The organism is Streptomyces sp. NPDC017890 (genome assembly GCF_044328675.1).
Classification (GTDB): domain Bacteria; phylum Actinomycetota; class Actinomycetes; order Streptomycetales; family Streptomycetaceae; genus Streptomyces.
In genome coordinates, this window is the sequence record NZ_JBIRHU010000010.1 from 1 (window position 1) to 54,167 (window position 54,167).

The 54,167-nt window shown below is 71.9% G+C and carries 38 protein-coding genes and 1 pseudogene; 12 read left to right on the top strand and 27 right to left on the bottom strand.

Features of this window, described 5'->3' with window-relative positions:
- The 4 genes from ACH4F2_RS14800 to ACH4F2_RS14815 all read right to left on the bottom strand — a co-directional run.
- Window positions 1-299: flavodoxin-dependent (E)-4-hydroxy-3-methylbut-2-enyl-diphosphate synthase (locus ACH4F2_RS14800; protein ID WP_398133101.1), on the bottom strand; the 299-nt coding region annotated here is incomplete at its 3' end.
- A gap of 271 nt (window positions 300-570) precedes the next feature.
- Window positions 571-1,863, bottom strand: a complete 1,293-nt coding sequence (locus ACH4F2_RS14805) for a M50 family metallopeptidase (RefSeq protein ID WP_398133304.1) — start codon at window positions 1,861-1,863, stop codon at window positions 571-573.
- An 8-nt stretch (window positions 1,864-1,871) separates the two neighbouring features.
- Entirely contained in the window at window positions 1,872-3,128 is a 1,257-nt protein-coding gene (dxr, locus tag ACH4F2_RS14810; protein WP_398133102.1) for a 1-deoxy-D-xylulose-5-phosphate reductoisomerase, read from the bottom strand.
- A 148-nt stretch (window positions 3,129-3,276) separates the two neighbouring features.
- Entirely contained in the window at window positions 3,277-5,232 is a 1,956-nt protein-coding gene (locus tag ACH4F2_RS14815; RefSeq protein ID WP_398133103.1) for an acyl-CoA dehydrogenase family protein, read from the bottom strand.
- A gap of 342 nt (window positions 5,233-5,574) precedes the next feature.
- Between ACH4F2_RS14815 and ACH4F2_RS14820 the strand changes: the two genes are divergently transcribed.
- Window positions 5,575-6,588, top strand: a complete 1,014-nt coding sequence (locus ACH4F2_RS14820) for a LacI family DNA-binding transcriptional regulator (RefSeq protein ID WP_398133104.1) — start codon at window positions 5,575-5,577, stop codon at window positions 6,586-6,588.
- Window positions 6,589-6,777: 189 nt separating this feature from the next.
- Window positions 6,778-8,820, top strand: coding sequence for a TIM-barrel domain-containing protein (locus ACH4F2_RS14825; RefSeq protein ID WP_398133105.1), 2,043 nt, complete (start codon window positions 6,778-6,780; stop codon window positions 8,818-8,820).
- A gap of 208 nt (window positions 8,821-9,028) precedes the next feature.
- Here ACH4F2_RS14825 and ACH4F2_RS14830 read toward each other — a convergent pair whose 3' ends face one another.
- The 7 genes from ACH4F2_RS14830 to ACH4F2_RS14860 all read right to left on the bottom strand — a co-directional run bounded on the left by ACH4F2_RS14830 (window position 9,029) and on the right by ACH4F2_RS14860 (window position 20,080).
- On the bottom strand, window positions 9,029-9,736 hold the full coding sequence (locus ACH4F2_RS14830) for a hypothetical protein (RefSeq protein ID WP_398133106.1): 708 nt from the start codon (window positions 9,734-9,736) through the stop codon (window positions 9,029-9,031).
- 64 nt (window positions 9,737-9,800) lie between these two features.
- Window positions 9,801-12,032 carry a glycosyl hydrolase family 95 catalytic domain-containing protein gene (locus ACH4F2_RS14835; RefSeq protein ID WP_398133107.1) on the bottom strand — a complete coding sequence of 744 codons (2,232 nt, stop codon included), beginning with the start codon at window positions 12,030-12,032 and terminating at the stop codon, window positions 9,801-9,803.
- Complete coding sequence (locus ACH4F2_RS14840; RefSeq protein WP_398133108.1) at window positions 12,029-14,005, bottom strand: beta-galactosidase; 1,977 nt, start codon at window positions 14,003-14,005, stop codon at window positions 12,029-12,031. Before ACH4F2_RS14840 ends, ACH4F2_RS14835 begins: the two co-directional genes overlap by 4 nt.
- Complete coding sequence (locus ACH4F2_RS14845; RefSeq protein ID WP_398133109.1) at window positions 14,005-16,230, bottom strand: WD40/YVTN/BNR-like repeat-containing protein; 2,226 nt, start codon at window positions 16,228-16,230, stop codon at window positions 14,005-14,007. Before ACH4F2_RS14845 ends, ACH4F2_RS14840 begins: the two co-directional genes overlap by 1 nt.
- A gap of 148 nt (window positions 16,231-16,378) precedes the next feature.
- Window positions 16,379-17,314, bottom strand: coding sequence for a carbohydrate ABC transporter permease (locus ACH4F2_RS14850; protein WP_398133305.1), 936 nt, complete (start codon window positions 17,312-17,314; stop codon window positions 16,379-16,381).
- A 14-nt stretch (window positions 17,315-17,328) separates the two neighbouring features.
- Window positions 17,329-18,366 carry an ABC transporter permease gene (locus ACH4F2_RS14855; RefSeq protein WP_398133110.1) on the bottom strand — a complete coding sequence of 346 codons (1,038 nt, stop codon included), beginning with the start codon at window positions 18,364-18,366 and terminating at the stop codon, window positions 17,329-17,331.
- Between the two features lie 25 nt (window positions 18,367-18,391).
- Window positions 18,392-20,080: an extracellular solute-binding protein gene (locus ACH4F2_RS14860; RefSeq protein ID WP_398133111.1), complete on the bottom strand. Its 1,689-nt coding sequence runs from the start codon at window positions 20,078-20,080 to the stop codon at window positions 18,392-18,394.
- Window positions 20,081-20,471: 391 nt separating this feature from the next.
- On the opposite strand from ACH4F2_RS14860, the gene ACH4F2_RS14865 reads away from it, so the two are divergent.
- Complete coding sequence (locus ACH4F2_RS14865; RefSeq protein ID WP_398133112.1) at window positions 20,472-23,366, top strand: glycoside hydrolase family 3 C-terminal domain-containing protein; 2,895 nt, start codon at window positions 20,472-20,474, stop codon at window positions 23,364-23,366.
- A gap of 45 nt (window positions 23,367-23,411) precedes the next feature.
- Here the strand turns inward: ACH4F2_RS14865 and ACH4F2_RS14870 are convergent, their stop codons facing one another.
- Together ACH4F2_RS14870 and ACH4F2_RS14875 are read right to left on the bottom strand one after the other, a co-directional pair.
- The gene (locus ACH4F2_RS14870) at window positions 23,412-24,122 is read right to left on the bottom strand and encodes a response regulator (protein ID WP_398133113.1); all 711 of its coding nucleotides are present in this window, start codon (window positions 24,120-24,122) and stop codon (window positions 23,412-23,414) included.
- Window positions 24,119-25,357, bottom strand: coding sequence for a sensor histidine kinase (locus ACH4F2_RS14875; protein ID WP_398133114.1), 1,239 nt, complete (start codon window positions 25,355-25,357; stop codon window positions 24,119-24,121). The genes ACH4F2_RS14870 and ACH4F2_RS14875 overlap by 4 nt, the downstream gene beginning before the upstream one ends.
- A gap of 142 nt (window positions 25,358-25,499) precedes the next feature.
- Between ACH4F2_RS14875 and ACH4F2_RS14880 the strand changes: the two genes are divergently transcribed.
- A complete protein-coding gene (locus ACH4F2_RS14880) occupies window positions 25,500-26,657 on the top strand; it encodes a glycosyltransferase 87 family protein (protein ID WP_398133115.1) in 1,158 nt (385 codons plus the stop codon).
- Window positions 26,654-27,817 (top strand): glycosyltransferase family 4 protein, encoded by a 1,164-nt coding sequence (locus tag ACH4F2_RS14885; RefSeq protein ID WP_398133116.1) that lies wholly within the window; start codon window positions 26,654-26,656, stop codon window positions 27,815-27,817. The genes ACH4F2_RS14880 and ACH4F2_RS14885 overlap by 4 nt, the downstream gene beginning before the upstream one ends.
- Here the strand turns inward: ACH4F2_RS14885 and ACH4F2_RS14890 are convergent.
- The gene (locus ACH4F2_RS14890) at window positions 27,814-28,680 is read right to left on the bottom strand and encodes a class I SAM-dependent methyltransferase (protein ID WP_398133117.1); all 867 of its coding nucleotides are present in this window, start codon (window positions 28,678-28,680) and stop codon (window positions 27,814-27,816) included. The genes ACH4F2_RS14885 and ACH4F2_RS14890 overlap by 4 nt on opposite strands.
- Before the next feature lie 134 nt (window positions 28,681-28,814).
- On the opposite strand from ACH4F2_RS14890, the gene ACH4F2_RS14895 reads away from it, so the two are divergent.
- Window positions 28,815-29,399 (top strand): TetR family transcriptional regulator, encoded by a 585-nt coding sequence (locus tag ACH4F2_RS14895; protein WP_398133118.1) that lies wholly within the window; start codon window positions 28,815-28,817, stop codon window positions 29,397-29,399.
- Between the two features lie 296 nt (window positions 29,400-29,695).
- Here the strand turns inward: ACH4F2_RS14895 and ACH4F2_RS14900 are convergent, their stop codons facing one another.
- The 3 genes from ACH4F2_RS14900 to ACH4F2_RS14910 all read right to left on the bottom strand — a co-directional run bounded on the left by ACH4F2_RS14900 (window position 29,696) and on the right by ACH4F2_RS14910 (window position 35,395).
- Entirely contained in the window at window positions 29,696-31,141 is a 1,446-nt protein-coding gene (locus tag ACH4F2_RS14900; RefSeq protein WP_398133119.1) for an aldehyde dehydrogenase family protein, read from the bottom strand.
- A 221-nt stretch (window positions 31,142-31,362) separates the two neighbouring features.
- Window positions 31,363-33,042: a PucR family transcriptional regulator gene (locus ACH4F2_RS14905; protein WP_398133120.1), complete on the bottom strand. Its 1,680-nt coding sequence runs from the start codon at window positions 33,040-33,042 to the stop codon at window positions 31,363-31,365.
- 202 nt (window positions 33,043-33,244) lie between these two features.
- Window positions 33,245-35,395, bottom strand: a complete 2,151-nt coding sequence (locus ACH4F2_RS14910) for an ATP-binding protein (RefSeq protein ID WP_398133121.1) — start codon at window positions 35,393-35,395, stop codon at window positions 33,245-33,247.
- Between the two features lie 257 nt (window positions 35,396-35,652).
- On the opposite strand from ACH4F2_RS14910, the gene gabT reads away from it, so the two are divergent.
- Both gabT and ACH4F2_RS14920 read left to right on the top strand, forming a co-directional pair.
- Complete coding sequence (gene gabT, locus ACH4F2_RS14915; protein ID WP_398133122.1) at window positions 35,653-36,987, top strand: 4-aminobutyrate--2-oxoglutarate transaminase; 1,335 nt, start codon at window positions 35,653-35,655, stop codon at window positions 36,985-36,987.
- 490 nt (window positions 36,988-37,477) lie between these two features.
- A complete protein-coding gene (locus ACH4F2_RS14920) occupies window positions 37,478-38,167 on the top strand; it encodes a phosphatase PAP2 family protein (RefSeq protein WP_398133123.1) in 690 nt (229 codons plus the stop codon).
- On the opposite strand, the gene ACH4F2_RS14925 is transcribed toward ACH4F2_RS14920, so the two are convergent.
- The 7 genes from ACH4F2_RS14925 to ACH4F2_RS14955 form a co-directional block, all read right to left on the bottom strand.
- The gene (locus ACH4F2_RS14925; RefSeq protein ID WP_398133306.1) at window positions 38,106-39,842 is read right to left on the bottom strand and encodes a chitinase; all 1,737 of its coding nucleotides are present in this window, start codon (window positions 39,840-39,842) and stop codon (window positions 38,106-38,108) included. The two genes, ACH4F2_RS14920 and ACH4F2_RS14925, sit on opposite strands and share 62 nt — an antisense overlap.
- Before the next feature lie 162 nt (window positions 39,843-40,004).
- Window positions 40,005-41,432 carry an NAD(P)/FAD-dependent oxidoreductase gene (locus ACH4F2_RS14930; RefSeq protein WP_398133124.1) on the bottom strand — a complete coding sequence of 476 codons (1,428 nt, stop codon included), beginning with the start codon at window positions 41,430-41,432 and terminating at the stop codon, window positions 40,005-40,007.
- A gap of 45 nt (window positions 41,433-41,477) precedes the next feature.
- Window positions 41,478-42,305, bottom strand: coding sequence for an ABC transporter permease (locus ACH4F2_RS14935; RefSeq protein ID WP_398133125.1), 828 nt, complete (start codon window positions 42,303-42,305; stop codon window positions 41,478-41,480).
- Window positions 42,306-43,235, bottom strand: a complete 930-nt coding sequence (locus tag ACH4F2_RS14940; protein WP_398133126.1) for an ABC transporter permease — start codon at window positions 43,233-43,235, stop codon at window positions 42,306-42,308.
- A complete protein-coding gene (locus ACH4F2_RS14945) occupies window positions 43,235-44,422 on the bottom strand; it encodes an ABC transporter ATP-binding protein (protein WP_398133307.1) in 1,188 nt (395 codons plus the stop codon). The genes ACH4F2_RS14940 and ACH4F2_RS14945 overlap by 1 nt, the downstream gene beginning before the upstream one ends.
- Before the next feature lie 5 nt (window positions 44,423-44,427).
- Window positions 44,428-45,675 carry a spermidine/putrescine ABC transporter substrate-binding protein gene (locus tag ACH4F2_RS14950; RefSeq protein ID WP_398133127.1) on the bottom strand — a complete coding sequence of 416 codons (1,248 nt, stop codon included), beginning with the start codon at window positions 45,673-45,675 and terminating at the stop codon, window positions 44,428-44,430.
- Between the two features lie 56 nt (window positions 45,676-45,731).
- Entirely contained in the window at window positions 45,732-47,267 is a 1,536-nt protein-coding gene (locus ACH4F2_RS14955; RefSeq protein ID WP_398133128.1) for a gamma-aminobutyraldehyde dehydrogenase, read from the bottom strand.
- A gap of 202 nt (window positions 47,268-47,469) precedes the next feature.
- Between ACH4F2_RS14955 and ACH4F2_RS14960 the strand changes: the two genes are divergently transcribed.
- Window positions 47,470-48,093, top strand: coding sequence for an NADAR family protein (locus ACH4F2_RS14960; protein ID WP_398133129.1), 624 nt, complete (start codon window positions 47,470-47,472; stop codon window positions 48,091-48,093).
- Window positions 48,094-48,328: 235 nt separating this feature from the next.
- Here the strand turns inward: ACH4F2_RS14960 and ACH4F2_RS14965 are convergent, their stop codons facing one another.
- Entirely contained in the window at window positions 48,329-49,063 is a 735-nt protein-coding gene (locus tag ACH4F2_RS14965; protein ID WP_398133130.1) for a DUF4190 domain-containing protein, read from the bottom strand.
- Between the two features lie 56 nt (window positions 49,064-49,119).
- Between ACH4F2_RS14965 and ACH4F2_RS14970 the strand changes: the two genes are divergently transcribed.
- From ACH4F2_RS14970 to ACH4F2_RS14980, 3 genes are all read left to right on the top strand, one after another.
- Window positions 49,120-50,280 (top strand): adenosine deaminase, encoded by a 1,161-nt coding sequence (locus ACH4F2_RS14970; protein ID WP_398133131.1) that lies wholly within the window; start codon window positions 49,120-49,122, stop codon window positions 50,278-50,280.
- Window positions 50,281-50,294: 14 nt separating this feature from the next.
- Window positions 50,295-51,032 carry a glycerophosphodiester phosphodiesterase gene (locus ACH4F2_RS14975; protein WP_398133132.1) on the top strand — a complete coding sequence of 246 codons (738 nt, stop codon included), beginning with the start codon at window positions 50,295-50,297 and terminating at the stop codon, window positions 51,030-51,032.
- Window positions 51,033-51,181: 149 nt separating this feature from the next.
- Window positions 51,182-52,414: a serine hydrolase domain-containing protein gene (locus ACH4F2_RS14980; protein WP_398133133.1), complete on the top strand. Its 1,233-nt coding sequence runs from the start codon at window positions 51,182-51,184 to the stop codon at window positions 52,412-52,414.
- 2 nt (window positions 52,415-52,416) lie between these two features.
- On the opposite strand, the pseudogene ACH4F2_RS14985 reads toward ACH4F2_RS14980, so the two are convergent.
- Together ACH4F2_RS14985 and ACH4F2_RS14990 are read right to left on the bottom strand one after the other, a co-directional pair.
- A pseudogene (locus ACH4F2_RS14985) lies at window positions 52,417-52,653 on the bottom strand (HXXEE domain-containing protein); the annotation flags it as partial.
- A 74-nt stretch (window positions 52,654-52,727) separates the two neighbouring features.
- Window positions 52,728-53,918: a spermidine/putrescine ABC transporter substrate-binding protein gene (locus ACH4F2_RS14990; protein WP_398133134.1), complete on the bottom strand. Its 1,191-nt coding sequence runs from the start codon at window positions 53,916-53,918 to the stop codon at window positions 52,728-52,730.
- Between the last annotated feature and the right edge of the window lie 249 nt (window positions 53,919-54,167).

A 54,167-nucleotide genomic window follows, 5' to 3' on the forward strand; every position in this document is an offset into this window, starting at 1 on the left:
GGCTGGAAGTGGATGTCGGCGATCACCGGGATCTGCGACTTCTTCGCGATCACGGCCAGCGCGTCCGCGTCGTCCTGCGTGGGACAGGCCACCCGGACGATCTGGCAGCCCGAGGCCGTCAGCTCGGCGATCTGCTGGAGCGTCGCGCCGACGTCCGACGTACGGGTCGTGGTCATGGACTGCACCGACACGGGGGCGTCACCGCCCACCGCCACGGACCCGACCTGGATCTGCCGGCTCTTGCGGCGCTCGGCGAGCCTGGTCGGAACGGACGGCATGCCGAGAGAAATCGCAGTCATCTGCTGTGCAACCCCAAGTCGTGGATCAGAATCCGGCCCCGTTCAGCGGCGGGCTCCGGCCTTCGAGATTACGGTACGGACGTGAACGTCAGACACACGGTGTACGGGAGATCCATCCTTTGGCGCCCGTCTGCCGGGTGACCGGTGTGAAGCCCGGTCCGGAGGGACATGCTCTCCGGATCGGGCTTCTCATCCGATTGGTCAGATCGTACGAATCACATGGATCGTCCGGATCATCCGACTCGCGTGAACCATGCGGATCACCCGCACCTCAGCTGATCCGTACCGGATTGACGACGTCCGCCACCAGCACCAGCAGCGTGAAGCAGACGAAGATGCCCGCCACCACGTAGGCCACCGGCATCAGCTTCGCCACGTCGAACGGGCCCGGGTCCGGGCGCCGGAGCAGTCTGGCCGCGTTCCGGCGCAGCGACTCCCACAGCGCGCCCGCGATGTGGCCGCCGTCGAGCGGCAGCAGCGGGAGCATGTTGAAGAGGAACAGGGAGAGGTTGAAGCCGGCCACCAGCATCACGAACATGGCCAGCTGCTGGCTGGCCGGGATGTCCAGGGTGGCGATCTCGCCGCCGACGCGGGCGGCGCCGACGACACCCATCGGGGAGTCCGCCTCGCGGGGTCCGTCGCCGAAGGCCGCGTCCCACAGGGCCGGGATCTTGGCGGGCAGGGCGGCGAGGGAGTCGACGGCGTCGCCGATCCGGTCGCCCATCCAGGTCACGGACTGGCCGAAGTCCTGTTTCACCACGCCGGTGGCGGCGCTGAAGCCGAGGAAGCCCGCGGTGACGTACTCGCCCTCGACAATCTGTCCGTTCGCGTCCTTCTTCGCCACCTGGTTGGTGGCGATGGTCGCCTGGAGGGTGACCTCCTGGCCTCCGCGCTCGACGACGACCGGCACCTGCTCGCCGGGGTTGGCGCGGATCATGTCGGACAGCCGGTCCCAGTCGTCGGTCCGTACGCCGTCGAAGGAGACGATCTTGTCGCCCGCCTTGAGGCCGGCCGCCGCGGCCGGGGAGGCCGGGTCGGACTTTGTGCAGTCGTCGCGGTTCTCGGTCTGCGAGATGACGCACTGGGAGACGGAGCTGACGGTGGTGGTCTGCTGCGAGATGCCGAAGCCCATGAGGACGGTGAGGAACAGCACCACCGCGAGGATGAGGTTCATGAACGGGCCCGCGAACATCACGATGACCCGTTTCCAGGGCTTGCGCGTGTAGAACAGGCGCTTCTCGTCACCCGGCCGCAGTTCCTCGAAGGCGGCCGAGCGGGCGTCCTCGATCATGCCGCGCCAGGGCGAGGTGGAGCGGGCCTCCAGCCGGCCGTCGGCGCCGGGCGGGAACATGCCGATCATGCGGATGTAGCCGCCGAACGGGATGGCCTTGATGCCGTACTCCGTCTCGCCCCTCTTCCGTGAGAAGAGCGTCGGGCCGAAGCCGACCATGTACTGCGGGACGCGGATGCCGAAGAGCTTGGCCGTGGACAGGTGCCCCAGCTCGTGCCAGGCGATCGAGAACAGCAGGCCGACCGCGAAGACGACTATGCCGAGGATGAACATCAGGGTCGTCATGCACGGGCCTCCGCCGTCTGTGCCGCCAGTTGCCGGGCCCGGGTACGGGCCCAGGTCTCCGCTTCGAGGACGTCCGGGACGGTGAGCGAGGTTCCCGTACGGGGGGTGCCGTGTTCCTCGACCACCCGCGTGACGGTCTCCATGATCCCGAGATACGGCAGCGCACCGGAGCGGAACGCCTCCACGCACTCCTCGTTCGCGGCATTGAACACCGCCGGGGCCGTACCCGCGAGCTCCCCGACGTGCCGGGCCAGGTTCACCGAGGGGAAGGCCTCGTTGTCGAGCGGGAAGAACTCCCAGGTCGACGCCTTGCTCCAGTCGAAGGCGGGGGCGGCGTCGGGGACGCGTTCGGGCCAGCCGAGGCCGACGGCGATGGGCCCGCCCATGTCGGGGGGCGTGGCGTGGGCCAGTGTCGATCCGTCCGTGTACTCGACCATCGAGTGGACATACGACTGCGGGTGCACGACCACCTCGATGCGGTCGAAGGGAATGTCGTAGAGGAGGTGTGCCTCGATCACCTCCAGGCCCTTGTTGACGAGGGTGGCGGAGTTGATCGTGATCACCGGGCCCATGGCCCAGGTGGGGTGGGCGAGGGCGTCCTCGACGGTGACGGCCGCCAGCTGCTCCTTCGTACGGCCCCGGAAGGGGCCGCCGGACGCGGTGACGACCAGCTTGCGCACGTCGGCGCGGGTGCCGGCGGCCAGCGCCTGGAAGAGCGCGGCGTGCTCGGAGTCGACCGGGATGATCTGCCCCGGCTTGGCGAGGGCCTTGACCAGCGGGCCGCCGACGATGAGCGATTCCTTGTTGGCGAGCGCCAGGGTGCGGCCCGCCTCCAGGGCGGCCAGGGTCGGGGCGAGGCCGATGGAGCCGGTGATGCCGTTGAGGACGGTGTGGCAGTCGGAGGCGGCGAGCTGGGTGGCCGCCTCCGGTCCGGCGAGGATCTCGGGGAGCGGCTCCCCGGGGCCGTACTGGCCGCTCAGCGCTTCGCGCAGGGCGGGGACGACGTCCTCGCGGGCCACGGCGACGGTCCGTGCCTTCAGCCGGTACGCCTGCTCGGCGAGGAGGGCGACCCGGCCGCCGTTGGCGGACAGGCCGGTGACCCGGAAGCGGTCCGGGTTGCGCAGCACGAGGTCGATGGCCTGGGTCCCGATCGACCCGGTGGACCCGAGGACGACCACGTCCTTCGGGCCGTCGCCCGCCACCGGGTCGTAGACGAGGTGGGGGTCGGCGAGTGGGGCTGGACTGTCGCTCATCCCCCCATTGTGGCCGCAACGGCCCTCCGGGAGGACAGCGCGTCCCTCGCACGGGTGTCGCGATGCCCGCCCGGGGTGGGGGCGGGCCGCTGCGGCGGTCCCCGCCGGGGTGCGGGCGGCCCCGGCGGGGACCTGACGTGCGACCGTTCTACCTGATGGGGCGGTGGACGTTCTCCCGCTGTGCCGGGCCCGGTGTCGCGTCCGCGATCCACGGGCCGTCGCCCGACGGGTCGACGACGCCCTGCTCCAGCCACTGGTACGCGCCGCCCAGCACGCCCTTGACGACCTTGCGGTCGACGTCGTCGGTGTTGGTCCACAGGCGGCCGAAGAGTTCCTCGACGCGGATGCGGGCCTGGCGGCAGAAGGCGTCGGCGAGCTGGTAGGCCTCGCGGCCGTGGTCGCCCTCGGCGCGCAGGTGCTCGGCACGGACGCAGGCGGCGCTCATCGCGAACAGTTCCGCGCCGATGTCGACGATCCTGCCGAGGAAGCCCTGCTTGGTCTCCATCCGGCCCTGCCAGCGGGACATGGCGTAGAAGGTGGACCGGGCGAGCTTGCGGGCGGCGCGTTCGACGTAGCGCAGGTGTCCGGACAGGTCCTGGTGGCCGGACGGGTGGAAGTCGGCGTAGGAGCGAGGGAGCCGGCCCGGTCCGGCGACGAGCCTGGGCAGCCACTTGGCGTAGAAGACGCCCGCCTGCGCGCCCGCCCGCGCCTTGTCGGAGAGGGTCTTGTCGGGGTCGATCAGGTCGCCGGCCACCGAGAGGTGGGCGTCGACGGCCTCGCGCGCGATCAGCAGGTGCATGATCTCGGTGGAGCCCTCGAAGATGCGGTTGATCCTGAGGTCGCGCAGGAGCTGCTCGGCGGGGACCGCGCGCTCGCCGCGTGCTTCGAGGGAGGCCGCGGTCTCGAAGCCCCGGCCGCCGCGGATCTGGACCAGCTCGTCGGCCATCAGGCAGGCCATCTCGGAGCCGTAGAGCTTGGCGAGTGCGGCCTCGATCCGGATGTCGTTGCGGTCCTCGTCGGCCATCTGGGAGGAGAGGTCCAGGACGGCCTCCAGGGCGAACGTGGTCGCCGCGATGAAGGAGATCTTCGAACCGACCGCCTCGTGCAGCGCGACCGGCTTGCCCCACTGCTCGCGCACCGCCGACCACTCGCGGGCGATCTTCAGGCACCACTTGCCGGCGCCCACGCACATGGCGGGGAGCGAGAGGCGCCCGGTGTTGAGCGTGGTCAGGGCGATCTTCAGGCCGGCCCCCTCGGGGCCGATGCGGTGGGCGGCCGGGACGCGCACCCGGTGGAAGCGGGTGACGCCGTTCTCCAGGCCGCGCAGGCCCATGAAGGCGTTGCGGTTCTCCACCGTGATGCCCTCGGAGGCGGCCTCCACGACGAAGGCGGTGATGCCGCCCTTGCCGCCCTGGCCGTCCTCGGACTTCGGGACGCGGGCCATGACGACGAGCAGGTCGGCGACGACGCCGTTGGTCGTCCACAGCTTCACGCCGTCGAGGACGTAGTCGTCGCCGTCCCGGACGGCGGTGGTCGCCAGTCGCGCCGGGTCCGAGCCGACGTCCGGCTCGGTCAGCAGGAACGCCGAGATGTCGGTGCGGGCGCAGCGCGGCAGGAACGTGTCCTTCTGCTCCTCGGTGCCGAACATCTTCAGCGGCTGCGGCACACCGATCGACTGGTGGGCGGAGAGCAGCGCGCCGATCGCGGGATTCGCGGATCCGACCAGGGCGAGGGCCTTGTTGTAGTAGACCTGGGTGAGGCCGAGGCCGCCGTACTTGGTGTCGATCTTCATGCCGAAGGCGCCCAGCTCCTTCAGCCCGGTGATCACGTGGTCCGGGATCCGCGCGTCGCGCTCGATCACGGACCCGTCGATCTTCGTCTCGCAGAAGTCGCGGAGCTTGGCGAGGAACTCCTCTCCGCGCTGGACGTCCTCGTCGGCCGGGAGCGGGTGGGGGTGGATGAGGTCGAGGCGGAAGCGGCCAAGGAACAGCTCCTTGGCGAAGCTGGGCTTGCGCCAGTCCTGTTCCCGGGCCGCCTCCGCGACCTCGCGGGCCTCACGTTCGGTGACGGTGGATCGGGAGGAGGGGGTGGTTGGAGCGGACATGAGGCTCACCTCGCCGCGAATCGGCAATCGGGGGAGGTACGTCCACGAAGATCGCCTGGACTGTTCATACGCGAACTTGCGGACGTACGTGACTAGTCGGTGCTACCCGATCGTATGTACCCGATCCCGGGCGGCCCCACCACCCTTCGCACCGCCGTTCGGCCGATGGCCGCAGGGGAGACGGAGGGCGGACGGAAGGCAGACGGAGCCGGAAGAAAGGTGTCGAAGCGCTTCGACAAACTCTGGACACCCACCCTCCCTGAGGCTACTGTCGAACCACCCTCACTCGCTTTCGTCCACCCCGCGCGCTGTCGAAGCGCTTCACAAAGCTTGGAGAGCTGGATGGTCACCCTCGCCGAGGTCGCCCAGCACGCCGGAGTCTCGGCGAGCACGGTGAGCTATGTCCTCAGCGGCAAGCGGTCCATCTCCACCACCACCCGGCAGCGGGTCGAGGAGAGCATCCGGAAGCTCGGCTACCATCCGAACGCCGGCGCCCGCGCCCTGGCCAGCAGCAGGTCGAACATCATCGCGCTGATGATCCCCCTGCGCACGGACATGTACGTGCCGGTGATGATGGAGATCGCCATCGCGGTCGCGACCAGCGCGCGCAGTCACGGGTACGACATCCTGCTGCTCACCGGCGAGGAGGGCCCCGACGCGGTGCGCCGCGTCACCGGCAGTGGGCTCGCCGACGCGATGATCCTCATGGACGTCGAACTCGACGACGAGCGGCTGCCCCTGCTGCGGGGCACGGACCAGCCGTCCGTGCTGATCGGTCTGCCCGCCGACACCACCGGGCTGACCTGCGTCGACCTGGACTTCCGGGCGACCGGTGCACTGTGCGTGGAGCATCTGGCGAAGCTGGGGCACCGGGACATCGCCGTCATCGGCGAGGCTCCCGCGGTCTACGAACGGCACACCGGCTTCGCCGAACGCACCCTGGACGGGTTGCGCGCCCGGGCCCGGGAGCTGGAGCTGCGGCTGCTGCACCGGCCCTGTGAGGGCGGGTACGACGCGATGGCCGCGACCCTCGCCCGCGTCTTCGACGAACGCCCGGACACCACGGGCTTCGTCGTCCAGAACGAGTCGGCGGTCGAGCCGCTGCTCGCCCTGCTGCGCCAGCAGGGCAGGGCGGTGCCCGAGGACGTGTCGGTGGTCGCGGTCTGCCCCGAGCAGGTCGCCACCCAGGCCTCGGTGCGGCTCACGTCGGTCGCCGTGCCCGCGCAGGAGATGGGCCGGCATGCCGTGGAACAGCTGGTCGCCAAACTGGACGGGCGCGGGAGCGACGAAGTCGTGCTGCTCGCGCCGGAGCTGACGGTCCGGGCCAGCTCGGGGCCGGCACCCGTCCGGTCGTAGAACACACCGCGCACCGTCCGCACGCAGTCGCACGCATGCGCTCGTAGCCCACAGCCCGTTCGCAGCCCACCGCCCGGCCGTCACGCACGCGACCCGCTCGCCGCGGCCGCCCTCCCACGCACCTCGTCACCGCTCGGCCCGCCCGTGCCAGGGCACCGCCATGTCCGCACTCCCCCAGGAGCCTGCCTCGTGAACCAGCCTGCCGAGACACAGCCCAAGGTCAGCCTCGCCCAGTCCTCCCCCACCGTCGGCACGTTCCGCGAGCGGGACGGCGCGCTGGAGTGGAGCGGCCGTCAGGAGACCGTCCGCATCGAGGCGTGGGGGCCGGACGCGGTCCGGGTCCGGGCCCGCCTCGGCGGGCCGGTGCTGGAGGGCCTGCCGGGGGCACTCCTCACCGAGGCCCCGCCGACCGAGTCCACCGTGAAGATCGAGGACGGACACGGCTCACTGACCGTCGGGGCGCTGACCGTGGAGGTCGATCCCGAGGGACAGGTGCGCTTCGTACGGACCGCGGACGGTGGTGAGCTGCTGGCCGAGGAGCGCGCCCACTTCTGGTGGCCCGGCCCGCGCCTGTACACGGCCGTCGGCGGCGGGCACCACCGGCTGGAGCAGCGGTTCGCCGCCTACGACGACGAGAAGCTGTACGGCCTCGGCCAGCACCAGCACGGCCGCCTCGACCAGAAGGGCCTGGTCGTGGACCTGGTCCAGCGCAACGCCGAGGTCTCCATCCCGGTCCTCACCTCCAGCCGCGGCTACACGCTGCTGTGGAACAACCCGGCGATCGGGCGCGTGGAGCTGGCCCACAACGGCACGCGCTGGGTCGCCGACTCCGCCCGCCAGATCGACTACTGGATCACTGCCGGCACCCCGGCCGGCACGCAGCGCCGCTACAGCGCGGTGACCGGCCGTACGCCGATGCTGCCCGCGTGGGCGGCCGGCTTCTGGCAGTGCAAGCTGCGCTACCGCACCCAGGACGAACTCCTCGCCGTGGCCCGGGAGTACAAGCGGCGCGGGCTGCCCATCGACGCCATCGTCTGCGACTTCTTCCACTGGACGCACCTGGGCGAGTGGAAGTTCGACCCCGCCGAGTGGCCCGACCCTGCGGCCATGGTCCGTGAGCTGGACGAGCTGGGCATCAAGCTGGTGGTCAGCGTCTGGCCGTCGGTGTCCCCGCTGAGCGAGAACCACCCGGTCATGGAGCAGCGGGGCTACTTCATCGGCACCCAGTACGGTCCGATGGCGCACGCCGACTGGCCGGACAAGGAGGTCGCGTCGACGGTCCAGGTGGCCTTCTACGACGCCACCAACCCCGAGGCCCGCGATTTCGTGTGGTCGAAGGTCAAGGAGAACTACCTCGACAAGTACGGCATCACGGCCTTCTGGCTGGACGCCTGCGAGCCCGAGCTGAAGCCCGGCTTCCCGGAGAACCTGCGCTACTGGGCGGGCCCGGGCCTGGAGGTCGGGAACATGTACCCGGCCGAGAACTCCCGCGCCTTCGACGAGGGCCTGCGCGCCGCCGGCGTGGACGAGGTGATCACCCTCAACCGCTCGGCGTGGGCCGGCAGTCAGCGCCACGGCGCCGCCCTGTGGTCCGGCGACATCGGCACCGACTTCGCGACCCTGCGCCGCCAGGTCGCGGCCGGTCTGAACACCGCGCTCTCCGGCATCCCCTGGTGGAACACGGACATCGGCGGCTTCCACGGCGGCGACCCGGACGACCCGGCGTACCGCGAGGTGATGATCCGCTGGTTCCAGTTCGGCGCGCTGTCGCCTCTGATGCGTCTGCACGGCTTCCGCGACCCGGGCATGCCGCTGGGCCCGGACATGACCGGCGGTCCGAACGAGGTGTGGTCGTACGGCGAGGAGGCGTACCCGGTCCTCGAGAAGTACCTGCGGCTGCGCGAGCGGCTGAAGCCCTACGTGCTCGACGTCATGCGGGAGGCGCACGAGGAGGGGCTGCCGGTGATGCGGCCGCTGTTCCTGGAGTTCCCCGAGGACCCGGCGGCCTGGCCGGTGGACGACGCCTATCTCTTCGGCCGGGATCTGCTGGTCGCGCCGGTGCTGACGGCGGGCGCCACGGTCCGGACGACGTACCTTCCGGCGGGTGCGCGGTGGACGGACGCGTGGACGGGTGAGACGTACGAGGGCGGGGCGGCCGTGACGGTCGACGCGCCGCTGGACCGTATCCCGCTGTTCCTGCGGGACGGGGCCGAACTGCCGGTGGCCGGGTAGCAGCCCCGCGGCGGTCGCCGGTGGGCGTCCCGTACCCCCGGCCCGGGTCCGGCCCGGGGGTCGGCCCGGGATCCCCCCGGGGGGTCGGCCCGGGGGTCGGCCCGGGGTCGGGCGCCCCCGCGCTGCATGCCGCCGTTCGGCGCCCGCCGGGCCGGCGCCGGGGCCGACCGTGCCTGACGGCACCGCCGGCCCCGGCGAGGAGGCTGCGTCAGCCGCTGCTGACCGACATGCTGTTGGTCCGGAAGTCCAGGCCGCCGGGCGACGAGGTGATCTCGTAGCCGAACTGCACGTCGCCGATGGTCTCGTTGCCCATCCAGCCCTTGGTGTCCTTGATCCATTTCAGGATCGGCAGGATCTGGACGCTCCCCGAGTTCGAATCCGAGGTGCGCAGGAACGAGAAGACCTCGTTGGCGCCGTTGTCGCCCTTGTAGACGTTCCAGGTGTGGCCGCCGAGGGCGACCGTCCCCTGAGGGCTGCCGAGCGGGCCGACGGCTCCGTTGTGGTTGACCCAGAGCATGATCTCGTAGTCGTAGTCCGTGTCCCAGATGTCGTACGACGTGTTGTACGCGCCGGACGACGGGACCGTGACGTCGTAGCTGCTGCTGAGCGAGGTGAGGGAGGTGATCGGCTTGTTGATCACCTTCTTGGCGTTCGGGTAGGACTTGATGCCACCGGTGCCCGGGTGGTCGGCCCGGACGCCCCAGTTGGTGCCCGAGTCGGCCCAGACGCACTGGTCGCCGGCGCCGGAGCCCCAGATGTTGTTGTAGAGGGTGTAGCCGTTCAGTTGCGTGTTGCCCCACTGGTCGCAGGAGTTCCACACGGCGGCCTGGGCGGGGGCGGAGGCGAGGCCGACGGTTGCGCCGAGCGCGAGGGCCGGGGCGAGGAGGGCGGTCAGGGTGCGGGTGCGTGGTGCCATGGCGTTTCCTTCCATGGGTGGGGGGAGGTGCTGGTGGTGCGGGTGATGCGGTGGTGCGGTGGTGCTACCGCGTCTTGAGGTTGATGACGCGGGTCTCTCCGGCGACGAGGTCGAGCGGCTCGGCGCCGGAGGGGGTCCGGAGTTCGACACGGTGCGTGCGGCCGGGGCGCAGGTGGGCCGTCGCGTCGCCGTCGGGCGTCCAGGTGAGGTCCAGTGCCGCCCCGAACCGGGTGCGTATGCCCTTGATCTCGCCCTGTGGGCAGGACTGGGGCAGGGCGGGCAGCAGGACCAGCCGGTCGGGGGTGGACTGCACGAGCATCTCGATGAGCACGGCCGGGAGCGCGTGCGCGGCGTCCGCGTTGTAGACGTCGCGGTGGGGGTAGTGCGCGCTCATCAGGGAGGCGTGGAAGAAGTCGCCGTCGAGCACCTGGCCGAGGGCGTGGGCGACCCGGGCGCCGTCCCGCAGCCGGGCCGCGATCAGGGCGTGGTGGAGGTGGCCGTGGGCGGAGTCGTTCTCGGCGCCGCGCAGTTCGAGGGCCCGGTGGGCTGCCTCGGCGAGTTCGGGGGTGTCGTACGGGTTGATCTCGTCGAGCGGCCAGACGCCGTAGAGGTGGCTGAGGTGGCGGTGGTCGTAGGTGTCCCGCAGGCCGGGCCGGGCCCATTCGGCGAGGGCGCCGTCGGCGTTGGTCCGGTGCGGTGGGAGGCGGTCGGCCAGGGCGCGCCAGCGGTCGGCGTGCTCGGGGTGGCGGTCGGCGGCGGTCAGCAGGGCGTGCCGGGCGGCGGAGAGGTCCATGGCCGCGTTGACGGTGCCCCAACTGGCGTTCGCGGGGCGGTTCTCCGGCGAGTAGGAGGGAACGACGAGCACGTGGCCGCTGTCGTCGGTCCGGGTGAGGAAGTCCTCGTAGAAGAACGCGGCCTCGGCGAGCACGGCGGTGGTGCGGGGGTCATGGGCGCCGCGGGTCTCGTCGTGGTCGACGAGGGGTTTGATCAGCCAGTCCGCGCCGGCCGTCCACAGGTGCAGCGGGTACTCGCGGCTGAAGTGGTAGGTGTGTCCCGACTCACCGTCCGTGTGGGAGGGGGCGACGACACCGCGGGTGCCGAAGATCGCGCGGGCGTTGTCCCGCCAGTCCGGGAGTTGCCGGTGGACCAGGGCGGCGTGGGCCTCGGTCACCTCGGGGAGGGCGGCGGCCGCGGCACAGGCGGTCTGGAGGTTGAGGTTGGCGTTGGTGGTGAACGCCCCTGACCAGGCCGTGTCCCAGTCACCGGTCCACAGGCCGGTCAGGCGGGGCGGGAGCATTCCGCTGGCCGACAGGAGGTGGTAGCGGCCGGCGGCGAAGAGGCGCTCCAGGAGGGCCGTGCCGCGGGGGCGGCCGAGCAGCGCGGAGCCCGGCAGGGCGCGTTCGGCGGGGTCGGCGGCGAGGTCGAGGGTGACACGGTCGTAGGCGGTGCGGTGGAGGGCGAGGTGCCTCTCGAGGAGACGGTCGTACGACGTCCCGTCCGGCAGGTCGCGCAGGGCGCGGCCCTCGGTGATCACGTCCAGCTCGCCGGTGTGCCGGTGCACCCGGGTGAGGAGCAGTACCTCCGTGGCGCCCTCGACGAGTACGCCGGGCGGGACCAGTTTCGTGGTGCCGCCGGTGACGGCGACCAGGGTGACGCCGGTGTACGCCAGGTCGCTGCCGGGGTAGCGGGCGCGCAGGCTGAGCAGGGCACCCTCGGGGGTGAGGGCGGCGCCGTGGCCGACGCCCAGCCCGGCGGGGGCGCCGGGGAGGCGGGGGTCGAGGGACAGGTCGAGGGTGAGGTGCGGCGCGGTGACGCGCTGGACGATCACGTCGTCGGCGCGGGAGACGAAGACGCGGCTGGTCCAGGGCCCACAGGTGGCGGTCGTCTCGCCGGTGGTGAAGTCGACGGAGCGGTGGTAGGCGGCGTGGGCGTCGCCGGGCGGTCTGTTCAGGCGGAGCTGGAAGGCCGGGTGGAAGGGGCGTACCCATCGCAGCGGGCGGCCGTCGGTGAAGCTCTCGGCGGCCGCCCGGTCGCCGCCCAGCAGGCGGTCCTGGAGGGCGGGGAGGTCGGCGGCGAGCCGGGGCGGGCGACGGTGCTCGTCGTCGCCGTTCGGGCGGACGAGGGTGTGGTGGGTGACGACGACCCGGTCGGCGTCGGGGTCACCGAACACGAGGGCGCCGTGGTGGCCGTTGCCGCTCAGGAAGGCGTCCTCCCAGCGGGCGGCGGGCTCGGGCTCCCAGGTGCCGTGCACGGGCCCGCCGGGTGACTGCGCCTCTGTGAGGGGAGAGCCGGTCATCGGGCCGACTCCGTGAGGACCGCCACGCCGTAGCGGCCGAGGGTGACGCGGTCGGTGACGGTCGCGTCGGTCAGCAGGTCGCGGTGGGTGCCCGGCACGTCCACGGTGACCTGCTCGCGGCCGTGGTGGAGGAGGAAGAGCAGGTCGCCGCGGCGTACGGCCTCGACGTCGGCCGGGAGTTGGTCGAGCACGGGGTGGGCACCCGCCTCGGCGGCGACGCGGGCGAGCAGGTCGCGCAGCGCGCCCGGCTCGGGGAGGGTGGAGAGGTACCAGGCCCGGTCCTTGCGCAGGACGGCCGGGAGTCCGTCCAGCTCACCGCCCTTGTAGAGGACGGTCTCGGTGGCGGTGCCGTCGGGCTCGATCTCCTCCGACCAGAGGGTGCCGCGGAAGCCGTCGCAGGCGGCCGTACCGTCCGCCTCCAGGGGCCACCACTCGTGCAGGGTGCGGATGCCGAACAGCTCGCGCAGCCGGGAGTCCATGCCGCCGGCCCTGATCCGGTCGTCCTCGTCGGCGACGCCGGTCTGGAAGCCGCAGACGAGGGTTCCGCCGCCGCGGACGTAGGCGAGGAGGTTGTCGATCGCCGCGTCCGTGAGCGCGTAGAGCTGGGGTACGAGGACCGCCTTGTACGGGGTCAGGTCGTGCTCGGGGTGGGCGAAGTCGGTGGTGAGGTGGGCCTCCCACAGCGCGCGGTGCCAGGCGCGCAGGACGTCGGTGTAGTCGAAGCCGGTGGAGGGGCGGCCGTCCTGGGCGCCGGCCCACCAGGAGTGCCAGTCGTGCAGGACGGCGACGTCGGCGGTGACCGTGGCGTCCGCCGCGTGCGGGCCGAGCTTCGCGAGGTCGGCGCCGAGCTGCTTGACCTCCTGGTAGGTGCGGCCCTCGGCCCCCGCGTGGGAGACCATCCCGGAGTGGAACTTCTCGGCGCCCTGCCTCGACTGGCGCCACTGGAAGTAGCAGAGGGCGTCCGCGCCGCGGGCGACGGCCTGGAGGGACCACAGGCGGTTGAGGCCGCGCGGCTTGGGGTGGTTCGCGGCGCGCCAGTTGACGGGTCCGGCCGCCTGCTCCATGAGCATCCACGGGCCGCGGGCCTGGGAACGGGTCATGTCCTGGACCAGGGCGCCCTCCTGTGCGCCGAACGGGTCGCGCGGGTCGGGGTAGAGGTCGACGGAGACGACGTCCTCCTCCTCGGCCCAGCGCCAGGCGTCCTGACCGGACCAGAGCGGCATGAAGTTGGTGGTCACGGGGAGGTGCGGGGTGTGGCGGCGGACGATGTCCCGTTCGGCGACGTAGCACTCCAGGAGCATGTCGGAGGTGAAGCGCCGGAAGTCCAGGACCTGGGTGGGATTCTTCAGGTAGTGGGTGCGGCGGGCCGGCAGGATCTCCGCCCAGTCGCCGTAGCCCTGGCTCCAGAAGGCGGTGCCCCAGGCCGCGTTGAGTGCGTCGAGGGTGCCGTAGCGGTCCTGGAGCCAGCGGCGGAAGCGGGTGGCGGCCTCGTCGCCGTGGTCGTAGGTGCAGTACTCGTTGTTGATGTGCCACATGGTGAGGGCGGGGTGGCCGGCGTAGCGGGCGGCCAGGGCCTCGGTGATGGCGGCGGCGTGGCGGCGGTAGGTGGTGCTGGAGTGCGAGAAGTGCTGCCGGCCGCCCCACCACTCGGTGCGGCCGTCCTCGTCGCGGGGCAGGGTGTCCGGGTGCAGGTGCCCCAGCCAGGGCGGGGGCGAGGCGGTGGGGGTGGCGAGGACGACGCCGATGCCGCCGGCGTGCATCAGGTCCATCAGGCGGTCCAGCCAGCCGAAGTCGTGTACGCCCGGGCGCGGTTCGAGCTTCGCCCAGGAGAAGACGCCGAGGGTGACGGAGTTGACGCCGGCGTCCTTCATGAGGCGGACGTCCTCGTGCCAGGTCTCCTCGGGCCACTGCTCGGGGTTGTAGTCGCCGCCGTAGAGGATGCGGTGGCGGGTGGTGTCCGACAGGTTGGGCATCAGCGTGGCTCTCCGTACTGGATGCCGCGTCCGTTGGTGGCGAGGTAGACGCGGCCGTACACGCGGGGGTCGCCGGTGATCGTCTCGCCGGTCCACCCCCACTGGTGGTGGTCGTCGTTGATCCGCGTCCAGCTCTTCGCCTCGTCGTCGGAGCGGTAGACGGCGGTGATGGCCTCGGTGGAGCCGACCTGGTAGATCGCCGGGTAGCCGGCGCCGTCGGCGGCCCTGCCGAAGCCGAGGGTGTGGGAGGCCCAGCAGCTCTCCACCTTGGTGAAGGCGCGGCCGCCGTCCGTGGAGCGGTACAGGCCGTTGTACTTGGTGCTCAGCCACAGGTCGCCGGTCCGGCCGGGCGCCGCGACCAGCTTGTACTGGGCGTCACCGGCGGGCAGTCCGGTCGCCCGCGCGGTGAAGGAGCGGCCGCCGTCGGTGCTGGCGAGCAGCGTTCCCGTGTCGGTGTCGTACGCGTAGAAGAGCGTCGGGTCGGCCGGATCGGCGACCGGTGCGGCGCCCTTCGGGAAGGAGGGGACCTCGGACCAGGTCGTGCCGTTGTCCGCCGAGCGGTGGGCGGGGTACCTGGTGCCGTCCCAGTGCACGAAGGACCACAGCAGCACGCTGCCGTCGGCGTTGGTGGCGATCGGTCCCGGTGCGCTCTTGGCGAGGCCGGGCTGGGACGCGAAGGGCGCCCAGGTCCGTCCGCCGTCGTGGGAGTACGCGCCGTTGCCGTGATCGCCCCAGCCCGTCCGGACGACGTACGCCGGTCTGCGCGCCGCCTGCGCGAGTCCTGTCGCCGACCCGGACACGGGGTTCGTCGCCATGCCGTGCGCCGGGGACGCCGTGAGCCGTTCGTGGTACATGACGCCGATGTCCCGTGCCCCGCTGAGCAGGTGAGCCCGCCCGGTCGGGGGCGAGATCAGCTGGGTCACGGACGTCTCCTCCAGGCCGCGGATCTGCGGGGCCCAGTGTCGGAGGTCGCGGGTGCCGTAGAGGGTGGCGCCGGTGCCGTACACGAGGTGCTTCGAGTCGTACGGGTCGAGGGCGACGGCCTGGATCCACCAGCCGAACTTGGGCTTCCCCTCGCCCCACTCGAGGTACGGGGTCTCGGAGACGTCGAAGACGGCGGAGTCCTTCAGGGACGTCCAGGTGCGGCCGCCGTCGGTGGTCCGGTACAGGGTGTCGACCGCCGCCCAGCGGTTGTTGGTGGAGACGACGGCGGTGCCGGGGCGGCGGGCGTCGACGGCTACTCCTCCGTAGCCGAAGCTGTCGGCGGCACCTTCGGGAGTGGTACCGCCGGGCTCGACGGGCGTGACCTCGGACCAACGGCCGTCCGTCGTGCGCAGCTTGTGCACGCTGCCGGTGGACTGGCCGCCCGGGCCCGGCGCGTCGGCGTACGTCACGTACAGCTCGTGGGTGTGCCGGTCGTACGCGGCACGGACCGGGACCTTGGCCGCGGTGCCGGAGGGCTGCCCGGGGACGGGCTCCCAGGTGGTGCCGTCGGCCGTGCGGAAGAGGTTCGGTGCGGTGCCGTCGGCGTCGCCCCAGCCGGCGACAACGGTGCGGCCGGCGGCGACGAGGAGGGTGACGCCCTGGCCGGTGGCGGCCGGGGTGGCGGGGAAGCCGGTGACGGGGGCCCAGGTTGCGCCCCGGTCCGTGGACTTCCAGAGGCCGTCGTGCCGGGTGCCCAGCCACAGGATGTCGCTGTCGCGCGGGTCGACCAGGAGCCGCTCGCCGGTGCCCCGGCCGTCCTCGTTGGCACCGAGCTTCACGGTGAGGTCGGTGCGCCGCCAGGTGTCGCCCCGGTCGTCGGAGCGCAGGACCGCGCCGTTCGCCGACCATGCCTGGGAGTAGGTGCCGCAGGCCAGGTAGACCCGGTTCGGGTGGGCGGGGTCGACGGCCATCGCCTCGACGCCGAGGAGGTTCCAGTCGTCCCAGCCGAGGTGGTCCAGGAGCGGGATCCAGCGGTCGGTGCGGTCGTCCCAGCGGTAGGCGCCGCCGATGTCGGTGCGGGCGTAGGCGAGCCCGCGGACGCGGGGGTGGAAGAGGACGCCGGTGATGAACCCGGTACCGCCGATGACGACGTTGCGCCACCGGTAGGCGGGGGCGTCCGCCGTGTCCTCGGCGGCGTGCGCGCGCCCGGGTGCGAAGGGGACCGCGGTGAGCGCGGCGGCGGCCGCGGTCCCGGCGAGTACGGCGCGCCGGCTCGGGCTGCGTGACACGGACGCATGCATGACATACCTCGTTCTGTGCGGCTCGGGGCGGGGACGGGCGAAGCGGCCGGGTCCGCCGGGGACGGCGGCCGGACAGGAGCGGCCGGGTCCGCCGCGGCCGGCCGCTGGGCAGGAGCGGCCGGCCACGACGGGGCTGGGGAGGAGGGCGTCAGCCCTTCACGGCGCCGGTCAGCATCCCCTTCTTGAAGTGGCGCTGGACGAACGGCGACAGCACGGCCACCGGCAGCAGGGCCATGACCATCACCGCCATCTGCACGGCCAGGCCGGAGAGTTCACCGGTCTTGATCGCCTGGCCGAGGCCGACCGGGGCTTCCTGCTTCTGCACGAGCTGGATCATCACGTTCTGCAGGGGCAGCATGTCCTGGTCGTTCAGGTACAGGGAGGCGTTGAACCAGGCGCTCCAGTAGCCGACGGCGTAGAACAGCGTGATCACCGCGACGACCGCGCGGGACAGCGGCAGGACGATCTGCCACAGGATGCGCAGGTCACCGGCGCCGTCGATGCGGGCGCTGTCGATCAGCTCCTGCGAGATGCCCATGAAGAAGCCGCGCAGCACCAGGATGTTGAAGACGCTGATCGCGCTGGGCAGGATCAGCGCGAGGTAGGTGTCCGTCAGTCCCAGGGACTGCACCAGCAGGTAGGTGGGGATGAGGCCGGCGCTGAAGAACATCGTGGCCAGCAGCAGCATGAGGATCCAGCGGTGGCCGAGTGAGCCGCTGCGGGACAGCCCGTAGGCGCACAGCACCGACACCGCCATCGAGAAGAGGGTGCCGACGAGGGTGATGCCGATACTGACGAGCGCGGCGCGGGTGACCTGGCCGCCGCTGAGCAGTTCCTGGTAGGCGACGAAGGTGATGTCCGTCGGGATCATCACCAGGCCACCGGCCTCGTCGATGGCCTTGCGCGAGGAGAGGCTGGTGACGACGACGATCCACAGCGGGAACACGATGGCCAGGCAGGCCAGCAGCAGGACCAGCCCCTTGCCGGCGAGGCCGACCCGGCTGGGTTTCTCCTCCCACACCGGACGGGGCGGGGCCGCCCACCGGCTGGGCCCGCGCGCGGGCTTGTCGATCGCGGCGGTCACTTCCTGAACGGCGGTCACTTCTTGTACACCCCCTGCTCGCCCATGAGGTGGGCCACCTTGTTCGCTATCAGGACCAGGCCGAGGCTGATGACGCCCTTGACGAGACCGGCGGCGGCCGCGTAGCCGAAGTCCTGGTTGCGTACGCCGTTCCACCACACGAAGGTGTCGAGGACCTCCGCGGCCCCTGGTCCGACGGCGTCGCGTTGCAACAGGATCTGTTCGAAGCCGACCGTCAGGGCGTCACCCACGCGCAGCACCAGCAGCAGGGCGATGACCGGGCGCAGCGCGGGCAGCGTGACGTGCCACATGCGGCGCCAGCGGTTCGCACCATCCATCGCGGCGGCCTCGTACAGGTCGGGGCTGACCGAGGCGAGCGCGGCGAGGAAGACGATGATCCCCCAGCCGGCGTCCTTCCACACGCTCTGCGCGGTGACCAGGAACTTGAAGGTCTCCGGGTCGGTCATGAGGCTGAGGCCGTCGTACCCGTGGTCGCGCAGCAGCTGGGACAGCAGCCCGGCACCGCCGAACAACTGCTGGAAGACGGCGATGACCAGCACCCACGAGAAGAAGTGCGGCAGGTAGAGGATGGCCTGCGAGATCGCCCGCACCCGGGGCCGGACCACGCTGTTGATGAGCAGCGCGAGCAGGATGGGGATCGGGAAGTACAGCACCAGCTGGAGGACGAACAGCAGCAGCGTGTTCTGTACGGAGTTCCAGAAGGCCGAGTCCTCGAAGATGCGCTGGAAGTTCTCCAGGCCCACCCACGGGCTGTTCAGGATGGAGACGATCCCGTTCTCGCTGATGTAGGGGTCGTACTCCTGGAAGGCGACGACGTTGCCGAGGATCGGTACGTAGTTGAAGAGCAGCACCAGCAGGATGGCCGGCAGTGTCATCAGCACCAGCACGCGGTCACGCCGGAACCTGAGTCTGAGGCTCAGCTTCCCCGTGGGCGGCTTCGCCTGGCGGGGGCCGGCGGCGTCGTCGGACGCCGCCGGGGTCTTCTTCGTCGCGTCGGCCTCGGCTCTGGTCCGAGGCACCGTGTTGTGGGACACGGCCGTTCTCCTTGCCTCGGTACCGTCAGCTCGCCGCCGTGCCGTTGTCGTCGAGCAGCTTCTTGTACCAGTCCCGCAGCTTGTCGCCGCCCTTGCTCTTCCAGTCGGAGACGGCCTGCTGCATGTCGCCGATCTTCTTGCGGCCGCGGACGATGTCGTCCTCCAGCTGCTCGAAGTCGTTGGCCAGGTTGGTGTACCGGGCGGGCTCGGTGACCTGCATGCCGTAGAACGTCGGCTTCTTGGTGAGCGCACCCATCCGCTGCTGCCACTCGACCTGGCCCTTGGCGACCTCGGGGAAGTCGGGGTGGGCGATGGTCGCGGCGGGGCTCGCGATCATCACGTAGGCGTTCATCACGTCGATGTTGCCCTGGTCGGTCTTGGCGGGCACGCCGTCCTTGACGGTGTAGTGGGTGCCTTCCACGCCGTAGTTGGTGGCCATGTACTCCTTGGTGCCGTACGGCGCGGCGGTGACGTTGGCGACGGCCAGCACGTCGCGGATCACGGACTCGGACGCGTTCTTGTTGACGAAGGCGAAGATGCTCGCCGGGTTCTGCGCCCACAGCGTGGGCTCACCGCCGTCGTGCCCGAAGAAGTCCATGCCCCAGATCTTGAACTCGGGGTTCTGGACGGCCTGTTCCGCGGTGCGGCTCCACCACTGGGAGATGTCCTGGTTGTAGATGAGGAACTCGCCGGCGGCGAACTTGGGCCCGGGGTCGTTGGCGTTGCTCTTGCCCAGGTGGGCGTCGGGGTGCACGACGCCTGCGGCGAACAGCTTGCGCGTCCACTCCAGGGCCTCGAGGTACTCGTCGGTCTCGATGCGGTAGACCAGCTTGCCGTCGACCTGGTTCCAGCCGAGCGACTTCTCGTTGCCGGAGAGCACGCCGAAGGCGTTCATGGCGGTCCACTTCATGTCCAGGCAGGCCCAGCGCTTGGCCTTGGCGTTGGTGGCCTCCTTGGCCAGCGCCATGAACTCGTCGCAGGACCGGGGGACTTCGTAGCCCTCCTTCTCGAAGATGTCCTGGCGGTACATCGGCACGATGCCGGACACGTACGAGGACGGCATCGGCAGGCCGCGCAGCTTGCCGCCGAAGATGGAGCGCTGCCAGGCGTCGGTGGGGACCGCCGCGAGGTTGGGGAAGTCCTTGACCGCGTCACCGGAGAGGTAGGGGCCCAGGTCGGCGAACTTGCTGATGATGGCGCTGGGTATCTTGCCGGTCATGTTCCAGCCGGGCACGACCACCACGTCGGGCACCTCGCTGGAGGCGAGGACCGCGCCGAGCTTCTGGTCGTAGGTGTTGCCGTCCTGGTTCTGCCAGACCACGTCGACGCCGATGAGGTCGTTCATCGCCTTGTAGTAGGCGTTGCCGTCCTTCGGCGGGGACCCCCAGAACGGCGACATGACGGTGACCTTGCCGCCCTTGCCGAGCTTCTTCGGCACCGAGGTCTTCAGACCCGCGAGGTCGAGCTTGCCGGTGAAGCCGACCGCGGAGCCGTTCTTGCTGGGGATGTCGGGGGTGACCACGTTGCTGGCCACGTACGCCGGCAGCAGCTTCTTGGCGTCATTGCCCGACGTGGTGCCGTCCCGCGAACCTCCGTCCGACCCACCGCCGCAGGCGGAGAGCAGCGGCATCCCTCCCGCCACCGCTGCGGTGGCTACCGCCGTGGAGGCGAGGAACTTTCTCCGGCTGGGACCGGAGGCGGCGTTCGGCGTCATTGCGTCAACCCTTCGTGGCGCACCAGGACACCCGGCGGTGGCCGTCGGCTGCGGTGTCTTGAGTGGAACTGGCTGAGCTGAAGCGGTCGTCGGAGGAATGCCCGGCTGACGTCGCACCCCCAGGTGCACTTCCGGGTCAGAGCCTCTTAGTCGAAGCGCTTCGATGTTGCTGTGAGGTTAAGTGAACGCCTGGGGGTGCACAAGAGTCGATTGCAGAATTCCTCCGACGTGTAGGGAGGACGGGACCCACCCAACCGGGTCATGTGACGCATGGGTTGCCATGACAAGTCGGAGGTGATGCACGGAAGTGTCTTGACACCCACCCCCGGCGCCGATGAGCATCGAAGCGCTTCGAAAGCGTCTCACCGCTCCATCGCAAGGGGAACTCCACGTGACCGCACCCACGCCGCCCGCGCCGCCTTTCCGTGATCCGCACCTGCCGTTCGCGAAGCGCGTCGACGACCTGATGTCGCGGCTCACGCTCGACGAGAAGACCGCGTTCCTGCACCAGTTCGCGCCCGCCGTCGAACGGCTCGGCATCGCCGCCTTCCGCACCGGCCAGGAGGCGCTGCACGGCGTGGCCTGGATGGGCCCGGCGACCGTGTTCCCGCAGGCCGTAGGCCTTGGAGCCACCTGGAACGACGACCTGGTGCGCCGGGTCGGTGAGGCGGTTTCCAAGGAGACCCGGGCGATGCGCGCCCGCGACGACCGCGTCGGCCTCAACGTCTGGGCCCCGACCGTGAACCTGCTGCGCCACCCCCTGTGGGGCCGGGGCGAGGAGGGCTACTCCGAGGACCCGAAGCTCACCTCGGCCATCGCCACCGCCTACACCCGCGGCCTGCGCGGCGAACATCCGACGTACTGGCGCACCGCGCCCGTCCTCAAGCACTGGCTCGCGCACAACAACGAGACGGACCGGGACACGTGCTCGTCGTCCGTCCGCCCGCGCGTTCTGAACGAGTACGACCTGCGGGCCTTCCGCGAGACGGTCGAGGCGGGCGCGGTGGCCGGGGTGATGCCGGCGTACAACCTGGTCAACGGCCGCCCCAACCACGTCTCCCCCTACCTGGAGAGCCATCTGCGCGCCTGGACCGAGGACGACCTCCTGGTCTGCTCCGACGCCGGCGCCCCCTCCAACCTGGTCGACTCCGAGCACTACTTCGACACCCACGAGGAGGCGACCGCCGCCGCGCTGCGGGCCGGGGTGGACAGCTTCACCGACCACGGCACGGACTCCTCGAAGATCGTCGCGCGTGTCCGGGGCGCCCTCGACCAGGGCCTGCTGACCGAGGCGGACGTGGACGCGGCCGTGCGCCGGCAGCTGTCGGTCCGTTTCCGGCTCGGCGAGTTCGACCCGGAGCACGACCCCCACGCGGACTCGGCCGCCTTCGACACACCGGAGCACCGGGCGCTCGCGCGGGAGGCGGCGGAGCAGGCGGTCGTCCTGCTCAAGAACGACGGTGTGCTGCCGCTGGCCGACGGCACCCGGGTCGCCGTCGTCGGTCTGCTCGCCGACGAGTGCAAGCTCGACTGGTACAGCGGCACGCTCATCCACCGCTCCACCCCGCTGGAGGGCCTGTACGAGCGGTTCGGCGCGGAACACGTGAGCTTCGCGGAGGGCGTGGACCGGGTCCGGCTGAGGACCTCGGCCGGTACGTTCCTGCACGTACCCCCGTCGGACGACTCCCCCGACGAGGCGCGCGGCGCCGAGGGCGCCCTCGACCCGGCGCTGCTCGCCGGCCGCACCGACCTGCCGCCCCTCACCACCGACGCCGACGGCACCGAACTCGCGCTCGTCGACTGGGGTGACGGCGTCCTCACCCTGCGCGCGCCGGACGGCCGCTATCTCTCCGTCGCCGAGGACGGCTACCTCCGCGCCTCCGCCGACCAGCCCGGCGGCTGGGTCGTGCAGGAGACGTTCCGCCTGGAACCGCACGGCGACGGGCACCTCCTCCGGCACCTGGGAACGGGTCGTCACGTCCAGGTCGCCGCCGACGGCGTGAAGGTTGCCGCCGCGGACGCCTCTTCGGACGCTTCCTCCGGCGACTCGGACGCCTCCTCGGGCGCCGGGGCCCCGGAGGTCTTCGAGCTGGTCGTCGCCGAGCGCGGCGAGGACGCGGTGACGCGGGCCGCCGCGGAGGCGGACGTGGTCGTGGTGGTCGCGGGCAACGACCCGCACATCAACGGCCGGGAGACCGAGGACCGTACGACGCTGCGGCTGCCCGCCCACCAGGAACGCCTGCTGCGCGCGGCCCGTGCCGCGAATCCCGCCACCGTGCTGGCCCTGGTGTCCGCCTACCCGTACGCCGTCGACGCTCAGGCGCTTCCGGCGGTGCTGTGGACCGCGCACGGCGGCCAGTCGGCCGGCACCGCGCTGGCCCGGGTCCTCGCCGGTGACGTCTCCCCCGCCGGGCGGCTCCCGCAGACCTGGTACGCCGACGACGCCGACCTGCCGGACCTGCTCGACTACGACGTGATCGGCAGCCGCCAGACCTATCTGTACTTCGAGGGAACGCCGCTGTTCCCCTTCGGGCACGGCCTGTCGTACGCGTCCTTCGCGTACGCGGACCTGGCGGCGCGGGCCGGGGACGGGAAGGTGTCCGTCTCCTTCACGGTCACCAACACCGGGAGCGTCACCGCCGACGAGGTCGCCCAGCTCTACGCCCGCGCCGAGAACCCGTCGGTCCCGCGCCCGCGCCGCGAACTGCTGGCCCACCGCAGGGTCACCCTCGCCCCGGGTGCCACGGCGGAGGTCTCCTTCGAAGTCCCGCTGTCCGCGTTCGCGTTCTGGGACGTCGCGCACGACCGGTGGCGGCTCGAGCCGGGCCCGTACGCACTGCTGGTGGGCGCCTCCAGCGAGGACGTACGCCTGTCGGCGGCCGTGACCCTCGACGGCGAGCCCGCCACGCCGCGCCCGGTCCGCGAACGCGGCCTGGAGGCGGCCGGCTTCGACGAGCAGGGCGGCACCCAGATCGTCGACCGGACGAAGGCGGCGGGCGACGCGGTGACGCCGGTGGCGGACCGGACAGGCGAACTGCTCTACCGTGCTTGCGACTTCGGCCCCGGTGTCACCGGCGTGACCGTGACGGTGGCGGGCGGCGAGGGCACCGTGGAGATCGCCCTCGACGGCGGCCCCGCGTCGGCGGTGCTGTCTTTGGAGTCGCCCACCTCAGGACCGTACGACTACACGGAGCTCGACGCCCCGCTGACCGCCGAGGGCGTACACGATCTCCGCATCAGGCTGCGCGGCTCTCTGCGGCTCGCGCACGTCGGCTTCTCCGGCTGAGGGTCCGGAGGAAGCCGGCACGATGAAGGGGCCCGGCACCGGTGTCTACCGGCGCCGGGCCCCCGACTCGCCTCCCGCCCGGACCAGGCCCATCTCGTAGGCGACGATCACGGCCTGGGCCCGGTCCCGCAGCTCCAGCTTGGCGAAGAGCCGGTTGATGTGGGTCTTCACGGTGTGGTCGGTGATGGTGAGGCGTCCCGCGATCTCCGCGTTGGACAGCCCCCGCGCGATCAGGGTCAGCACCTCGGTCTCCCTGGCCGTGAGGTCGCCCGCCGAGTGGACGGGCAGCCACGACGCGCGCGTGTGGACGAACTCGGCGATCAGCCGCTTGGTGATCTCGGGCGAGAGCAGGGCGTTGCCGCCCGCCACCACCCGCACGGCGTGCAGCAGTTCGGGGAAGGTGGCGTCCTTGAGCAGGAAGCCTCCCGCCCCGGCCGCGAGGGCGTCGTACACGTACTCGTCGAGGCCGAAGGTCGTCAGCATGAGGACCTTCGTCGCGCCGCCGGACGCGGCCAGGATCTCGCGGGCCGCCTCGATGCCGTTCTTGTGCGGCATCCGGATGTCGAGGAGTGCGAGGTCGGGCCGGGTCTCGCCGGCGACCCGCACCGCCTGCGCACCGTCCTCCGCCTCGCCGACGACCTCGATGTCCTCCTGGGTGCCCAGGAGGTTCACGAAGCCGGTGCGTACGACCGCCTGGTCGTCGGCGACCAGTGCCCTGATCACAGGTGCCTCCTTCTCCCACCGTGTGGTGGTCATCCGGTCCCCCAGGGGAGCTCCGCCTCCACCAGGAAACCGCCGGCCGGGTCCGCGCCCGCGCTGAGCCGGCCCCCGACGAGGGCCGCGCGCTCCCGCATCCCGGTCAGGCCGTGCCCCGTACCGGGAACGGCGATGGGGCCGGAACCGGGCGTGGGACCGGTACCGGTGTCCGGGAGGGCGCCCGGCGCTGGGCCGTCGTCGCGGATGCGCAGCGTGAGCAGCTTGCCGGCACCGTAGTCGACCTCCACCACCGTACGGGCGCCGGGCGCGTGCTTGCGTGCGTTGGTCAGCGCCTCCTGGGTGATGCGGTAGGCGGACAGCTCCCATGCGGCGGGCAGCACCACGCGGTCCCCGGTGATCCTCAGCTCCGCGGTGCCGCCCACCGTCCGGTGCTGTTCGACCAGTTCGGGGAGGTGGTCGAGGGTCGGCTGCGGGGCGGTGAGGGCCGTGTCGCCCCGGGAAGCGCGCAGAACGCCGAGGAGGCGGCGCAGTTCGGCCATCGAGGAGCGGGCGGTGGCGGCGATCTGCTGGAAGCCCTCGCGGCCTTCGGGGGTGAGCCCCGGTGTGGTGTAGGTGGCGCTCTCGGCCTGCACGGCGATCATCGACACCGAGTGCGAGACGATGTCGTGCAGTTCACGGGCGATGGCGGCGCGCTCGGCCTCGGCGGCCTGCTGCCGCTCCATCGCTATCAACTGGGCCTGTGCGAGGTGGCGTTCGGTGCGGGTCTCCTCCCTGGAGCGGACCGCGTCGCCCATCATCACGGCGCCGAAGACGACCACCGTCAGCAGGAACGACTCGGTGAACAGGCTGAGCGAGCCCTTCTCCCAGAGCGCGGGCACCGGCAGCTCCATCCGCGACCAGGTGTTGATGTGCACCAGGTTCACGCAGAGGGCGCCGAGCGCGCCGCCCGCGACGGCCAGGGCGGGGTGCAGTACCCGGTTCCGGCCGAGCGAGTAGCAGCCGATCAGTCCGCTCGCCGTGATCGAGAGGTACAGGTTGACGTCCCCGGCGAACCCGAGGAGCCCCGCGGCGACCGTGAGCACGGCGACGGGCGGGAAGGACCGTCGCCACATCAGCGAGACGGCGGACACGAGCACTCCGACCGTGGTCGTCATGGACCCGGGAATGACGATCAGCTCCACGACCGCTCCGGCGGTCAGGACACCGCCGCTGACCCAGGGATAGGCGGGCGCGGCGATCCAGGCGTGGAACCGCTGCTGAAGCCACGTACTCATGCCCCCATGATCCAGGCCGGGACGGGGGCACGCGTCACCGCTCGGGTCGATATGGCGGGCGGATGTCGTACCACGGGTTGAGTCCCGGGTGCGGAGCCTCGGTTGACGCCGTGCGGCCTGCGGATTCCTAGCGTCGACGGACATGAGGAAGACCCTTGGGGAGTATGCCGCGAAGTACACCGCCGGACACGTCGAGCGGTGTGCGTGGGCCGGGTGCGCGGTGGTCGCACCGGTTTTCGCGATGGCGTCCGACGTGGGACCGCACCGGGTGTGGGGGTGCGTGGCGGGCGCGGGGTACGTGGTCGCGGCGTTCCTGACACCGGGTTCCGGCCCGCGCCGCGCGGCCCGCGCCGTCGCCGTGCTGGGCGCCGCCGTGGTGCCGCTGGTCTGTCTGGTGGTGGCGGGACTCGGGCAGTTGGAGGTGGCTGTCGTCGAGCGGTCGGGGCGGCTGCTGCTCACGACCGGGAGCCCGTACGTCACCGCTCCGACGGCCGTGGCCGACTTCAACCCCTACCTGCCCGGGATGGCACTCTTCGGCATGCTGCCCGGGGACGCCCGCTGGTGGCTGGGCGGCGCGTTCGTCGCGGCCCTCGCCGGCGCCGGGCTGCACCGGGCCTGGCTGCTCGCCTGCCCGCTGGTCGCGCTGCCTCTGGCGGTGGGCGGGATCGACCTGCCGGTGGCCGGCCTGATGTGCCTGGGCGTCTCACTCGCCGGGCGGGGGCGTCCGGGCCGGGCCGGCCTGGCGCTCGGAGCCGCCGCCGCCCTCAAGTGGACCGCCTGGCCGGCGCTTCCCGTGGCGCTCGCCCTGATCGCCGTACGCCGGGGCGGACGGCCCGCGCTGCGGTGCGCGGCCGTGGGCGTGTGCACCGCGACAGCCGCGGTACTGCCGTTCGCCCTCGCCGACCCCTCCGCCTTCCACCGGAACGTCGTCGCCTTCCCGCTGGGCCTCACCGCCACCGCCTCCCCCGCCGCGAGTCCGCTGCCCGGACGTCTGCTGGCGTCGCACGTGCCCGGCGGCGCGGTGATCGCACTGGTGCTGCTCTCCGTGGGCGCGCTGCTGATCGCCCTCTCACTGGCGGCACGTCCCCCGGGAACGGTGCGGGCGGCGGGCGTCCGGCTCGCGCTCGGCCTGGGCCTGGCCACAGCCCTGATGCCGGCGACGCGCTTCGGTTACCTGGTCTATCCGCTGGTGCTCGGCGCACTGGCGTACCGGCCGGCAGGCCGCGGCGCCGCCATTCCCTCCGTGCCTTCCGCTCCTTCCCGGCCTTCCGTGCCCTGCGAGAAGGCGGCCGTCGCATGACGTGCGGCTCTCGCACCCGCACCCTGATCGTCACCAACGACTTCCCGCCCCGGCAGGGCGGCATCGAGACCTTCGTCCGGGAGCTGGCCGACCGCTTCCCGCCCGAGGAGGTGGTCGTCCTCACCTCCGCACCGACCACGACGACGGATTCCGGCGAGTCCTTCCCGTACCCGGTGATCCGCCACCGGGCCCGCACCCTCCTCCCCACACCCCGCGCCACCGCGCACGCCGCGTCCGTGGCGCGGCGGTACGGCTGCGACCGGGTGTGGTTCGGCGCGGCGGCCCCTCTCGGGCTGATGGCGGGCCGGCTCCGGCGGACGACCGGGATCCGTACCGCCGTCGCCACCACCCACGGCCATGAGGTGTGGTGGGCCCGCACCCCCTGCGCTCGGGGTCTGCTGCGCCGCATCGGCACGGAGGTGGACACGCTGACCTGGCTGGGCGCGAGCACCCGGGGTCCCGTCGAGGCGGCCCTCGCACCCGGGACCCGGACCGCCCGACTGGTCCCCGGCGTGGACACCGCGGCATTCCACCCGGCACTGGACGGCGGCCCGACCCGGACCAGGTACGGCCTGGGCCGCCGCCCGGTGATCCTGTGCGCGGCCCGGCTGGTCCCGCGCAAGGGCCAGGACACTTTGATCAGGGCGCTGCCCTGGGTCCGCAGGGCGGTCCCCGACGCCGTACTGCTCCTGGTCGGCGATGGCCCGTACGCCGCCGGACTGCGTCAACTGGCCCTGGACGAAGGGGTCCTGGACTCGGTCGTCTTCGCCGGTGGCCACCCTCATCGCGCGCTCCCGCCCTTCTACGCCGCCGCCGACGTCTTCGCCATGCCCTGCCGGACCCGCAGGCGCGGCCTGGAGGTGGAGGGCCTGGGCATCGTCTACCTGGAGGCCGCGGCGTCCGGACTCCCGGTCCTGGCGGGCGACTCGGGCGGCGCCCCGGACGCCGTACGCGACGGCGAGACGGGTCATGTCGTCGACGGCCACTCGGTGGCCGCGACGGCGGACCGGCTGATCAGGCTCCTGCGCAACCCCGGCCTCGCCCGCGAGATGGGCGGGAGGGGCCGCCACTGGGTGCGTACGGAATGGACCTGGGACCGTTCGTACGCGACGCTGCGGGACCTGCTGTGCCGACCGGCGGGCAGTTCGCCGGGGCCCTAGGCGGTGGTCGTCGGGCCGGCCGGGCGGTCCGCCGTGACCAGCCAGGAGGTGCTGCGCAGCCGGACCGTTCCGTCGGCCGCCTCGTAGCCGCGCAGATGGCCGGTGAGCATCTGGCGAGCGCGCTCCTGTGCGGCCTTGTCGACCTGGCCCAGGAAGTGCCGTCCGGGCCCCGTGTTCAGCAGGAACTCCGCCGCGTCATCGGCTCCGTGCCCCCACGCCCCGTATGCCTCGACCCCGTCGACGGCCACTGTGGAGAACCCCGCGGCGGCGAGGACGGCGCGGATCCGTTCCGGCGACGACAGGGAGAACATGCCGGGCAGGCCCGGCGCGGCGAAGTCACCGAGCGGCAGGACGTCGCGCAGTGCCGACATGGCCGTCACCCAGCCGTTGAGCGAGGGCTCGGCCGGGCAGACGAACGCCAGTCGTCCGCCGGGTCGCAGCGCCCGTCCGACGTTCTGGAACGCCGCCTCGGGGTCGGAGAAGAACATGACGCCGTAGCGGCTGATCGCCGCGTCGAACGCGCCCGGCTCGAAGTGGTACGCCTGTACGTCGCCCTGCTGGAACGTGACGTTGGCGATGCCCTCCCGCGCCGCCCGGGACCGCGCCTCGGCCAGCATGGGGCCGGACAGGTCGAGGCCCAGCGCGCTGCCCCGTGGTGCCCGGAGGGCGGCGAGGCGCGTGGTCTGCCCGGAACCACAGCCGAGATCGAGGATCCGGTGCCCCTCGGCGAGCCCGGCGGCGTCGAGCAGCGGTTCGTTGAAACCTTCGTTCACGGCGTTCCACCGGTCCTGGTCACGCGCCCATTGGGCCCCTTCGGGGCCGTTCCACGCCTGCGCCTGCTCGGTGTTGACGATCTCGGACACGAGTGCCTCCTGATGCGGGACGGAGAATGGGCGTGCGCCCAAACACTATGGGCGTGCGCCCATAGTGGCAATCCCCTTACGATCCGGGGGATCGCGCCGCGCGCGGCGCCGGACACCGGAAGGAAGGCGGGCCCATGTCACCGCGTGGAGTGGCGACGCCGGACGTGCGCGAGCGACTGTTCGCGGCCGCCGAGCGGATCGTGGAGAGGGACGGACCCGGGGCGCTCACGAGTCGGGCCGTCACCACCGAGGCGGGCTGCGCCAAGGGGCTGCTGCACAGGCACTTCGCGGGGCTGGACGAGTTCGTGGCCGAACTCTGCCTCGACCGTTTCGCCCGGACGGCGGCGAAGGCGCGGGCCCTGGAGGGACTCGCCGGGCAGGGCACGGTGGCCGGGAACCTCGTCTCCGTCGCCCTCTCGCTCTTCGACCGCGGCGGCCCGGCTCTGTCGGGTCTGGCCATGACCCGCCCGGCCGCGGCGTCACGCGTCCGCGAGGCCATGCGGGACGGCGGGCCGGGCTTCACCGCGATCCAGGAGGCGATAGCCGGCTACCTGGAGTCCGAGCGGGGCAGCGGACGGCTGCCGGCCACCGTCGACCCGCACACCGTGGCCCTCGCCGTCGTGGGCACCGCACACCACCTGCTGATGACCGGCCGGCCGGGCGCCCCCGACCCGCGGCCGGCCATGGACCGCCTGGTGGCCGCGCTGGTGGGTGGCTAGGCGGTCGGTACGGGCCGCCGGTGGACGGCCTCGCCGCGCCGGACCGGCGTCGTACCGACCGGGCGGTGCCGTGCTGATTCCGCCCCCGGGGCGTGGCGGTGCCATGGGTACCCGGTGTCCGGAAGGGTGAACTTTCCCGCCGGAATGTTCACCCTCCGCTCAGATGAGCCCCTTGAGGACTTTTCGCCGGCAGTGTCCTCGCATCGCAGACGGTGCCACCGCCGCACCGGGACCAGGCCGTCGGCCACAGCGCTGATCCACAGGATCGATCCACAGGGCTGATCCACAGGGTGGATTCAGAGCGCGAGGCCCGTCAGGACCAGGACCCGCTCGTAGGTGTAGTCGTCCATCGCGAACCTGACGCCCTCGCGGCCCACGCCGGACTGCTTGGCGCCGCCGTACGGCATCTGGTCGGCGCGGTAGGAGGGGACGTCGCCGATGACGACGCCGCCGACCTCAAGGGCGCGGTGGGCGCGGAAGGCGGCCTGGAGGTCGTGGGTGAACACGCCTGCCTGGAGGCCGTACTTGGAGTCGTTGACGGCGGCGAACGCCTCGGTCTCGCCGTTCACCTTCTGGACGCTGAGGACGGGGCCGAAGACCTCCTCGCAGGCGAGGGTGGTGCCGTCCGGGAGGTCGGTGAGGACGGTCGGCGCGTAGGAGGCGCCGTCGCGCTTGCCGCCGGTGCGGAGGGTGGCGCCGGCCTCCACGGCCTCGCGCACCCAGGCCTCGACGCGCTCGGCGGCGGCCTCGCTGACCAGCGGGCCGACGTCCGTCGCGTCATCGTTCGGGTCGCCGGTGACCTGGGCCTCGACGGCGGCGACGATGCGCGGCAGGAGACGGTCGTACACGGAGGCGTCGGCGATCACGCGCTGCACGGAGATGCAGGACTGACCGCCCTGGTAGTTGGAGAAGGTCGCGATGCGCGTCGCGGCCCGGTCCAGGTCCTCGTCGCTCGCCCAGTCGCCGAGGACGACGGCCGCGCCGTTGCCGCCCAGCTCCAGGGTGCAGTGCTTGCGCGGCACCGAGTCCATGATCGCGTAGCCGACCGTCTCGGAACCGGTGAAGGAGATGACCGGCAGGCGCTCGTCCTGGACGAGGGCGGGCATGCGGTCGTTCGGGACCGGAAGGATGCTCCACGAGCCGGCGGGCAGCTCGGTCTCGGCGAGCAGCTCGCCGAGGACCAGGCCGGAGAGGGGGGTGGCGGGCGCGGGCTTGAGGATGATGGGCGCGCCGGCGGCGATCGCGGGGGCGATCTTGTGGGCGCACAGGTTCAGCGGGAAGTTGAACGGCGCGATGCCGAGGACGACGCCCTTGGGGAAGCGGCGGGTGAGGGCGAGGCGGCCCTGACCGCCGGCGTCGGTGTCGAGGCGCTGGGCCTCGCCGCCGTTGAACCGGCGGGCCTCCTCCGCCGCGAAGCGGAAGACGGAGACCGCGCGGCCGACCTCGCCGCGGGCCCACTTGACCGGCTTGCCGTTCTCGGCGGAGATCAGACGGGCGATCTCCTCGGTGCGCTCGGCCAGGCGCCGGCTGACGTGGTCCAGGGCGGCGGCGCGGAGGTGGGCGGGGGTGGCGGCGAACTCGTCCCGTACGGCGTACGCGGCGGCCACGGCCTCCTCGACCTGGGCGTCGGTCGGCACGCTCACCGTGCCGGCCCGGCTGCCGTCCCAGGGGGACGTGACGTCGAAGGTGGCCTCGCCGGTGGCCTGGCGGCCGGCGAGCCAGAAGGCGTGGGTGGAAGTCATCGTGAGTCCCGGCCCTTCCGCGTTGGGGGTGTGTACGTGTCCGTGGCTTGCGGATCCACGGTAGGGCGGAGGGCGGTGACTGGCGTTTGTCCGGGGCGTAGTGGTGGGGGTGGGAGGTTCGACGTTGTGGCCATGTGCGGACGGGTGGGAAGGCCGGCCGGACGGGGTCGCGGACGAGGTTGCCCCCTCGCCGCCCGGCCGCTCCTCCCGCCGGCGGGGTGTCAGTCCGTCGACGTCGCCTTCAGGGCCAGCCACAGCTCCATCCGTACGTCCGGGTCGTCCAGGGAGCGGCCGAGGATCTCCTCCACCCGCCGCATCCGGTAGCGCAGCGTGTGCCGGTGGACGCCGAGGTCGGCCGCCGCCGCGTCCCACTGGCCGTGGCGGGAGAGCCAGGCCCGCAGGGACGCCACCAGGTCGCCCCGGCCGGTGGCGTCGTGGTCGCGCAGCGCCCGCAGCAGGCCGTCGGCGAAGGCGCGCACCGCGTCGTCGGCGAGGAGCGGAAGGACCGATCCGGCCGCCAGGTGTTCGTGCTCCACGCAGACGCGTCCGCGCCGGCGGGCCACCGACAGGGCCTGTTCCGCCTGTTTGTAGGCGGTGGACGCGGCGATGGGCCCGGACGGCGCCGACAGGCCGACGACCAGGCCCTCCTCGTCGCCGCCCGTCATCGGCTCCGGGCGGACGGCCTCCAGCGCCGAGGCGTACTCGACGCAGGCCGCGACGGCCGCGCCCCCGTCCGTGGCCAGCACCACCAGGCGCTCCCCCTCGGGGACGACCAGCACCGACTCGCCGGAGCGGGCGGCGGCCGACTCCACGACCTCGGCGAGCGCGCCGAGCGGGTCGCCGCCGGTGTCGGCGGCGGCCAGCGCGGCGGCGGAAGACCTGGTCCGGGTGGCGGGCACGGGCGCCTGCGGGCCGGCGTGCGTGCGCGCGGCGGAAACCGACGCCGACTCGGCGACGACCATCCGGAACGGCGCGTCCAGCAGGCCGCCGTACAGGTCTCCGGCGACCGTGCGCGCGTGGTCGGGTTCGCCGGCCAGCAGCATGCGCAGTACGGCCACGTCGATGCGCTGCTCGGCCTCGCGCAGGGAGCGCGAGCGTTCCGTGGTGAGCGTCAGCAGGGCGATGGCGGAGTGCACGGCGTACCGCTCGGCGGTGCCGAGGGCGGCGGCCGTACCGACGGCGAGTGCGGAACGTGGCCTGCGGGAGGTGCCGAGGGAGTGGAGTTCGACGCGGTCGGAGCCTTCCGGGTGTTCCGCGGTCCCGGCTCCGCCGACGACGGAGGAGGCAGGTGCGGGGCGCTCGCGCAGCCGCTCCACGTCCGCTGTGAGCCGCGCGGCCCTGCGGCCCGCCCACTCCGGTGCGGCGGCGACGACGGCGCCCGAGGCGTCGTACAGCGCCGTCCAGCCGTCGACCTGCGCGGCGAGCGCGGCCAGCAAGCCCTCCGGGCCGTCGGTCAGCGCCTTCCTGGTCAGCTCGCGCTGGGCGGCGAACCCCGCGGTGACCGCGCGGTACTGGTCGGCGGCGATCGCGGCGGACACGGCCTTGCTGATCGCGAGGAAAGGAGTGCGGCGCGGCACCTCCAGCAGTGGCAGTCCCTCCTGCCGTGCGGCTTCGACCAGTGCCTCGGGGATGTCGTCGTAGTTGACCCCGACGGCGAACCCGAGCCCCACCACGCCGGCGCCCGCCAGCCGCTTCACGTACCGCCGCATCGCCTCGGGGTCCGCGGCGTCCAGCTTGAGCGCGGTGATCAGCAGCAGTTCCCCGCCCTCCATGTAGGGCACGGGGTCGGCGAGCTCACTGACGTGCGCCCAGCGCACCGGCACGTCGAGGCCGTCCTCGCCCGCGCGCACGGTCAGCTTGAGCGCGGAGTGGTGGACGAGGGAGGCGAGCGTGGGGGGCATGGGGGCCTGGGCCTTCGGGATCTGCGTCTGTGGTCTGTGCGGTGTCTGCCTGTGGCGTGCGGTGTCTGTCCGTGGCGTGCGGTGTCCGACGTGCGGTGCCTGTCTGCGATGCGAGACGTCTGTGATCTTTTGGCCGCCGCGTATGAACGACCTGTGCCGATTCTGCCTCACCGTACGGTCCCCGGGGCACGCCCCGGCCAGGTCACCCGCGCAGATCCACCAGCAGCGGCGGCGCGTGCTCCCCCTTGACGGTCGTCAGCGACAGCACCGCGTGTCCGGCGGGCACGGCGTGCGCCAGCTCGGACGCCGACCACCTCTCCCGCTCGACCTGCCGCACGGTCACCGCGCGCGCGGTGGGCGCCTTCCCGGTGATCACCCGGCGCAGCATGTGCACGGCCTTGCCCGCCGGGGTCTCGGCGATGATCTGCCGGTCGGTGACGTCCCGGGCCTCGGTCCACTCCTTGCCCCACACCTCGGCGAAGTCCTGACCGTCCCAGGGGGTGAGCCCGGACAGAGCCATCCGGCAGCCGATGGACCCGAGCAGCGGCCCGCGCAACGGACGCGGTACGTCGTCCAGGGTGCGCAGGGTCAGCACGACCCCGGCGCCCGCCGAGCGCAGCCGCTGGACGCCCCGTACGGCCTCCGGCGTCACCACACCGCTCGCGTCGTCCAGCACCAGGCAGGCGAACAGCGACCGGTCCTCGCGCACCGTCACGCTCGCCGTGAACTGGGCGAGGATCAGCCGGGCCAGCATCCGCGAGGCCTCGGCGTGGCCGCGTTCGGGCAGGTCGACGCGGACTCGCACCGGGTGGTCGAGGGCCTTGAGCGAGAAGGGCCGGGACTGTCCCGAGGTGTCGAAGAAGGAGGCGAAGGCGGGCCGGTCCAGCAGCGCCACCCGGTCGGCCAGCACACTGCCCACGTCCCCGGGGTGGCCCATCTGCCGCTCGCGTGCGTCCAGCTCGCGCAGCAGCGACTCCTGACCGGCCGCCCGCAGTCCCTCACGCAGGTCGGCCAGCGGCCCGGGTGTCCCGTCGAGCAGTTGCCGCAGCTCCGGTACGCCGGGAAAGCGCCCGTGCACCGCTCGGAAGGGGCCCAGGAGCTGGGCGAGGACCGTGGTGGAGCGGCGGGTGTCGCCGCCCGGGTGGGGCTCGGCGAGGTCTCCGGCCAGGGCTTCGGCGAGTACGACCGCGGCCTCGTCCGGGTCGGTGGTGCCGCCGTACAGGTCGAGGTCGTACACGGAGTCCGGGTTTCCGATCCGTACGACCACGTCGTAGGCGTCGGCCGGGCCGAGGTCCGCGCCCGCTGCGCCTACCACGACGACCGCGGCGCGTCCGGCGAGCGCGTTCAGGCACAGCGATTCGGTGAGCGGCCGTACGACGCTGCCGGTCTTCCCGGAGCCCGCCGGCCCGACGGCGAGCAGGGAGGTGCCGAGCAGATCGGGGCCGACGGCGAGGCCGGCACCGCGGTAGGCGTAGGGGTTGCGGGCGTCGTCGGAGGCCGTGCCGATCCGTACCTGTCCGGTGACCAGGTCGTGCCGGGCCTGCCGGACGGGCAGGTCACGGGCGCCCGAGGGATGCGGGCAGGCTCCGGCACCGTGGGAGAGCACCGCGCCGGTGAAGGTGGCGAGGGTGTGCCGGCCACCGAGCACGCCCTGCCAGGCGCGGGTGATGCGGGCGTGGTCGACGTCCCGCATGAGCCCCGAGCGCGCGTCGGCGGCGAGCCGCTCGGCGGCGTCGTGGGCACCGGCGGCGCGCAGCGCGGGCCAGGCGGCGGGGTCTTCCTCGGGGACCGGCGGGGGTCCGCCGGCCGGGGCGGCACGACGCCAGGCGGGCGGGCCGTAGCGCCGCCAGATCTCGCCCCAGCGGCCGAGCCGGCCGACGCCGACCATGATGGCGCCGGCGATCAGCACGTAGTAGGCGTAGACGACCACCACCGAGGCGAAGCTGTGCGGCTCGGCCCAGCTGTCCGGGATCATCGCGAAGAGGGGCAGCAGCCACCAGCCCCCCAGGTAGCCGTTCCACAGCAGCGACCAGATCAGCCAGCCGACGAGGAAGGCGATCAGTGCCCCGCTCAGCAGCTGCCGTCCCGGCACGCGCTCCGGCTCCTCCTCCGGCCGCGGCCGGTGCCCGAACCGCCACACCCCGGGCAGCGCCTGAGGGCGCGGGGTGCGCAGCCAGGACAGGAAGGCGGAGCCGTCGGGCAGCGGCGGCACGCCCGGCATCCCTGGCACCCCCGGCGTGCCGGGCGCGCCGGCCGGCCGCGGTGGCACGGCGGGCACCTGTGGAGGCCCCGCCGGACGCGGTACAGGATTCGCGTGCGTACCCCGCGCGTCCCGGTTCCCGTCGCTGTCCATCGCCCTTGCCCCCTGACCAGCCGTTCCATCCACCATCCGCGAGCCAATCTAACGCCCTCCCAGGGGGAGTTCACCGCTTACGCGGCCGGGCCCGCGTCGACGTGTCCACATGCCGCCGTGTCCACCACCTGTCCATCGCGGACAACCGACTCCGCGGACAACGCCCACATGGAGCATGCCCGCTCCTCCGTCCCGGTCCTAGCCTGCGAGAAGAGAAGGCAAGCGTCCGTGAGAACCGCAAGACCCCAGGAGCCCCCATGACCGCCCTTCCGCAGGAGCGCCGCGTCGTCACCGCCATCCCCGGCCCGAAGTCGCAGGAGCTGCAGGCCCGCCGCACGGCCGTGGTCGCGCAGGGTGTGGGTTCCGTCCTGCCCGTCTTCACCGCGCGCGCGGCCGGCGGCATCATCGAGGACGTCGACGGCAACCGTCTGATCGACTTCGGTTCCGGGATCGCGGTGACCTCCGTCGGCGCGTCCGCCGAGGCCGTCGTGCGCAAGGCGACCGCGCAGCTCGCCGACTTCACCCACACCTGTTTCATGGTGACGCCGTACGAGGGCTACGTCGCCGTCGCCGAGGCGCTGGCGGAGCTGACGCCGGGCGACCACGCCAAGAAGTCGGCCCTGTTCAACAGCGGCGCCGAGGCCGTCGAGAACGCCGTCAAGATCGCGCGTGCGTACACCAAGCGGCAGGCGGTCGTCGTCTTCGACCACGGCTACCACGGCCGTACCAACCTCACGATGGCGCTGACCGCGAAGAACATGCCGTACAAGCACGGCTTCGGTCCCTTCGCGCCCGAGGTGTACCGCGTGCCGGTCGCCTACGGCTACCGCTGGCCGACCGGCGCCGAGAACGCCGGTCCGGAGGCCGCCGCCCAGGCCATCGACCAGATCACCAAGCAGGTCGGCGCGGAGAACGTGGCCGCGATCATCATCGAGCCGGTGCTCGGCGAGGGCGGCTTCATCGAGCCGGCCAAGGGCTTCCTGCCCGCCGTCAGCCGGTTCGCCGAGGACAACGGCATCGTCTTCGTCGCCGACGAGATCCAGTCCGGCTTCTGCCGCACCGGCCAGTGGTTCGCCTGCGAGGACGAGGGCATCGTCCCGGACCTGATCACCACGGCCAAGGGCATCGCCGGCGGCCTGCCGCTCGCCGCCGTCACCGGCCGCGCCGAGATCATGGACGCCGCGCACTCCGGGGGCCTGGGCGGCACCTACGGCGGCAACCCGGTGGCCTGCGCCGGTGCGCTCGGCGCCATCGAGACGATGAAGGAGCTCGACCTCAACGCCAAGGCCAGGAACATCGAGGCGATCATGAAGTCCCGCCTCACCGCCATGGCCGAGAAGTTCGACGCCATCGGCGACATCCGGGGCCGCGGCGCGATGATCGCGATCGAGCTGGTGAAGGACCGCGACACCAAGGAGCCGGACCCCGAGGCGACCGCCGCGCTCGCCAAGGCCTGCCACCAGGAGGGCCTGCTGGTCCTGACCTGTGGCACCTACGGCAACGTGCTGCGCTTCCTGCCCCCGCTGGTGATCGGCGAGGACCTGCTGAACGAGGGCCTCGACATCATCGAGCAGAGCTTCGCCCGGATCTGAACGAGCACGTGCCCGGGAGCCCGGGCGAGCACCTGAAGGGGCGCCCGGGCGACCACGTGCGCGAGCGCCCGAACGCCCATCTGAGCTGCGTTTCGCACGCCTGGCGCGGCGAACCGCAGAGCGTGTGAAGAAGGTGTGCGGGGTGGATGACAGGACGCCGATGCCCCTGTCCTGAGCGCACCCCCTGTCGTAGGTTCTACGCAGATGAGAGATACACCCCGCCCACAGGGGACTGTGGGCGGAATCTCAGGCCGAGGCCTCCCCAGCTTCGACCTGGTCGTGCCTCGCGCACACAACCGGAACCCGAGGGTTCCGGGTCTCCTCACCGATCGGACGGTCGCCCGCCCCACACCCCCCGGGGCGCGCGGCGTTCCGGTCAGGACGGCCGTTTCGGCACCCGGGACGGTGGTTCGCCGAAGGGCCGGCACACTCCCCCCCTTGTGCCGGCCCTTCGGTGTTTCCCGTCGGCGGTCCTGCGAAGCTGGGCGGCATGCCGGCCTCCCCCCGCCCTCGCACACTTTCCGCCCTCTTCGGGCTGCCCGTGCTCCTCTTCGCGCTGATCACCTGGCAGGTCCTCGCCGACGGCCCGCTGATCGGGGTGGACGAGCGGCTGAGCAGGGCACTCGTCCACCCGGACCGGTTCTCCGAGCTGCTGGCCGACCTCGGCAACGTTCAGGTGGCCGTACCCGTCCTCGCCGTCGCGCTGGCCTCGGCCACGTGGCACGGACACGCCAGTGGTGTGGACCGCTGGTGGCTGCCGCCCCTCGCCGGGGCCCTGGCGATGGTCCTGGTGCCGGCGCTGGTCGTCCCGCTGAAGGAGTGGACCGACCGCCCCGGCACCCCAGCCGTGCCTCCGGCCGTCGGCTACTACCCCTCCGGCCACACCGCCACCGCGGTCGTCGCGTACGGCGCGGCGGCGCTGCTGCTCCTGGGGCCGCTGCGCTCGCCGGCCGTCCGCCGTGTGCTCGCCGTACTCTGCGCGGTCCTGGTCCTCGGCGCCTCCTACGGGCTGGTGCGCCGCGGCTACCACTGGCCGCTGGACGTGGTGGCCGGCTGGTGCCTGGGCGCGGTGCTGCTGGCCGGAGTCGCGTCGGTGGCCGGCCGCACCGCGCCGCCGGTCAGCCGAAGTACGCGTCGAAGTTCTTCTGGAACTCCCACTTCCCGAACCGGTCCCAGTTGATCGACCAGGTCATCAGGCCGCGCAGGGCGGGCCAGGTGCCGTGGGTCGCGTAGGAGCCGCAGTCGGTCTTCTTGGTCAGGCAGTTCAGGACCTTGGTGACCTCGGCCGGGGAGACGTATCCGTTGCCGGCGTTGGTGGAGGCCGGCATGCCGATGGCGACCTGGTCCGGGCGCAGGGGCGGGAAGACGTTGTCCGCGTCGCCGGCGACCGGGAAGCCGGTGAGCAGCATGTCGGTCATCGCGATGTGGAAGTCGGCGCCGCCCATGGAGTGGTACTGGTTGTCGAGGCCCATGATCGGGCCCGAGTTGTAGTCCTGGACGTGCAGCAGGGTGAGGTCGTCGCGCAGGGCGTGGATGACCGGGAGGTAGGTGCCCGCGCGCGGGTCCTGGCCGCCCCACTTGCCCGTGCCGTAGTACTGGTGGCCGAGCTGCACGAAGAAGGTCTCGGGGGCCATCGTCAGCACGAAGTCGTCGCCGTACTTGGCCTTGAGCGTCTTCAGGGCCGAGATGAGGTTGACGATCACCGGCGTCTTCGGGTTCTCGAAGTCGGTGTCGTCGGCGTCCAGGGACAGCGAGTGGCCCTCGAAGTCGATGTCGAGGCCGTCGACCCCGTACTCGTCGATGATCTTCGAGACGGACGAGACGAACGTGTCGCGGGCGGCGGTCGTGGTCAGTCGCACCTGGCCGTTCTGGCCGCCGATGGAGATCAGCACCTTCTTGCCGGCCGCCTGCTTGGCCTTGATCGCCGCCTTGAACTCGGCGTCGCTCTCCACGTTCGGGCACTCGGTGACCGGGCAGCGCTCGAAGCGGATGTCGCCGGAGGTGACCGAGGTCGGCTCGCCGAAGGCCAGGTCGATGACGTCCCAGCTGTCGGGCACGTCGGCCATGCGCGTGTAACCCGAGCCGTTGGCGAAACTGGCGTGAAGGTAACCGACCAGGGCGTGGGCCGGGAGGTTGGAGCCGCCGCCGTCCGAGCCCTCGCTGGTCGTCGCCGTGACCGTGGCGGAGCGTGCGGACTCGCCGGCGTCGTTGACCGCGGTGACCTGGAAGGCGTACGCCGTCGAGGGGGTCAGGCCGGTCACGGTGGTGGAGGTGCCGGTGACCGTGCGGACCTTGGCGCCGTCGCGGTGGACGGCGTAGCTCGTCGCGCTCGGGACGGGTGACCAGGACAGGGCGACGCTGGAGGAGGTGACGGATCCGGCCGTCAGGCCGGCGGGGGCCGCCGGGGGCTGTCCCGCCTCCCCGCCCGGGCCGGTGAGCGAGACGGCGTCGGCGTGGTAGGCGCCCGTGCCGTACCAGCCGTGGGTGTAGATCGTGACCCTGGTGGTGGACGGGCCGGTGCGGAAGGTGGCCGCGAGCCGCTGCCAGTCGGGGGCGGACTGCGCCCAGGTGGAGACGTCGGTGGTGCCGGTGCCGCTCGCGCCCAGGTGGACGTACGTACCGCGGACGTGGCCGGAGAGGGTGTACTGGGAGTCCGGTCTCACGGTCACGGTCTGCGCGCAGCGGGCGTTGTCGGCGCCCGCCGGGGTGGCCTTGAGGGCGGCCGTGCCGCTGTGGACGGGCGAGGTCACGGTCGTGCCGGCCGTGCAGGTCCAGCCGTCGAGACCGGACTCGAAGCCGCCGTTGCGGGCGAGGTCCGCGTCGGCCGCGCGGGCGGCCGACGAGAACGCGGTCATGCCGGACGCCGCGAGAGCCGCGGCGGTGAGCAGCGCGACGAGGGGGCGGCGGGCGAAAGATCCGGAGCGTTCCACAAGTGCCTCCGTACATGGGGGAGATGAGGAGGGTGGAGCGCGCCCAATTTGGTCCAGACCAATTCTGTTGTCAACCCCTCGCGCGGCTCAGCTGTCGAAGCCGAGCCCCAGCCTGTCCATGGTCCGCAGCCACAGGTTGCGCCGGCCGCCGTGCGCGTCCGCGCGGGCCAGCGACCACTTGGTGAGCGCGATGCCGGTCCAGGCGAAGGGCTCGGGCGGGAACGGCAGCGGCTTCCTGCGGACCATCTCCAGTTCGGTGCGCTCGGTGCGCTCCCCCGACAGCAGGTCGAGCATCACTTCGGCGCCGAACCGGGTGGCGCCCACACCGAGCCCGGTGTAACCGGCCGCGTAGGCGACCTTCCCCTGGTGCGCGGTGCCGAAGAACGCCGAGAAGCGGGAGCAGGTGTCGATCGCGCCGCCCCAGGCGTGGGTGAAGCGGACACCCTCCAGCTGCGGGAAGCAGGTGAAGAAGTGCCCGGCGAGCTTGGCGTACGTCTCCGGGCGGTCGTCGTACTCGGCGCGCACCCGGCCGCCGTACGGGTAGATCGCGTCGTAGCCGCCCCACAGGATCCGGTTGTCGGCGGAGAGCCGGAAGTAGTGGAACTGGTTGGCGCTGTCCCCGAGGCCCTGCCGGTTCTTCCAGCCGACCGAGGCCAGTTGCGCGTCGGTGAGCGGCTCGGTCATCAGGGCGTAGTCGTAGACCGGGACGGTGTAGGAGCGCACCCGGCGGACCAGGTTCGGGAAGATGTTGGTGCCGAGCGCGACGGTACGGGAGCGGACGCCGCCGTAGGGGGTGCGTACGGCCATGCCGGCGCCGTACGGCCGCAGGGTGAGCGCCGGGGTGTTCTCGTACACGCGGACGCCGAGGTCGAGGCAGGCCCGCTTGAGGCCCCAGGCGAGCTTGGCGGGGTTGACCATGGCCACGCCCCGGCGGTCGTACAGGCCCGCACGGAAGGTCGGGGAGTCGACCTGCTCCCGTACCGCCTCGGCGTCCAGGTACTCGACACCGTCGGCGAGGCCCCTGGCGCGGATCTCCTCGTACCAGTTTTCGAGTTCCCGGGCCTGGTACGGCTCGGTCGCGACGTCGATCTCGCCGGTGCGCTCGAAGTCGCAGGCGAGCGAGTGGCGGGCGACCGCCGTCTCGATCGCGTCGAGGTTGCGGGCGCCCAGCTCCTCCAGCCGGTGGATCTCGTCCGGCCAGCGGGTGAGACCGTTGGACAGGCCGTGGGTGAGGGAGGCGGCGCAGAAGCCGCCGTTGCGGCCGGAGGCGGCCCAGCCCACCTCGCGGCCCTCCAGCAGCACCACGTCCCGCGCCGGGTCGCGCTCCTTGGCGATCAGCGCGGTCCACAGTCCGCTGTAGCCGCCGCCGACGACCAGCAGGTCGCAGGTCTCGGGGCCGGTCAGGGCGGGCTGCGGGCGGGGGCGGCCGGGGTCGTCCAGCCAGTACGGGACCGGCTGGGCGTCGGAAAGGGATCTCGTCCAGTCGTTGCTGCGACTCATGGCGCTCGGGGCCATGATTTCAACTCCCTACGAATGCGCTGCGAATGCGCTGCGAATGCGCTATGCCTTGCGGCGGTTTCGGCGGTTGCCGATGACCATGGAGGCCAGAACGAACAGCACGGCGATCACGAACATGGCCGTACCGACGACATTGATCTGAACGGGCGTGCCACGCTGGGCCGATCCCCAGACGAACATGGGGAAGGTGACGGTGGAACCCGCGTTGAAATTGGTGATGATGAAATCGTCGAAGGAGAGCGCGAAGGCGAGCAGCGCGCCGGCGGCGATCCCGGGGGCCGCGATGGGCAGCGTGACCCGGACGAAGGTCTGGAAGGGGCCGGCGTACAGGTCCTGCGCCGCCTGCTCCAGCCTGGGGTCCATCGACATCACGCGCGCCTTGACGGCGGTCACGACGAAGCTGAGGCAGAACATGATGTGGGCGATCAGGATCGTCCAGAAGCCCAGCTGGGCGCCCATGTTGAGGAACAGGGTGAGCAGCGAGGCGGCCATCACGACCTCGGGCATCGCCATCGGCAGGAAGATCAGCGAGTTGATCGCGCCGCGCGCCCGGAAGCGGTAGCGGACGAGTGCGAAGGCGATCGCCGTGCCGAGCGCGGTGGCGCCGAGAGTCGCCCAGAAGGCGATCTGGAGGCTGAGCGACAGGGAGCCGCACAGACCGGCGACGCCGCACGGGTCCTTCCAGGCGTCCGTGGAGAACCGCTGCCATTCGTAGTTGAAGCGCCCGTTCGGTTTGTTGAACGAGAACACCGTGACGATGAGGTTGGGCAGCAGGAGATAGGCGAGCGTCAGCAGTCCGGCGATCACGACCAGATTGCGCTTGAGCCAGTTGACGCTGGTGCCGGATGTGCGACTCCTTCGCGTGGTCATTTAAACCAGATCCTCCGTGCCGGACTTGCGGATGTAGAAGGTGACCATGGCGAGGATGGCCGCCATCAGTACGAAGGAGAGCGCCGCCGCCGTCGGATAGTCCAGCACCCGCAGGAACTGGGACTGGATGACGTTTCCGATCATTCCGGTGTCCGCCGAGCCCAGCAGGGAAGCGTTGACGTAGTCGCCGGTCGCCGGGATGAAGGTGAGCAGCGTCCCGGAGACGACACCCGGCATCGACAGCGGGAAGGTGACCTTGCGGAAGACCGTGGACGGCTTGGCGTACAGGTCGCCCGCCGCCTCGTGCAGCCGCCCGTCGATGCGCTCCAGTGAGGTGTACAGCGGAAGGATCATGAAGGGGAGGAAGTTGTACGTCAGACCGCAGACCACCGCGAGCGGCGTGGCCAGCACGCGGTCGCCGGCCGTCCAGCCGAGCCAGCTGGTGACGTCCAGGACGTGCAGCGTGTTCAGGGCGCCGACGACCGGGCCGCCGTCGGCGAGGATCGTCTTCCAGGCCAGGGTGCGGATCAGGAAGCTGGTGAAGAACGGCGCGATCACCAGGATCATGATCAGGTTCCGCCAGCGGCCCGCCCGGAAGGCGATCAGATAGGCGAGCGGATAGCCGAGCAGCAGGCACAGCACGGTCGCGGAGGCCGCGTAGGCGACCGAGCGCAGGAACTGCGGCCAGTACTCGGACACCGCGTCCCAGTAGGTGACGAAGTGCCAGGTGACCTTGTAGCCCTCCTCCAGCGAGCCCGTCTGCACGGACGTGGAGGCCTGGTAGATCATCGGCGCCGCGAAGAAGACGACCAGCCACAGGATGCCGGGCAGCAGCAGCCAGTACGGCGTCCAGCGGCCCCTCCTGCGCGGGGGTTTCTTCTCGGGCGCGGCCGGCGTCAGGGGCGGTGGCGCCTCGGTGAGGGTGGACATCAGGCGGCCTCGCCCTCGGCCACGCCCGCGTCGCCCGTGGTCCCAGCGAGAAGGGGCTGGGCCGCGTCGAGGCCGAAGGTGTGCGCCGGGTTCCAGTGCAGGACGACGTCGGCGCCGGGCACCAGGCGGGCGTCGCGGTCGATGTTCTGGGCGTACACCTCGAACTCGGGGCAGGCCGCGCAGTCCACGACGTACTGCGTGGAGACGCCGATGAAACTGGTGCTGCTGATCTTGCCGGTGATGCGGTTGCGGCCCTCGGGGACGGAACCGGCGTCGTCCGCGTGGGTGAGGCTGATCTTCTCCGGGCGTACGCCCACCAGCACCCTGCCGCCCGCCCGGGCCGGCGCGGAACACCGGGCGCCGGGCAGGACCAGCTTGTCGCCGGCCGCCCTCACCACGATGTCGTCGCCGCCCCGGGTGTCGACCTCCGCCTCGATCAGGTTGGAGGTGCCGAGGAAGTTGGCGACGAACGTGGTCCGCGGATTCTCGTACAGGTCGGCGGGGGCGCCCAGCTGCTCGACGCGGCCGGCGTTCATCACGGCGACCTGGTCGGCCATCGTCATGGCCTCCTCCTGGTCGTGCGTGACGTGCACGAAGGTGATGCCGACCTCGGTCTGGATGCGTTTGAGCTCCAGCTGCATCTGGCGGCGCAGCTTGAGGTCGAGGGCGCCGAGCGGTTCGTCGAGGAGGAGCACCTTCGGGTGGTTGATCAGGGCGCGGGCGACCGCGACGCGCTGCTGCTGGCCACCGGAGAGCTGGTGCGGTTTCCTGCGCGCCTGCTCGCCGAGCTGGACGAGGTCGAGCATCTCCCCGACCTGCTTCTTCACCGACTTGATGCCGCGCCTGCGCAGGCCGAAGGCGACGTTCTCGAAGACGTCGAGGTGCGGGAAGAGGGCGTAGGACTGGAAGACCGTGTTGACCGGCCGCTTGTACGGCGGCAGCGCGGTCACGTCCTGGTCGCCGAGGTGCACGGTGCCCCCGCTGGGCTCCTCGAGCCCGGCGATCATGCGCAGGGTCGTCGTCTTGCCGCAGCCGGAGGCGCCGAGCAGAGCGAAGAAGGAACCCTGCGGCACGGTCAGGTCGAGCGGGTGCACGGCGGTGAAGGAGCCGTAGGTCTTGCTGATACCGGAGAGGCGGACGTCGCCGCCGTGCCCCGTCGCGTCCGGCTGAGCCTTCGTCGTATTCATCGTCGTCACGCCCCAGTGAGCTTCGCGAACTTCTCTTCGTAGGCCGTCTCTTCCTTCGGGCTCAGTGAGCGGAAGGCACGGGACCGGGCCTGCATGGCCTTGTCGGGAATGATCAGCGGGTTGTTCGCCGCGTCCTCGTCGATCTTCGCAAGCTCGTCCTTCACACCGTCGACGGGACAGACGAAGTTGATGTAGGCGGCGAGCTCCGCGGCCGGGCCCGGCTCGTAGTAGTAGTCGATGAGCCGTTCGGCGTTCGTCTTGTGCCGGGCCTTGTTGGGGACCAGCAGGTTGTCGCTGGAGGTGATGTATCCGCTGTCCGGGATGACGAAGCCGACGTCCGGATTGTCCGCCTTGAGCTGGACGACGTCACCGGCCCAGGCCAGACAGGCCGCGAAGTCGCCCTTGCTGATGTCGGCGGTGTAGTCGTTGCCGGTGAAGCGGCGTATCTGGCCGCTGTCGACACCCTTCTGGAGACGGGCGATCGCCGCGTCGTAGTCGTCGTCGGAGAAGCGGGCCGGGTCCTTGCCCATGTCGAGCAGCACCATGCCGACGGTGTCGCGCATCTCGGTGAGGAAGCCGACACGGCCCTTCAGCTTCGGATTGTCGAGCAGGTCGGAGACCGTCCTGACCTCGATGCCGTCCAGCGCCTTCTTGTTGTAGGCGATGACGGCCGAGATGCCCTGCCAGGGGTAGGAGTAGGCGCGGCCCGGGTCCCAGTCGGGGTTGCGGAACTGCTGCGACAGGTTGGTGAACGCGTGCGGCAGGTTGGCCGGGTCCAGTTTCTGGACCCAGCCGAGGCGGATCAGCCGGGCCGCCAGCCAGTCGGTGAGCACGATGATGTCGCGGCCGGTCTCCTGGCCGGCGGCGAGCTGGGGCTGGATCTTGCCGAAGAACTCGCTGTTGTCGTTGATGTCCTCGGTGTACGTGACCTTGATCCCGGTGCGTTCGGTGAACGCCACCAGCGTCGGGTGCCGCCGGCCGCTCTCGTCGACGTCCATGTACTCGGTCCAGTTGGAGAAGGCGACTTTCCGCTCCTTCGCCGACCGGTCCTGGGCGGAGACGCCGCCCTCGGTCCTGCCGGCCGCCGGGATGCCGCAGGCGCTCAGCGTCCCGAGTCCGCCGACCGCGAGCGCGCCGCCCGCTGAGGCGCGCAGCAGTGAGCGACGGGTGAGCGCGGCCCTGCCGCTGGTGAAACTGCGCCGCATGGCGGCCACTTGGGCCGGAGACAGGCGGTCGGGCTCGTACTGCTCCATGCGCGTGGTTGCCCTTTCGGGTGGGTCGGCCGTGGTCGGCGGCCTGGAGGTGATGACTACCGGTCCCCGAAGACGGTGCGGTGCCAGTCCTTGCGCACCGCCGCGGTGTTGTCGAACATGACGTGCTTGACCTGCGTGTACTCCTCGAAGGAGTAGACGGACATGTCCTTGCCGAAGCCGGACGCCTTGTACCCGCCGTGCGGCATCTCGCTGATGATCGGGATGTGGTCGTTGATCCACACGCAGCCCGCCTCGATCTCGCGGGTGGCGCGGTTCGCCCGGTACACGTCCCGGCTCCAGGCGGAGGCGGCGAGCCCGTACGGCGTGTCGTTGGCCAGCCGGATGCCCTCGTCGTCGGTGTCGAAGGGCAGGACGACCAGGACCGGCCCGAAGATCTCGGACCGGACGGCCTCGCTGTCCTGGGCGGCGTCCGCGATGAGGGTGGGCCGGTAGTAGGCGCCGTCCGCGAGGTCGCCCCGCGGTGCCTCGCCGCCGGTCACCACGCGCGCGTAGGAGCGGGCCCGGTCGACGAAGCCGGCGACGCGGTCGCGCTGGACGTGGCTGACCAGCGGGCCGAGGTCGGTGCCCGGGGCGAAGGGGTCGCCGACCCGGACGGTGTCCATGAGGGCGGCGGTCTTCTCGACGAACGCCTCGTACAGCGGCCGCTGCACGTACGCGCGCGTGGCGGCCGTGCAGTCCTGGCCGGTGTTGATGAGCGCGCCCGCGACCGCGCCGTTGACGGCGGCGTCGAGGTCGGCGTCGTCGAAGACGAGGAAGGGCGCCTTGCCGCCCAGCTCCAGGTGCAGGCGCTTGACGGTGGCGGTGGCGACCTCGGCGACGCGCTTGCCGACGGCGGTGGAACCGGTGAAGGAGGACATGGCGACGTCCGGGTGACCGACGAGGTGCTCGCCGGCCACCCGTCCGCTACCGGTGACGATGTTGATCACGCCGTCGGGGATACCGGCGTCGGTCGCGGCCTGGGCGAACATCAGGGAGGTGAGCGGGGTGATCTCGGCGGGCTTCAGCACGATGGTGTTGCCCGCGGCGATCGCCGGGAGGATCTTCCAGGCGGCCATCTGGAGGGGGTAGTTCCAGGGCGCGACGGACCCGACGACGCCGATCGGCTCGCGGCGGACGTACGACGTGTGGTCGCCGGAGTACTCACCGGCCGACTGTCCCTGCATCTGCCGGGCGGCACCGGCGAAGAAGGACGCGTTGTCGACCGTGCCCGGCACGTCGAACTCCCGGGTCAGCTTCAGCGGCTTCCCGCACTGCAGGGACTCGGCGCGGGCGAAGTCCTCGGCACGCTCGGCGAGCACCTCGGCGAACCGGTGCAGGGCGTCGGAACGCTCGCCCGGGGTGGCACCGGCCCAGCCGGGGAACGCCTCGCGCGCGGCGGCGACGGCCGCGTCGACGTCGTCCGGGCCGGCCAGTTCGTAGGTGAGGACGTCCTCGCCGGTCGCCGGGTCGACGACCGTCTGCGTGCGTCCGGAGGTGCCCTTCGTCAGACGGCCCGCGATGTACTGGGCCCCGTCCGCGAAGCGGTCCTGGGCCGGGAATCGGTCCGGGGTCTCGTTGCCCGGGTTGTGCATGTCGGCTCTCCTCGGTCTCCCCGTGACGGGGGCCGGCGTGGCTCAGGCTCGATGTGAGTGCCGATCCTGACAGAGCACTAGACCTCCAACAAGTGATTCCGTTGTTGCCATTTGGTTACGCGACGGAATCTGTCGACCAGGTGTCGAGTCACCACGGAAAAGGGCGGACGGAGTGTCAGTGGCGCGTGCCAGACTCGCGTGCATGGAGAGGATCACGGGGGCAGCGGAGAGGATCACGGGGGCGGCTGAGCTGATCACCGGGGCGGCTGAGCCGATCGGCAGCAGGGAAGCGCTGCGTGAGCGGGTCCGGGCGGGCGCGAGGGTCAAGTACCTGTGCTTCTGGGGGCACCGGCCGCTGCCGGACGGCCGGATCGGGCCGAGCTGTCTGAGTCAGTGGTGGCCGTCGTCGTTCACCGTGGCCGGGGTGGAGTACGCGACCGCGGAGCACTGGATGATGGCGGCCAAGGCCCGGCTGTTCGAGGACGCGGAGGCGGAGCGGCGGGTGCTGACGGCTGATCATCCCGCCGAGGCAAAGAAGGCGGGGCGGCTGGTGCGCGGCTTCGACGAGGCGGTGTGGGAGCGGGAGCGGTTCCGGATCGTCGTCGAGGGCAGCGTCCACAAGTTCGCCTCGGACCCGGCGCTGCGCGCGTTCCTGCTGAACACGGGCGAGAGGGTGCTGGTGGAGGCGAGTCCCGTGGACCGGGTGTGGGGCATCGGCCTGGCCGCGGACGACGAGGCCGCGACGGACCCGGAACGGTGGCGGGGGCCGAATCTGCTGGGGTTCGCGCTGATGGCGGCACGGGAACGGCTGCGGGAGAGCGGCTGAAGGGGGCGCCCCGGGGGCCGCCCCCCTGCCGGGCTCGCCGACTCGCTGACTCTCGTCACCTCGGCGGCTCAACGGCTCAACGGCTCAACGGCTCAACGGCTCAACGGCTTGACCCTCGCCGGCTCAGCGGGCACTTCCGAGCCCCGCGAGGTTCAGACTGCGCCCGGAGCCCCGGAAGAGCCGGCGCTGATGGCACCCGCGGAATCCGGCGAACCAGCCGGCGGCAGCGGCAGTATCACTGCTGCCACGGTGCCGCCGGATTGGCCGGATTGGCCGCCGGTGCAGCAGTCGGCACCGCGCGGGCGGCGCCGTAGTAGGAAGGGTCGTCGTACTCCGACTCGTCGTTGATCGCGGCGGTGATCCCGATGGCGATCAGAGCGATCACGACGATACCGAGGACGATTCCGACTATGCCCATGACGAAACCGGCCTGCGCCTGACCGTGGTTGTTGGCCTCGCCGCGCTCGGCCCTCCGGCGCCCCTTGACGCCGAAGACCACTGCGAGGATGCCCAGCACCAGGGAGACGACGCCGTACATGCAGAACAGACAGCAGGCGAGGATGCCCAGCACCATCGCCGCGGTGCCCATGCCGTTCTGCGGAGGCATCGGAGCGCCTGACCAGCCGTAGCCCTGGGGGTAGCCGGGATAGCCGTACCCGCCCTGGACGCCCGGACCACCGGGCGCGACCGGCGGAGGCGGCACCGCGCCCTCGGGAGCGGTGAACCCGGCGGGCGGTATCGATATGCCGGCGGTCGGCATCCCCGTGACCGTCACCTGGTCGTGCACGGACGGCGGCTGCTGCGACTGCTGCTGATGCCCGAACGGCCCGGTGCCGGCGGGCGGCCCGCCCGGCGCCGACGGCTGCCCACCGGCGGCGTAGCCCTTGGCCGGCGACGGCCTGTCCTCAGGGGGTGCCCATGGATTGTGACCGCCGGCGGAGCCCTCACCCGGCTGTGCTGCGTCCGTCATGCTGTGTCCCCCTGGGTCGATCGTGCCCGTCATCGTACGGTCCCGGGCCGTCCGGCGTGAGACCGGCCTACGATGATCTCCGACCCACCGATCAGCCGATCACCCGCGCCCCTCCGGCCCGCGCCGGCCCGGGGCGCCGTTTTGGGGAGGATCCCATGACCGAGCACCTCGTCGACCCCGACGTCCCGCGTGACCTGCACGCCTTCATCGCCGGACTGCCCAAGGCCGAACTGCACGTCCATCACGTCGGCTCCGCCTCCCCGCGCATCGTCTCGGAACTGGCCGCACGTCACCGCGACTCCAAGGTCCCCACCGACCCCGAGGCCCTGGTCGACTACTTCACGTTCACGGACTTCGCGCACTTCATCGACGTGTACCTGTCCGTCGTCGACCTGATCCGCACCCCGGAGGACGTGCGGCTGCTGACGTACGAGGTGGCCCGGGACATGGCCCGGCAGCAGGTGCGGTACGCCGAGCTGACCATCACCCCGTTCTCCTCCACCCGGCGCGGCATCGACGAGCGCGCCTTCATGGACGCCATCGAGGACGCCCGCAAGGCGGCCGAGGCCGAGTTCGGGACCGTACTGCGCTGGTGCTTCGACATTCCGGGCGAGGCCGGTCTGGAGTCCGCCGAGGAGACGACGCGGCTCGCCACCGACGACCGGGTGCGCCCCGAGGGTCTGGTCTCCTTCGGGCTCGGCGGACCCGAGATCGGGGTGGCGCGGCCCCAGTTCAAGCCGTACTTCGACCGCGCGATCGCCGCCGGTCTGCACTCGGTGCCGCACGCCGGTGAGACCACCGGCCCGCAGACGGTGTGGGACGCCCTCACCGACCTGCGCGCCGAACGCATCGGGCACGGCACCAGCTCCGCGCAGGACCCGAAGCTGCTGGAGCACCTGGCCGAGCGGCGCATCCCCCTGGAGGTGTGCCCGACCTCCAACATCGCCACCCGCGCGGTGCGCACCCTGGACGAGCACCCGATCAAGGAGTTCACGCGCGCCGGGGTCCTGGTGACCGTCAACTCCGACGACCCGCCCATGTTCGGCACCGACCTCAACAACGAGTACGCCGTCGCCGCCCGGCTCCTCGGCCTCGACGAGCGCGGGCTCGCCGATCTGGCGAAGAACGGGGTCGAGGCGTCGTTCCTCGACGCGCCGGGCAAGGCAAGGATCAGCGACGAGATCGACACGTACACCGCCACCTGGCTCTCCTCCTGAAACGGAACGCCACCATGCCCTCCCCGCGCGACGTGACCACGACTTCCCCGCGCGACGTGACCGCCGTGGCCCACCGCGGCGACCCGTACCGGTACCGCGAGAACACGATCGACTCGCTGCGCTCCGCCCTCGCCCGCGGCGCCGACGCGGTCGAGACCGACGTACGCCTCACCCGGGACGGCGTGCCGGTGCTGCTGCACGACGAGACACTCAAGCGCCTGTGGCAGCAGGACCGGCCGCTGCGCTCCCTGTCGGCCCAGGAGGTGCGCGGGCTGACGGCGGGCCGGGTACCGACGCTCGCGGAGGCGCTGTCCGCGACCGACGGCAGCCGGCTGATGCTCGACCTGCCGGGCGGACCGGGCGAGCGGGCGGTGAGGCGCATCGTGGACGTCGTCCGCGAGTGCGGGGCCCAGGACCGCGTGTACTACTGCGCGGGCGCCACCGCCATGCTCGCGGTGCGCGCGGCCGACCCGGCGGCCGAGATCGCGCTGACCTGGGCCACGGCGGCCCCGCCCCGGCCCGCCGTGCTCGCGGCGGTGCGGCCGCGCTGGCTCAACTACCGGTTCGGGCTGGTGGACCGGGCGCTGGCCGACCGCGTCCACCGCGACGGCCACCTGCTCTCCGTCTGGACCCCCGACACCCGGCGCTCCATGCGCCGGCTGCTGGCCCTGGGCGTCGACTCGATCACGACCAACCGCATCGACACGCTCTGCGCCCTGCGCGACGGCGGTGGCGCCGGGCCGCACCCGTAGGGGCGACCCCGCACAAGTCCCTGCAGGGATAGGGGACTTCCCCCAGTCCGGGTTCGGGGCGGGCACCCTCCTCGCCGACGATCCACCATGGTCCGCGCCACGACGAGGATGATCACCGACCGAACCGTCCGGACCCTCTGGAGCAGTCGATGCGTGCCCGTACCTCCTCCGTCCTCGCCGCTTCCCTCGTCCTCGCCCTCGCCTCCGGCCCGCTCGCGGCTCCCGCGTTCGCCGCACCGCCCACCTCCACCTCGCCCGCCTCCGCCGCCTCCGCCTCCGCCTCCGCCGGACACAGAACGGACGGGACGGGCGGGGCGGACGGGACGGACGGGACGGGTGAGACAAACCGCCTGGACGAAAAGGCGCTGCTCGCCGCCATCGAAGGGATCCCGAACCAGCACGCCACCGCCGCCCTCGTGCGAGTCGGCGGCACCGACGGCGGCTGGCGCGGCACCGCGGGCGTGCGCGACCTGGCCACTGGTCGGCCCGCGCATCCCCACGCCCGTTTCCGGGCCGGTTCGGTCACCAAGGTCGTCACGGCCGCCACCGTCCTGCGGCTCGCGGCGCAGGGCAGGATCGACCTGGACGCGCCGGTGCAGGACTACCTCCCCGAGCTGTTCACGCCGGCCTTCGAGAAGCCGATCAGCGTGCGCCAGTTGCTCAACCACACCAGCGGCATCAAGCCCGGCGACGGTCTCGGCGAGAACTTCGCGGAGGTGTACGCGCACCGCTTCGACACGCTCACCCCGCAGCGGGTCGCGGCGTCGGCGATCGCGAAGGGACCGGAGTTCGATCCCGGCGAGGACCAGCACTACCTGAACATCAACTACACGTTCCTCGGCCTGCTGATCGAGAAGGTGACGGGACGCTCGTACGCCTCCGAGGCCACGCGTCTGGTCCTGCGCCCGGCCGGTATGCGCCACACGTACTTCCCGGGCACCGACCCCCGCGTCCGGGGCCCGCACAACCGGGGCTACCAGACGGTGGAGCAGCCGGACGGGACGGTGAAGCCGGTCGACGTCACCGAGTGGAACCAAGCGGACCGATGGGCGGCCGGCGACATGATCTCGACCACCGCCGACCTGGAGCGGCTGCTCACGGGGCTGTTCGGGGGGCGGATCGTGCCGCAGCCGCAGTTGGTGGAGATGTTCACGACCCCGGCGGGCCTCCCGGACGCGACCCGCAGCGCGGGGCTGGAGTACAAGCAGGTGGGCGACCAGATCTTCTGGGGCAAGTCGGGGTCCCGCTACGGATACAGCGCGGCCATCGGCGGCACCCGCAACCTGAGCCGCACCGTCGTCTACTCGGTCAACGCCACGGATGCCAAGAGCGCGGAGGCGAATCCGGTCATCGACCGGATCACGGTTGCCGCGCTGAAGTAGCCCTCCGTGAGCCGCCGCGCCACCGTGTGCGACACGACCGTCGCCGCGCCCGCCGGCCCCACCCCCCGGGCGAGGTCGCGCGGGCGCGCGGCGCGCAGGACACCGGCGCGGCGCGACCGGTGGCGGGCCCACACGGTGAACGGGACGACGACCAGGGGCGAGGTCGCGGCCCATGGCGTGCGGCCGCGGACCAGCCCCGCCTGTGCGAGGTGGACCAGGCCGTGCAGGCCGAAGGCGTTCTGCCGGCAGACCGAGCGTGACCGCGGCCCCCACTTTTTCCTCACCCGGTGAATTGATCACGCCGGTCAGTCCGCTACACGCCCACGATCCCGTTCCACCGCTTCGCGAACTCCGTCCGCTCCCCCGCCCCGATGTCCCGCGCGATCGCCAGCCGCTCGCGCATCGCCGAGTCCGGAAAGATCAGCGGATCCTCGGCCAGGGCGGCCTTCTCCTCGTCGCCGGAGGAGGCGAGCACGTCGCGCGCGGCCGGAACGGGGCAGACGTAGTTGACCCAGGCGGCCAGCTCGGCGGCGACCTCGGGCTGGTAGTAGTGGTCGATCAGCCGTTCCGCGTTGGTCTTGTGGCGGGCCAGGTCGGGGATCATCAAGGACTCCGCCCACAGCTCGGCACCCTCCTCCGGGACGACGAACTCGATGTCGGGGTCGTCCGCCTGGAGTTGGATCACGTCACCGGAGTAGGCCTGGCAGGCCAGGACGTCCCCACTGGAGAGGTCCTTGATGTAGTCGTTGCCGGTGAAGCGGCGGATCCGGCCCTGGTCGACGTGCCGCTCCACCTGGTCGCACACGGTGTGGAAGTCGTCCGCCGTCCAGTCGGTGATGTCGACGCCGTTGCCCTGCATCAGCAGCGCGAACGCCTCGTCCATGCCGGACAGCAGGGTCACCCGGCCCTTGAGGTCGGCCGCCCAGAGGTCGGAAACGTGCCGGATCTCCCGGCTGAGCCTGCGGCGGTTGTAGGCGATGCCGGTGATACCCGACTGCCAGGGCACGGTGAACTTCCGGCCCGGGTCGAAGGCGGGCGCACGCAGCAGCGGGTCGAGGTACTCGGTGACGTTCGGCTGGCGGGAGCGGTCCATCTCCTGCACCCAGCCGAGCCGGACGAACCGCCCGCACATCCAGTCGCTGATGACGATCAGATCGCGGTCGGTGGGCTGGTGGTTCATCAGGGAGGGGCTGATCCTGCCGAAGAACTCGTCGTTGTCGTTGATCTCCTCGATGTACTCGACGGAGATACCCGTCCGCTCCTCGAACGCCTCCAGCGTGGGCCGCCGGCTCGGGCGCTCGTCGTCGGTGTCGATGTACAGCGGCCAGTTCGCCCAGGTCAGCCATCGTTCGGTGGCGGACCGGTCGGTCGCTGCCCGTTCGCCCGGCGCGATGTAGGCGGCCGGTACGCCGCAGCCGGCCAGCGCGCCGGCCGCGGCGGAACCGCCCAGGCCGCGCAGCAGGGTCCGACGGGAGATCGAGGGCGTCTTCGGGAGGAGGGGCATGGCCGCAGGATGCCGGGCCCGCCCGCCCCGCGACAATCGACGCTGCGTCGAGCGGCTCCGCCCCGGCCCGACATCCTGTCGACCGGGGCGGGTTCGCGGTCGGCAGTGCCGGTTGGCGGTTCACGGTCCACGCACCGCGGCCCCGCACGGTGACCCACGCACCGCGGCCCCGCACGGTGACCCACGCACCGCGGCCCCGCACGGTGACCCACGCACCGCGGCCCCGCACGGTGACCCACGCACCGCGGC

What these genes read in the sequence shown, in the direction of transcription:
- ACH4F2_RS14820 (WP_398133104.1), top strand. Translation starts at nt 5,575, where the DNA reads ATGGTCACCCTCGCCGAGGTCGCCCAGCACGCCGGAGTCTCGGCGAGC.
- ACH4F2_RS14945 (WP_398133307.1), bottom strand. Translation starts at nt 44,422, where the DNA reads ATGAATACGACGAAGGCTCAGCCGGACGCGACGGGGCACGGCGGCGAC.
- ACH4F2_RS14885 (WP_398133116.1), top strand. Translation starts at nt 26,654, where the DNA reads ATGACGTGCGGCTCTCGCACCCGCACCCTGATCGTCACCAACGACTTC.
- ACH4F2_RS14910 (WP_398133121.1), bottom strand. Translation starts at nt 35,395, where the DNA reads ATGGACAGCGACGGGAACCGGGACGCGCGGGGTACGCACGCGAATCCT.
- ACH4F2_RS14875 (WP_398133114.1), bottom strand. Translation starts at nt 25,357, where the DNA reads ATGAGTACGTGGCTTCAGCAGCGGTTCCACGCCTGGATCGCCGCGCCC.
- ACH4F2_RS14830 (WP_398133106.1), bottom strand. Translation starts at nt 9,736, where the DNA reads ATGGCACCACGCACCCGCACCCTGACCGCCCTCCTCGCCCCGGCCCTC.
- ACH4F2_RS14935 (WP_398133125.1), bottom strand. Translation starts at nt 42,305, where the DNA reads ATGACCACGCGAAGGAGTCGCACATCCGGCACCAGCGTCAACTGGCTC.
- ACH4F2_RS14955 (WP_398133128.1), bottom strand. Translation starts at nt 47,267, where the DNA reads ATGCACAACCCGGGCAACGAGACCCCGGACCGATTCCCGGCCCAGGAC.
- ACH4F2_RS14895 (WP_398133118.1), top strand. Translation starts at nt 28,815, where the DNA reads ATGTCACCGCGTGGAGTGGCGACGCCGGACGTGCGCGAGCGACTGTTC.
- ACH4F2_RS14905 (WP_398133120.1), bottom strand. Translation starts at nt 33,042, where the DNA reads ATGCCCCCCACGCTCGCCTCCCTCGTCCACCACTCCGCGCTCAAGCTG.
- dxr (WP_398133102.1), bottom strand. Translation starts at nt 3,128, where the DNA reads ATGAGCGACAGTCCAGCCCCACTCGCCGACCCCCACCTCGTCTACGAC.
- ACH4F2_RS14965 (WP_398133130.1), bottom strand. Translation starts at nt 49,063, where the DNA reads ATGACGGACGCAGCACAGCCGGGTGAGGGCTCCGCCGGCGGTCACAAT.
- gabT (WP_398133122.1), top strand. Translation starts at nt 35,653, where the DNA reads ATGACCGCCCTTCCGCAGGAGCGCCGCGTCGTCACCGCCATCCCCGGC.
- ACH4F2_RS14940 (WP_398133126.1), bottom strand. Translation starts at nt 43,235, where the DNA reads ATGTCCACCCTCACCGAGGCGCCACCGCCCCTGACGCCGGCCGCGCCC.
- ACH4F2_RS14990 (WP_398133134.1), bottom strand. Translation starts at nt 53,918, where the DNA reads ATGCCCCTCCTCCCGAAGACGCCCTCGATCTCCCGTCGGACCCTGCTG.
- ACH4F2_RS14880 (WP_398133115.1), top strand. Translation starts at nt 25,500, where the DNA reads ATGAGGAAGACCCTTGGGGAGTATGCCGCGAAGTACACCGCCGGACAC.
- ACH4F2_RS14860 (WP_398133111.1), bottom strand. Translation starts at nt 20,080, where the DNA reads ATGACGCCGAACGCCGCCTCCGGTCCCAGCCGGAGAAAGTTCCTCGCC.
- ACH4F2_RS14950 (WP_398133127.1), bottom strand. Translation starts at nt 45,675, where the DNA reads ATGGAGCAGTACGAGCCCGACCGCCTGTCTCCGGCCCAAGTGGCCGCC.
- ACH4F2_RS14845 (WP_398133109.1), bottom strand. Translation starts at nt 16,230, where the DNA reads ATGCATGCGTCCGTGTCACGCAGCCCGAGCCGGCGCGCCGTACTCGCC.
- ACH4F2_RS14805 (WP_398133304.1), bottom strand. Translation starts at nt 1,863, where the DNA reads ATGTTCATCCTCGGCATAGTCGTCTTCGCGGTCGGCCTGCTGTTCTCG.
- ACH4F2_RS14980 (WP_398133133.1), top strand. Translation starts at nt 51,182, where the DNA reads ATGCGTGCCCGTACCTCCTCCGTCCTCGCCGCTTCCCTCGTCCTCGCC.
- ACH4F2_RS14870 (WP_398133113.1), bottom strand. Translation starts at nt 24,122, where the DNA reads ATGACCACCACACGGTGGGAGAAGGAGGCACCTGTGATCAGGGCACTG.
- ACH4F2_RS14900 (WP_398133119.1), bottom strand. Translation starts at nt 31,141, where the DNA reads ATGACTTCCACCCACGCCTTCTGGCTCGCCGGCCGCCAGGCCACCGGC.
- ACH4F2_RS14960 (WP_398133129.1), top strand. Translation starts at nt 47,470, where the DNA reads ATGGAGAGGATCACGGGGGCAGCGGAGAGGATCACGGGGGCGGCTGAG.
- ACH4F2_RS14975 (WP_398133132.1), top strand. Translation starts at nt 50,295, where the DNA reads ATGCCCTCCCCGCGCGACGTGACCACGACTTCCCCGCGCGACGTGACC.
- ACH4F2_RS14835 (WP_398133107.1), bottom strand. Translation starts at nt 12,032, where the DNA reads ATGACCGGCTCTCCCCTCACAGAGGCGCAGTCACCCGGCGGGCCCGTG.
- ACH4F2_RS14925 (WP_398133306.1), bottom strand. Translation starts at nt 39,842, where the DNA reads ATGACCGCGTTCTCGTCGGCCGCCCGCGCGGCCGACGCGGACCTCGCC.
- ACH4F2_RS14840 (WP_398133108.1), bottom strand. Translation starts at nt 14,005, where the DNA reads ATGCCCAACCTGTCGGACACCACCCGCCACCGCATCCTCTACGGCGGC.
- ACH4F2_RS14920 (WP_398133123.1), top strand. Translation starts at nt 37,478, where the DNA reads ATGCCGGCCTCCCCCCGCCCTCGCACACTTTCCGCCCTCTTCGGGCTG.
- ACH4F2_RS14930 (WP_398133124.1), bottom strand. Translation starts at nt 41,432, where the DNA reads ATGGCCCCGAGCGCCATGAGTCGCAGCAACGACTGGACGAGATCCCTT.
- ACH4F2_RS14815 (WP_398133103.1), bottom strand. Translation starts at nt 5,232, where the DNA reads ATGTCCGCTCCAACCACCCCCTCCTCCCGATCCACCGTCACCGAACGT.